Here is a 57,402-nt window from a genome sequence, read left to right as displayed (position 1 = left end):
GACGGGCCGCAACGCCTATCGCATCTCGGCGGCGAACGAGATGCCGCAGCAGTTCGTGGGGGCGTCGATGTCCGTGACGATGTTCTATACGTGGCTACGCACAGCCGGCGCACAGGCGCGCGAGGCGTTTCTCACGGCCGGTGCGCAGCGGCTCGGCGTGCGACCGACGCAATGCGCGACGAAGAGCGGCCGCGTGATTCATCGGCAGACGGGCCGGTCCGTGGCCTACGGCGAGCTGCTGGCCGACGTCGCGAAGCTGCCGCTCGATTCGCAGCCGCGCCTGAAGCCGGAATCGGCGCACACGCTGATCGGCCAGCCGCTGCACAAGCTCGACGTGCCGGCGAAAGTGAGCGGCCGCGCGCAGTTCGGCATCGACGTGAATGTGCCCGGCATGCTGCATGGCGCGTTGAAGATGGCGCCCACGCTGAACGGCAAGCCCGTGGCCGTGCGCAATCGCGATGCGGTGCGTGCGATGCCCGGCGTGGTCGAGGTGGTGCAGGCAAAGGACGCCGTGATCGTGGTGGCCGCTTCGTACTGGCAGGCGAAGAAGGGTTGCGACGCGCTTGACGTCCAATGGGACGCCGCCGGCGTGACCCCGTTCGACAGCGCCACGATCCTCGCGCAGCGCAAGGCGGCGCTGATTGCGGAGCAGGCCGTGGTGGCCACGCGTATAGGCGATGCGCCCGCGCGCCTGGAGGGGGCGCCGGCGATGGTCGAGGCCGACTATCACACGCCGTACATCGTTCACGCGACGCTGGAGCCGGTCAACGCGACCGTACACGTGCGCGAGCACGATATCGAGGTCTGGGGGCCGGTCCAGGGGCAGGACAAGGTGCGCTGGACGCTCTCCGCCCTCTTCAAGGTGCCCTCGGACAAGGTGATCGTGAACACCACCTTCCTCGGCGGCAGCTTCGGCCGCAAGTACGTGCCCGACTTCGTGATCCATGCAGCGGTGGCCTCGAAGGCCGTGGGGCGTCCCGTCAAGGTGATCCGTTCGCGCGAGGACGACATTCGCCACGGCTTCTATCGCCCCGGTGTTTCTGCCCGCATGCGCGCGGCGCTCGGCGCCGACGGTTATCCGGAAGCCATGCACCTACGCGTGGTGGGGCAGTCGCTCTACTGGTCCATCAAGCGCGACTACTTCGAAAAGGCCGGCGGCTGGGACGAGACCATGCTCGACGGCCTCTACGACCTCGGCTACCGCGTGCCGAACCTGCTCGTCGATTCGGTCAATGTCACGCAGCCGATTCCCGTCAGCTTCATGCGCAGCGTGGGCAGCACCTCCAGCGTGTTTTTCCTCGAGAGCTTCGTCAACGAACTGGCGCGCGCGGCGAACATCGATCCGTTGCAGTACCGGCGCACGATGCTGCGCGACGATCCGCTCGCCCTGCGCGTGCTCGACCAGACCGCGGCGAAGGCGAACTGGTCCGGCAAGCCCGTCGCGGGCGTGCATCGCGGCATCGCGTACTGCCTCTACACGGGGCGCGGTGGCGGGTTCACCACCTACGTCGCGACCATCGCCGAGCTGCGCATGGTGGCGGGCGAGGCGAAGCTCGAGCGCGTGGTCTGCGGCATCGACTGCGGGCGCGCGATCAACCCGATGCTGATTGAAGAGATGGTGGAGGGCGGCATCGGCTTTGCGCTCACCAACACGTTCCGGAGCGAGATCACGTTCAAGGACGGCGCGGTGGAGCAGCAGAATTTCACCGACTATCCGCTGCTCGGGCTTTCGCAGATGCCGAAGATCGAGGTCGTGATCGTCGGGAGCGACCGCGATCCGCAGGGCTGCGGCGAGGTGGCGTTGCCGCCTGTCGCCCCCGCCGTGGCCGAGGCGCTTTATCAGGCGACCGGCGCGCGCCTGCGCACGATGCCGCTCGATCAGACGCTCGTTTGAGGCCCGGCGCGGTCTTTCACCCACCACGGCAATCGGATATCGTGACACTCGCGATAGCGGGTATCCAGCAGCGCTGCTGGCATTGGGAAGGGAGTCAGAGATGTCGATAGACCTGTTGAGCGATGCCCTCGCGGACTTGCGTGCCGATGCTGTGGTGACAGGCCATTTCTCGCTCACGGCGCCATGGGCGTTCTTGAAGCCGGCCATGAACGGTGTGGTGTTTCGCACGGGCTTTGGCAGCCCGTTCTACATCGTGCTGGAGGGTATGGCGCCGGTGCGCGTGGAGGCGGGCGATTTCGTGCTGCTGCCGCACGGGCATGAGCATGTGCTTGCGTCGGCGCCCGATGTCGAACCGGTGCCCTTCGATGACCTCATGGCGAACCAGGGCATCCACCCGAGCTACGACACGCCGCTGCACTTCACCGCTGGCGGCGGAGGCGCGGCGAGCGACCTGTACACGGGTATCGTGGTCTATCGCGAAGCCGTGCGCAGTCCGCTCTTCAGGGTGCTGCCGCCGCTCATCCACGTGCGGGCGAACGATCCGGCGGTGGGCCCCTGGCTCGCGAGCACGCTGATGGCGTTCATTCGCGAATCGATGGCGTGCCAGCCCGGCTGGGCCGTCGCGGCGGCGCGGCTTGCCGACGTGCTGCTCGTGCAGCTGCTGCGGGCGCATCTCGCCTCGGCGGCCAGCCACACGGGCTGGCTGCGCGGCCTCATGGATCCGCAGATCGGCAAGGCGATCGCGCTCTTGCACCGGCATCCCGAACGCGACTGGACCGTCGAAACGCTCGCGGCGGCAGCCGGCATGTCGCGCTCGCGCTTTTCCGCGCGTTTTGTCGAGCTCGTCGACGATACCCCGATCGGCCATCTAACCTCGTACCGCATGTATCTGGCGAGCGGTGCGCTGCGCGATACGCGGCGGCGCCTGATCGAAATTGCGGAAAGCGTGGGCTACGCCTCCGAAAAGGCCTTTATTCGCGCATTCCGGCGCTGGTCGGGCATGGCGCCCAAGCAGTACGCGCGCAACCTGCGCGATCCCTACGACATGGCGAAGAGCGAGTCCGGCCGCGTGGCGTGAGCGGCTCTGGCGACGGAGCAGGCGCCGGGCGGGCGGGGCGAGCGCAATCGTCACGGAAAAACGCGATAAACGGTATATACTGTTTGCTTTACAAGTTCAGTGAACAGCATGAACGAACCGACTCTGCGTAAGCCCACCAAGAAAGCTTTCTATTTCCCGACGTCTGCCGAAGCTCGCGACGAAAAGTCGGCGGTCAAGGCCACTAAAACAACCAAGGCGACCAAGGCCGCCAGGACCACGAAGGGCGCGAACGCCAAGGAGAAGCCCGTGCAAACCGTTAAGAAGACTGCTGCGGTGGCAACTGAAGCCGTAACTGACGCGGCGACCGCAGCCACAACCGACGCCGCACCCGAGGTGGCGGCGAAGGGCAAGGCCCGGCGCGCGAAGAAAGAAGACGTGAAGAAAGACGTCAAGAAGGAAAGCGCGAAGAAAGAGGGCGTCAAGAAAGAGAGCGTGAAGAAGGAAAAGGTCGTGCGCGACAGCTTCACGATGCCGAAGGCCGACTACGAAAAGATCGCGACGCTCAAGAAAAAATGCCTCGACGCCGGCATTACGGTGAAGAAGAGCGAACTGCTGCGCGCAGGTCTGATGCTGCTCGATTCGACCTCCGAAAAGCGCTTGCTTGCCGCCGTCGCTGCCGTCGAAACCGTGAAGACCGGGCGGCCTGCCAAGTCGGCCTGATTTGGGCCATGCTGCGTGGCTTTCAGGTCACGCTCGCCTGCAGTACCGCGCCAACCCAGGCGCCGAACGCAATCCCGGCTACGCGGGCGCCCATGAGGGCGCCGTGCGGCTCGCGGTGTGCCCAGACGTAGTGCCGGCCACGCTCGCGCCAGAGCTGGCAGAGCGGCCCGATCAGAAGCGCTGTCCCGGCAATCGCCACCGGTATCCCGACTGCCAGCAGATCGCCGGCCGGATGACCGGAAGGGATGTCAAGATACCGGAAGCAGACCACCACGGTGGCCGTGGTAAATGTCGCCACGAGAATCTCTGCGAGCAGCCGCTCGATCCGGTTCATTCCCATGGTCAATGTCCGCCTCTCGACAATCCGTCCTTGGTTTCCCGCTGCCGGTAGTGCGCATCTCGATCCGTTTCGAGAATCATGGCTGACCGACTCCATAACGAATTACCTGCCCCGGCGGCCGTGGCGGGCGTGCTGCCATGGAAAGCGTTGCGAGGCGCTGCAATTGCTCGTCGTAACCGTGCAGCGCCGCAAATCGCCTTGCGATAACGGGGCAATCAGGCGGGGCCGGCCTCCACCAGACGTGATGCCGTCCTTCGGCTGTACGCCGCAGCAGGCCCTGCGCGACACATACGTTTAGCAAATGCTGAACGGTTGCCGTTCCCGCATTGAGCCGGCACATGATTTCTGCCCGCGTGCACCGTTCCCCCTCGGTTATGCAGGCGAGCAGGCGCGCTACGGAGAGGATGTTTGCGGTGTCCATGATGTTCCATCATAGTCGTCGCGAATCATCCGTGATCGTTTGCAGTAGCGTAGCCGAGAGCGCACGCGCGCCATTCACGCAGATCTGTCAGAAATACCTGACAGATCTGGCCGCTAGCGGAAATGATTTGGTATCTGAAATAATTTAATTCGCATAACAAAGATTAATCCTTGACATTGCTCACCCTCAAAACGAAAACTCGTGTCATCGTTGGCAGGGTGATCGGAAGATCGCCGCGCTTCCCCTACTACAAGAACATTCCCGGCGAAAATTCATGGCCCGACTGCCCCGCCTCTACATTCCCGGTGAGCCCCAACATGTCCTCCTGCAGACGATCGCTGGACAGACCGCCTTCTGCGACGACGACGACCGGCAACTCTATCTCGATCTGCTGGCGCGCGCGGCAGATCGACGTCGGTTGGCGATTCATGCGTGGGTGTTACTCCCCCGGGCTGTCCGGCTGGTCGTTACACCGTCGGACACCGGCAGTCTGCCACTCACATTACAGGACGTTAACCGCGGCTATGTCGCCGGTTTCAACCGGCGTTGCCAGCGCCACGGCACCCTCTGGGAAGGGCGCTATCGCGCCACGGTGATCGAACCGGAACGGTACCTGATCGACGCCTGCCGCGATGTGGAATTCGCTCCGGTTCTGGAGGGGCTTGTAGGCCAACCCGGAGACTACCGGTGGTCCAGTTACGCTCATCACGTCGGTCTGTGTACCGACCGGCTGATGGTTGACCACGTGCTTTACCGGGTGCTGGGCAATACCTCCTTCGAGCGTCAACACGCCTGGCGGCGGCGATCTGAAGCGCCGCTCAGCGCGCAGACAACGGAGGAACTGATGGAGGCTACCCGTAAGGGTTGGGTGCTGGGCAGCCGCGACTACCTGGATCGCGTGGGCCATAGGGCCAACCGGAGAGTCGAGCGCCTGCCTCGCGGCCGGCCGCCGAAATCGCGCCGCATCATTGTTCACGTATCGGCATCGGCCCCGCGATCCACTGAATGACAACTTGCGCTTTAAATTGAAGCGTTCCCTTCTTTAACCCATGAGAGGCGAGTGAGACGCTTGCCAGGAAAAGTCCTCATCGTAACGGGCGCCAATGAAGGCACAGGCAGCGCGCGAACCGATAAGGATCGTTAAATAAACTTCACGGTAGCGATGTTGCTGCTGAATCCCCGCGGCCTACCATGGTTGACATGCACGTCGCGCTCTCGGGCGATGCGTGCGACCAACTTGAACAAACGGGAGATTGCGATGAAGCTTGCTATCGTACCTGGTGTGATTGCGGCCCTTGTGGGCCTGAGTTCAGCGTGGTCCGTCGCGGCGAATGCGGCGCCTTTGACTCGGCACGAGTGCACGTCGTATCCGTTCGTCCAGTCGGGCGACGTGAACCATCGCCGGCTGGAACGCGAATTGCGCGAACTGGAATCCGTCGGCTATGTGCCGGAGCCGAATGACGTGACGTATCCTCAGGACATCCAGGGAGCGGAGGCCCGCTTGCACGCCAAATACGAGCGTGACTGCGTGCGCACCGGCATCGTCTCGCCCCATGCGGGAGCGGCGCCGAAAGCGGGTTCGATCTGAGGCCTGCAAATGCCGTTTGTGTCTTTCGCGCGTGCTGACACGCGTGTGTTCATCGCACCCCCGAGCAAGGCACGGGGGTGCGATGCCCGCCCGATCCGGAACGCCTTGCAAGCCGCTCAGCACCAGACGACGCGGTCATAGGCGACGGTGCGCCGGTAGACATTTTTGCCGCGCCAGCTCGAATACTCCATGTAGGCGCAGTCCAGTACAACGATCCAGTTGGTCACTCGCATTGCAATCCCCCATTATTTCTATCCGGGTCATGGCGCCCGGCTGTGGTCCGGTCTCGAAACCAGTCTATGGTGCGTGACCCTGACGCGATGTCCCGATGAGACGCGGATATCGCGGCCAGTTCCTGCGTTCGACGCGCACGCCTGGTCAAGCGTCGGGTCCGCACGCCGCCACGCTCCGGGGAAACCCGCGACCCCCTGCCTGTTGCGTAGCATCGGGCGTTCCAGCATGCGTTTTTCGCATGCTCGTCTCGACAAATAATCGTTTGTGGCCCTTTTCTCGTCGTCCGATACTGCCGTAACTCTTGCGGCGGCAGCGCTGGAGGCCCTTTGGACGGCCTTGCGGCGCGGACGCGACGAACCGGCACCCCACGATGAGATCAGACCACAACTTCATAGACGGACAGTTCGTTCCCGCACACGACGAACGCATTGCCGTGCACAATCCGGCGACGGGCGAACTCGTCGGCCACGTGAGCGCGGCGAGTGCTGCCGATGCCGCCCGCGCCGTGGAGGCCGCCGTGGCGGCGCAGCGCGCATGGCGCCGTTTGCCGGCCGCGGAGCGCGGCGCATTGCTGGCCCGTTTCGCGGACGCGATCGAAACGCGCGCGCCCGCGATCGGGGCGGTGCTGGCGCTGGAGTCCGGCAAGAGCGTGGCCGACGCCACGGCCGAGGCGCGCTACGCCGCCGAAATCCTGCGCTATCACGCGCAATGGGCCCGCCGTATCGAAGGCGAGGTGATCCCGAGCGACAGCGCCAATGAAAACCTGATCCTGATGCGCGAGCCGATTGGCGTCGCGGCCTGCTTGATCCCTTTCAATTTCCCGATTTACACGCTGCTGCGCAAGATCGCGCCTGCGCTCATCGCGGGCAACGCGGTCGTCGTGCGGCCGAGCAACAACACGCCGTGCTCGGCGTTCGAAGTCGCACGCGCCGCGCAGGACGCGGCGCTGCCGGCGGGCCTCGTCAACGTGCTCGCGATGGACCACGAGACGGCGGCAGCGCTCTGCACGCACCGCGGCGTGGGCATGATCACGCTCACCGGCAGCGTGGCGGCGGGCCGCAAGGTGCTCGACTACTGCAAGGAAAACATCGCGAAGCCTTCGCTGGAGCTGGGCGGCAAGACGCCGGCGATCATCGAGGCCGACGCCGACCTCGAAGCGGCCGCCACGGCGATCGTGCGCTCCAAGACCACGCACTGCGGTCAGCTCTGTACGGCGATCGAGCGCGTTTATGTGCAGCGCGGCGTGCACGACCGCTTCGTCGCGCTGCTGCGCGAGAAGATGGCAGCGGTGCACTTCGGCGACCGCGCGGTGGACGAAACGCGTATGGGCCCGCTCGTGAACGCGAACGCGCGTGCAACGGTGCACGCGATGGTGCAGCGCGCGCTGGCGGACGGCGCGGTCCTGGAGACGGGCGGCCACCTGCCCGAAGGCGCCGGCCACTTCTATCCGCCGACGCTCCTTACCCAGTGCCGCCAGGACATGGAGATCGTGCAGGAAGAGATTTTCGGCCCGGTGCTGCCGGTGCTGGCCTACGACACGTTGGAGGACGCACTGCGCATGGCGAACGATCACCAGTTCGGCCTTTCGTCGGTGCTCTATACGGAGCGTTATCGCACGGCGATGCGCGTGGCCAACGAGATCGAAGCAGGCGAGCTCTACGTGAACCGCACGCCGGCCGATCCGTACCAGGGCTTCCATGCTGGCTGGAAGCGCTCGGGTCTGGGCGGCGACGACGGCAAACACGGCATGCTCGAATTCACGCAGACGCGCCTTGTCGTGATGCCGTTCTAATCATTCGGGTTCCTGATGGTTCCCTGATCGATGGTTGCAGGGTGCCCGCTAGAAGCGGCGCCTGTTTTGAAGAAGAAAGCAAAATGCCGGCACGCAGGTGCCGGACAAGCAGTATGGAGACAATCTTGCAGAAGTCCATGGCAAAGCCCCAGGCCCTGGGCGCCGTTGCGCGCGCCGAAGCCTCCCCCGCCACCCCTGCCGCCGCGAGCGCGGCGCAACGCTACGGCCAGTTGCTCCTGCTGGTGCTGGCCGCCGGCGCGATCTACCCGATCGTATATCTGCGTCAGGTCTATCAGACCACGATGCTCGACGTCCTCCACATCGACAACGAGCAACTCGGCTACCTGTATTCGGTGCTCGGCATCGTATTCTTTCTCTGCTACCTGCCGAGCGGCTGGCTGGCCGACCGCGTCGCGCCGCGCCTTCTGATCTGCTTTTCGCTGATCGGCACCGGCGCGCTCGGCCTGTGGTATTCCACGGCGCCGGCCTTTCCTGTGCTGATGGTGATTTTCTGCTGTTGGGGCCTCACGACCGGCCTCACGTTCTGGGCTTCGGTGCTCAAGCGCGTGCGCATGATCGCGGGGGCGAACGAGCAGGGCCGCTTCTTCGGCCTGCTCGACGGCGGTCGCGGGCTCATCGAGGCGCTGCTCGCGACCATCGCGCTTGCGCTCTTCGCCGCGGCTACGAGCGGCGGACGCGGCGAGGCCGCCGGGCTGCGCCACGTCATCTATCTTTACTCGTTCACCTGCATTGCGCTTGGCGCGGTGATGAGCCTCTTCAAGGATCCGGTGGCGCAGGCCGCGGACGATGAAGCCGCGCAGAGCCAGATCGGTGCGCAGCGCAATTCGCTGTGGCGCGATCTCTCCACGCTCGCCTCGATTCCGCAACTGTGGCTCGTCGCAGCGGTAGTGTTCTGCGGCTACCAGATCTTCTGGGCGACCTACAGCTTTTCGGCCTACCTCCAGCAGGGCGAACTACACATGAGCGTCGTCGCGGCCGGCATGGTGACCACGCTGAAACTCTGGATGCGTCCGATCGGCGGCATCGGCGGCGGTTTGCTCGGCGACCGGCTCTCGAACCTGCGCGTGCTGATCGTCGCCCTGTTCCTCGCCGTGCTCGGGCTGATCGGCCTGATCCTGTTGCCGGCGCTGCGCAACGTCGCGCTGCTCGGCATCGTCGTGCTGTTCATCGGCATCATGACCTACGCGATCCGCGGTCTCTACTGGACGCTGCTCGACTACTGCGCGGTTCCCATGCGCATCACCGGCCTTGCCATCGGCATGGTTTCGCTGATCGGCTATTCGTCGGACATCTTTCTGCCGCTCGTGAACGGCTATATCACGCAGCACTACGCCGGCATGCTGGGCTATCAGATCTATTTCGCCTACGTGGCCGTGATCGGCGCGACAGGCGGCGTAGCAGCCCTCGTGCTCAAGCACATGACTCACTCGAAAACGGTTTGAACCATGAAAGTCGTCTCAATGCAAACGCATGTCGTCGCGGTGCCTCCCCCGCACATCGGCGGCATGTACTGGATCTTCGTCACGCTGCAGACCGATTGCGGCATGGAAGGCGTGGGCGAGGTCTATGCCGCGACGTTTCACCCCGACGTGATGGTTCCCGCGATCAACGACGTGTTCGAGCGCTATCTGCTGAACCAGGATCCACATCATGTCGAGCGTTTCTGGCGCGAATCCTATTCGAGCGGCTTCACGCAGCGTCCCGATCTCACGATGATGGGCATCGTGAGCGGGCTGGAGATGGCATGCTGGGACATCATCGGCAAGGCCGCCAACAAGCCCGTTTATGAACTGCTGGGCGGCATGGTGAACGAGCGTCTTCGTTCGTACACCTATCTGTACCCGAAGAACCGTCAGGGCGAGTACGATTACGACGACGCCGACCTCGCCGCCGAGTGCGCCGCGCAGAATGTGAAACTTGGCTTCACGGCCGTCAAGTTCGATCCGGCCGGCCCGTACACCGCGTATTCGGGACATCAGCTCTCGCTGGAAGTGCTGGACCGCTGCGAGCGGTTCTGCCGCAAGGTGCGCGAGGCCGTGGGTAGCCGGGCCGACCTGCTGTTCGGCACGCACGGCCAGATGGTGCCGTCTTCGGCCATCCGGCTCGCGCAGCGGCTGGAAAAATACGATCCGCTGTGGTTCGAAGAGCCGGTTCCGCCTGGTCAGGAAGCTGCCATGGCGCAGGTCGCCGCGCGCACGAGCATTCCGATTGCCGCAGGCGAGCGCCTCACGACCAAGTACGAGTTCTTCAAGCTGCTGGACAGCGGTGCGGCCTCGATCCTGCAGATGAACATCGGCCGCGTGGGCGGCCTGCTCGAAGCGAAGAAGGTGGCGAGCCTCGCCGAGGTCTATTACGCGCAGATCGCCCCGCATCTCTATAACGGTCCCGTGGGCGCTGCGGCGAGCATCCAGTTGGCGGCCTGCACGCCCAATTTCCTGATTCAGGAAAGCATCGGCACGTGGGATGGCTTCCACGCCGAAGTCCTCAAGCAGCCGATCCACTGGGAAGACGGCTACATCATTCCGTCGAAGGCGCCGGGGCTCGGCGTCGAACTCGACATGGAAGTCGTGCGCGCGCACACGCCCTACACGGGCAAGCGCCTGCATCTGCAGATGCAGCGCGAGCCGGCGGACGTCCGCGACACGTCGCCTGCACGCGGCTGATCAGGAGAGCAAAGCAATGAACTACGACTACATCATCGTTGGCGCCGGCTCCGCGGGCTGTATCCTCGCCGAGCGGCTGTCGGCCTCGGGCCGGCATTCGGTGCTGCTGCTCGAAGCGGGCGGACCCGACAAATCGTTCTGGTTCAAGATCCCGATCGGTTTCGCGAAGCTGTACTACCACACGGTCTACAACTGGATGTATTACAGCCAGCCGGAGCCGGAGCTCGCGGGCCGTTCGATCTACTGTCCGCGCGGCAAGGTGCAGGGCGGCTCGGGCTCGATCAACGCCATGATCTATGTGCGCGGCGCACAGCGCGACTACGACGACTGGGCCGCCGCCGGCAATCCGGGCTGGTCGTATCGCGACGTGCTGCCGTACTTTCGCAAGCTCGAATCGCATCCGCTTGGCGATACGCCCTGGCACGGCGCGAACGGGCCCGTGCACATCACGCCGATGAAGGATGGCGCGCATCCGATCTGCGAAACGTTCATCGAGGGCGCGCAGCAACTCGGCTACGAACGCAACGAAGACTTCAACGGTGCCCGGCTCGAAGGCGTGGGCATCTATGACGTCAACACGCGCAACGGTCGCCGCGATTCGAGCAGCGTCGCTTATCTGCATCGCGCGGGGCATCGGCCCAATCTCACGATCGAACATCATGCGCACGCCACGCGCGTACTGTTCGACGAGGCCGACGGCGCGCGCCGCGCAACGGGTGTCGAGATCGAGCAGCAGGGCAAGAAGCGCACGTTCCGTGCGAACCGCGAGGTGATCGTCGCGGCAGGCGCCGTGGATTCGCCCAAGCTGCTGCAACTCTCGGGCGTGGGCCCGCGTGCGCTGCTCGAGCAGCATGGCATTGGCGTTGTGCACGAGCTGCCCGCAGTCGGCCAGAACCTGCAGGATCACCTGTGCGTGAGCTTCTACTATCGCGCGCGCGTAAAGACGCTCAACGACGCGTTCCGTAGCTGGACCGGCAAGCTCAAGTTCGGCCTGCAATACCTGCTCGCGCGCAAAGGCCCGCTTTCGATGAGCGTGAACCAGTCGGGCGGCTTCTTCTGTACCGATCCGGACGAGGCGCAGCCGAACATGCAGATCTACTTCAATCCGCTTTCCTACCGGATTCCGAAGTCGAACCGCGCGGCGCTCACGCCGGAGCCGTATTCAGGTTTCCTGATTGCCTACAATCCCTGCCGTCCCACGAGCCGCGGATCGGTGGAGATCGCCTCGGGGCGTATGGAAGATGCGCCGCTCATTCGCGGCAACTATCTCTCCACGCAGAAGGACCGCGACGAAGTCATGCAGGGCGGCCGGCTCGTGCGCCAACTGATGCAGGCGAAGGCGCTCAAGGACATCACCGTGGAAGAAGTGTCGCCGGCAGCGGCTGTCACCGACGACGCGAGCATGCTGCAGTATTTCCGCGAGCAGAGCGGTTCGATCTATCACCTGTGCGGCAGTTGCGCGATGGGTCCCGATCCGCAAACGGCTGTCGTGGATGCGCGCCTGCGCGTGCATGGCATTGCCGGCCTGCGGGTGGTGGATGCGTCGATTTTCCCGAACATCACGTCCGGCAACACGAATGCGGCGGCGATGATGGTCGCGGAGAAGGGCGCGGCGATGATCCTCGAAGACGCGGAGCCGGGCGCAAACGGCGAGACGCGCCGGGCGGTGCGCGCGGGCACTCAACGCGCGGCGGCGATCTCGTCCTGAAGCCACTGCCGGAATAGCTGGAGCGGCTTCGACGCCTTCTGCCCGGGCCGCACCACGAACCAGTACGACTGGCGTCCGTCCACGTGCACCTCGTTTACGGGTGCCAGTTTCCCCTCGGCCAGCTCGCGGGCGATCATGTTGCGGTCGGCGATCGTCACACCCAAGCCTTCGATAGCGGCGCGGATCGCATGATCCAGCAGGTCGAATTCGTAGCCGCCCGAAGTATCCACGCCTTCGATTCGGGCGGCATCCAGCCAGTGGCGCCACGTCAGAAAACGCTGGTTCTCGCCCGCGAGCACGTGCAGCAGCGTCTGCTCCGCGAGGTCGAACGGTTCCTGCGCGAGCAGCGATGGCGCGCAGACCGCGATGTGCTCCTCGTGCATCAGCAATGAACTCTCAAGTCCTTCCCATTCGCCGTCGCCAAAGCGGATCGCGCAGTCGAGCGCCGTCGAATCGGCGAGGCTGTCCTGCAGGCGCGTTGTCACGCTCAGTTCGAGCGACGGATGCCGCGCGTGCAGCTTCGCGAGGCGTGGCACGAGCCAGCGGCTCGCGAAGGTGGGCGGCACGTTCACGCGCAGGCGGTTGAGGTCGCTTTTCTGCTGGATCGTGCGCACCGTCAGTTCGATGCGGTCGAACGACTGCTGCAGCGTGCGCAGCAGCGCGCGGCCAGCGTCGGTCAGTTCGAGCCGGTGATGGTGGCGTTCGAGCAGCGTCTCGCCCAGTTGCTCCTCGAGCTGGCGCACCTGGCGGCTCACGGCGCTTTGCGTCACGTTCAACTGTTCGGCGGCGCGCGTAAAGCTGCCGCTCGTGCCTGCGGCCTCGAACGCCTTCAGGGCGTTCAGCGCGGGCATCTTGCGCTTCAATTTTCTCTCCTTGCGATCCGCGCCGGTTCGGAGCGGCGCGTCTTGCGAAGCGCGCAGTATACCGTTACCCGGGCCGCCGGGCCGCGGCTTCACCTGGCCGCCCTCGCACGGGAGAGCGCCACTAGCCCGAGCGTCACCGCGAGCGCGAACACGTAGAGGCCGCTCGCGCCCAGAACGCGCATGAAGAGCGAGCCGACCGTGGGCCCTGCCGCGCCGCCGATCGAGAAGACGAGCAGGAGCGTCGCGCTGGTTTTCACACGCGCGGACTGGTCGACGCGGTCGTTCACGTCCGAGACGATCACGCCGTAGAGCGTGAACGTCAAGGCAACGTAGAGAAATAGCAGGGTGTCGACGGCGAGCGGCGCGCGTACCACGATCAGCGCGGCGGCGAGCACGGCCGCCGAAGTCGCGACGGCGCCTAGCGTCGTGCGCCGGCCGAGGCGATCGGAGAGTTTGCCCACCGGCCACTGCGAAAGCAGCGCGCCGATCAGCACGATGCCCATGGCGCGCGAGATATCGGCCGGTGGAAAGCCAATGCGTTCGAGGTAGACGGGCGTGAGCGCATAGAACGCACTGGAGAGCAGCCCCGCCCCGATACAGGCCGGCACGCTGCGCGGCGCCGCGCGCCGCAGTTCGTGCAGACCGTCCAGCAACAGGGCTGGCCGCTTGGGTGTGGCGAGCGGCGAGGCGCGTGTTGCGGAAACGGCGGCGGCCGATGCGCTCGACGGCAGTGGTACCTGCCAGTCGCCGATCAGTGCAACGGGAATGAGCGCGCCAACGAAAAGCGCATTGACGAAAACGCGTTCGAAGTCGCCGTTTCCGGCGCTGCCCATGCCGGAGAGGCCGAGCAGGAACTGCCCGGCGCTGACACCCAGATAGGTCAGCACGAGATAAAGGGCGAACGCCCGCCCGCGTTGTCCATTCGGGACCGCGCCGTTCACGCCGCTTTCGATCGAGGTGAACACGCCCACCATGCTGAAACCGGTCAACAGGCGCAGCGCGGCCCATGCGCCGGGGGTGTCGAACGAGAGATAGCCGAGCGCGGCGAGCGCCGTGAATGCGGCAAAGCCGATGAACGCGCGCTGCGGCCCGATTCGCGCGACGAGCGGCCCGAGGCCGAGTGCGCCGCCTATGAAGCCGACGTAGTAGCAGGACTGCACGAGACCCACGTCGAGCGCGGAGCGCTCGACGTGCAGCATCCTCAGCGACACCAGCGTGGTGAGCAGGCTATTGCCGCAGATGAGTAGCGTATAGCCGCTGAGCAGCCCGATCAGCGACCGCATGCGTGCCGTTCAGTGCGGCACGCCGGCGCGGCGTTCGACGAAGCGGCGCACGTAGTCGTCGGCGGGGCGGTGCAGGATGTCGTCGGCCGTGCCGCACTGGATCAGGCGGCCGTCGCGCAGGATCGCGATCTGGTTGCCGATGCGCAGGGCCTCGTCGAGATCGTGCGTGATGAACACGATGGTTTTCTTGAGCGTGGCCTGCAGTTCGAGCAACTGGTCCTGCATCTCCGTGCGGATCAGCGGGTCGAGCGCCGAAAACGCTTCGTCCATCAGCAGCACGTCGGTGTCGGCTGCGAGCGCGCGGGCAAGGCCCACACGCTGACGCATGCCGCCCGAGAGTTCGTCGGGATAATGATTCGCGTAGCCGCCCAAGCCCACCTTGTCGAGCCATTCGCGTGCTTTCTCGTGCGCGTCGGCCTTCTTCTCGCCGCGCGTCACGAGCGCGTAGGCGGCGTTGCTCAACACGGTCTGATGCGGCAGGAGTCCGAAGCTCTGGAACACCATGCTCACGCCGTAGCGGCGCAGCTCGCGCAGGCCGCCTTCGGAGAGTTTGAGCACGTCCTTGCCGTCGATGAGGATCTCGCCCACGGTCGGCTCGATCAGCCGGTTGAAGTGGCGCACGAGCGTGGACTTGCCCGAACCGGAAAGACCCATGATCACGAAGATCTGGCCCGAGCCGATGGAGAGGCTCACGTCGTTCAGGCCGACATTGCAGCGCGTCTTCTCCAGCACGTCCGCCTTGGTGGCGCCGCCGCGCAGCAGGTCGAGTGCGCGCCGGCCCGCTTCCTGGGTGCCGAAGATCTTGTACACGTTTTTGACTTCGATGCCGCTCATTTTCGTTCCCTCATTGCTCTATCGTCCGATGACTCAGGCTCGTTGCGGCGAGCCCACGCGGAAGCATTCATTTCGCGGGCTGGCCGCTCAGGTCGCTGCTCTTCGCGGCATTCGCCTCGTCGGCGGCCTCTGCGCGGGCACGGCGAAACGGAATGCGCGAGGGCTGCTTCTGGCTGCGCGACAGACGCCGCGTGCGGCGGCCCTGGCCGTAGCCCTGGCTGATGCGGTCGATCACGATGGCGAGAATCACGATGGCGATGCCGGCCTGCGTACCCTTGCCGACGTCGAGCGTCTGGATGCCGGCGAGCACGTCTTCGCCGAGTCCGCGCGAACCGATCATCGAGGCGATCACGACCATGGAGAGTGCCATCATCGTGGTCTGGTTGATACCGGCCATGATGCTCGGGCGGGCGAGCGGAAGCTGCACCTGAAACAGCATCTGCCAGCGGGTGGTGCCGAAGGCGCGCGCCGCTTCGACGATCTCGCCGTCCACGTGGCGAATGCCGAGGTCGGTCAGGCGGATGAGCGGCGGCAGCGCATAGACGACGGTGGCGAGGATCGCGGGCACCTTGCCGAGGCCGAACAGCATCAGCACCGGTATGAGGTACACGAAGCTCGGCAGCGTCTGCATCACGTCGAGCACCGGCAGCAGCAGGCGGCGCAGCATGCCGCTCGACGCCGCGAGAATGCCGATGGGGATCCCCAGCGCGACAGAGATGAGCGTCGAAACGAACATCAGCGCGAAGGTTTGCATGAGCTTGTCCCACAGCCCGAAGCAGCCGATCAGGTACAAGAGGCCCATGAACAGCAGCGCCACGCCGACCCGCCGCGAGGCATGCCAGGCGAGCAGGCCGACCGCGGCCAGCACGACCCAGACAGGCATGGCGCGCAGCAGGCCTTCGAGCGGCACGAGAACGTAGCGCAGCATCAGCACGCTGAAGTTGTGGAACGCGTCGCCGTACTGCTGCACGAATGCGGTGACCTGATCGTTGACCCAGTCGGCGATGGAGAGATGAAGGAAGGGGGATCCCATGGTGAGCCTCATTCTGCTTAAGTCGTGTGCCGCTTCGCGGGCTGATGTGCGCTTACGTGCCCAGGCTGGCCTGTACGCGCGCCGCAACGTCCGGCGTCACCCATTGCTTCCAGATTTCCGGGTGCTGTTTGAAGAACGTATGCGCGACCGTCGACGCGTCGAGCTTCTTTTCGTGCATCTGTTCGACGAGCTGCTCGTCGAGCGGAAGCGGCAGACTGATCTTGCCGAAGAACGCCACGGCGTCGGGCTGCGCTTCATAGAACGGCGTGGAAACCGCGACCATGAGATGCGAAACCTTGAAGGCGGACGCACAGGGCGTGCCCTTCGGATCGGCGATCGTGTTCCAGCAGGCGTCGCTGTAGGGTGCGCCTTCGAGCTGCACGAAATGGTACTTCGCCATCAACCCGGCCGGCTGCCAGTAATAGAACAGGATGGGTTTGCCGCGTTCGTAGGCCGACGCGACGGCCGCGTCGAGGCCGGCGCCGGTGCCGGGGCGGAAGTTCGTGTAATCGTCGCCGAGTTTGTAGGCGTCGAGCAGCCGGTTGTTGAAGCGCTCGCAGTCCCAGCCGGAGGGGCAGTTGTAGAAGCGGCCCTTGCCTGGCTCTTCGTCGTCGGCGAAGAGATCCTTGTATTGCGGCAACTGCGAGATTGAGTGCAGTTGCGGCGCGAGCGGCTTGATCCCGCGTGCCGGGTCGCCGTGGATCACGTAGTCGGGGACATACCAGCCTTCGCGGTCGCCGCCGGGAATCAGCTCGCCGACCAGCTTCACGCTGCCGTCCTTCAGGCCGCGCGCGATGATCTTGCTGCGGCCGGTCCAGTGCTCGGCCCAGATCTGCAGGTCGCCGCTGGCGAGCGCGGTTTCGGTGGCGGCGGTGGCGCCCGGCACGACCTCGGTCTTGCAGCCGTAGCCTTTTTCGAGCACCGTGCGGACCATTTCGGTCATTAGCGCACCGCTTTCCCAGGTGATCTGGGCGAGCTTCACTGTCTTGCCGGAGCCGCACCAGTTGGGCTCGGCCGCAAACGTGCTGGTCGCGGCGCAAGTGAGCGCGAGCGCGGCGGCAAGGCGTACGCCTGCCAGCGTGATACCTCTCATGTCTCCTCCGTTACGGAATGTCTGCTGGCCCTTTCGGTTTTGTTCGGGCCAAGTCGTTTGATTCACGCGAACAGAGTCTAGCGGCAGCGTTTAGGGTTGCGAAGCCACGAATAGTCATCGAAGCATTACCTGATCTCATGCCATGCGACACCGCGCTCGCGGCGATGAATACGCCTCATGCCCCCATGAGATTTCGTAGCTTTTGTGAGCGTGTTGCTTGTGCTGCAATTCGTCTCGACGCGCAGGCCGTATCGGCAAACCGAGATTTTCCCGGACGGTTCCCGGATGCTTCCGATAGGCCGCTGCGCTGCACAACAACCCCGGTAATTCAGGAGACGGAGTCGGACATGAAAGCCTTGGAAGTCTATATCGGTGAAGGTTTCGCGGGACCAGGCGTAAACGCTGCCCACATCAACATCATGATCGGTCCGCGCAGCGGCCCCGTTGGCCAGGCGTTCACGAACAGCCTTTCGTCGCCGTCGCAGGGTCATGTGCCCTTCATGGTGGTCGCACAGCCGAACGTGCCGGTCAAGCCCGTCACGCTCTACGTGAACAAGGCCGACATTCGCGGCGACCTGCACGGCAACGCTACCTGGGGCGCCTCCCAGGCCGCCATCGCGAAGGCGGTGACCGAGGCGATGCTGGACGGCACGCTGCCGCCGGAAGCGGAGAACGAATGGTGCATCGTCACGGCGAACTGGGTGAACTGGTCCTGCGACGATCTCGACGCCGTCTACGAGAACAACTACACGGCCTGCAAGACGGCTATCCACGCCGCGATGAACGGACTGCCCAAGCTCGACAAGCTCGCCGAAGTGCGCGACCAGATCAGCAATCCTTTCTATACGCCCAAGGCCCGCGCGGCCTGAATCGGCCCGATCCCATCGACTGCAAGGTGACTGCAATGCAATACATCCAACTGGGACGCTCGGGCCTGAAGGTTTCGCGCCTGTGCCTCGGCACCATGAACATGGGCACGCCGGACTGGAAGCCGTGGATCTACAACGAGGAGCAGAGCGAGCCGATCGTGCGCCGTGCCCTCGAAGCGGGCGTCAATTTCATCGACCTCGCCGACTTCTACTCGACCGGCGTGGGCGAGGAGGTGGTCGGGCGCATCGTGCGCCGGCTCGCGAAGCGCGACGAACTGGTGCTCACGACCAAGGTGGGCTATCCCATCGGCAATGGCGTGAACAACCAGGGTCATTCGCGCAAGCACATCATGGACGGTATCGACGGGTCGCTGCGCCGCTTGCAGACCGATTACGTCGATGTCTACATGCTGCATTACTTCGACGTGAACACGCCCGTCGAGGAAACGATGGACGCGCTGAACGACATCGTGCGCTCGGGCAAGGCGCGCTATATCGGCGTCTCGACGATGTTCACGTGGCAGTTCGCGAAGATCCTGCAGGCCTGCGAGCGTCATGGCTTCGCGCGGCCGATCAACATGCAGCTGCAGCTGAACTGTGCCTACCGCGAGGAAGAGCGCGAGATGATTCCGTTCTGCGTCGATCAGGGCGTGGGCGTTTCGGTGTTCAGCCCGCTCGCGCGCGGCCTGTTGTCCGGCGACGCGAAGTCGGTGCGCAACCAGACCGACTTCTTCACCGGGCAGATGTACGACGACGAAGCATCGCGCAATATCGCGCATTCGGTTGCCGAAGTGGCGCTCGCGCGCGGTGTTTCGTGCGCGCAGATCGCGCAGGCGTGGGTGCTCGGGCGCAACGGCGTTTCGTCGATGCTGGTGGGCGCGGATACCGTTGCGCAGTTCGAAAGCGCGCTCGCGGCGCTGGAAATGAAGCTCGACGCCGACGAGTTGTACGAACTCGATCGCAACTACACGCCTTGCGACGTGATCAACGACTACGTCACGGCGCGCATTCCGCGCGTGGCGCGTCCGTCGCGCCGACTGGAGATTGCAGCATGATCGAAGGCCTCGAGGATCGGGCGCTCTGGCGCATGACGAACTATATCGACGGCGAATGGGTCGAGAGCGAGTCGACCTATGCGGTCGTCGACCCGGCAAGCGGGCAGCCGCTCGCGCAGGTGGCGCGGGCCGGCGGGCGCGAGACGCTGCAGGCCGTCGCGGCGGCGTCGCAGGCTTTCCCGGCATGGCGCGACGCCACGGCCGCCGAGCGCGGCGAGAAGGTGCGCCGCTGGGGCGAACTGATGCTCGAACACCGCGACGACCTCGCACGGATCATGACCGCGGAGCAGGGCAAGCCGTACGCGGAAGCGCAGGGCGAAGTGGCCTATGCGGCGAGCTTCCTGACGTGGTTCGCCGAAGAAGCGCGGCGCGCCTACGGCGACGTGATTCCGGCGCCGAAGAAGGGCTCGCGCATCGTCGTGATGAAGGAGCCGGTGGGGGTGGTCGGCGCCATCACGCCATGGAATTTCCCGCTGGCGATGGTCACGCGCAAGGCGGGCCCCGCGCTGGCGGCGGGCTGCACGATGGTGCTCAAGCCTTCGGAGGAAACTCCGCTTTCCGCGTTCGCGCTTGCGGTGCTGGCCGAGCGCGCCGGCATCCCGCGCGGCGTGTTCAACGTGGTGTCGGGCGACGCGCCCGCCATCGGCGATACGCTGATGGCGTCCAAGGCCGTGCGCAAGATCTCGTTTACGGGCTCGACGCGCGTGGGCAAGCTGCTCATGCGCGCGGCGGCGGACAGCGTCAAGAAGGTCTCGCTGGAGTTGGGCGGCAACGCGCCGTTCATCGTGTTCGACGATGCCGATCTCGACGCGGCGGTGGTTGGGGCGATGGCCTCGAAGTTCCGCAACACAGGGCAGACTTGTGTGTGCGTGAACCGCTTCTTCGTTCAGGCCGGCGTGCACGACGCGTTCGTTGCGAAGCTTGTGAAGGCAGTCGAGGCCTTGCACGTGGCGAACGGCATGGAGCCGGGCGCGACGCAGGGGCCGCTCATCAATCGCGCCGCGCTGCACAAGGTGGAAGCGCACGTGAGCGATGCGAAGGACAAGGGCGGCACGGTGGTGTGCGGCGGTCGTCCGCACACGCTCGGCGGCACGTTCTACGAGCCTACCGTGATTACCGGCGCGCACGGCGGGATGATGCTCGCGCACGAGGAAACTTTCGGGCCGGTGGCAGCCGTGTTCCGCTTCGAGACCGAGGAGGAGGCGGTTCAAGCGGCGAACGATACCGACTTCGGCCTCTCGGCGTACTTCTACGCGCGCGACATCGGCCGGGTCTGGCGCGTGGCGGCTGCGCTCGAAAGCGGCATGGTGGGCATCAACGAAGGCATTATTTCAACCGAGGTCGCGCCGTTCGGCGGTGTGAAGGAATCGGGGCTCGGCCGCGAGGGCTCGAAGTACGGGCTCGATGAGTACCTCGAAACGAAGTACATGATGATGGGGGGATTGGGCTGAACACCCACGGCCGGCTATAACGCGGCGCGCCGCCGCCGCGCAGCCGGCCGAGGGCGGCGGTAACGCGGCTCGCGATGGCCCTTACGGCTGGCCGAAGAAAAATTCGCGTCGATTTGTTGATTCTCGTCAAATTGTAAAAATTGTTAAAGCCGCTCCTGCGGGCATACTTGCGTTCGTTCTCGATAGTCCGTGTCTGGACGTATCGGCCGGACCGGGAACCCCAGGGGTAGGCGAGCTTCCGCTCAAGGGGGAGCCCATGAAACGACGAGACCAATCACGACGATGCGCATCAACGTCCCGATTACAGATCACGAATATGTGTTGTCACAGGACGAGGTCATCATCACCCGTACGGATAGCACCGGCGTAATCGAGTACGCCAATGAGGCTTTCCTTTGCGCGAGCGGATTCTCGCGCGACGAGGTGATCGGCGCGCCACAGAATATCGTTCGGCATCCTGACATGCCGGCGGAAGCCTTCGAAGATCTGTGGCGCACGATCCGGAGCGGCCGTCCGTGGTCGGGCGTCGTCAAGAACCGGCGCAAGGACGGCGGATTCTACTGGGTGCTCGCCAACGTCACGCCGGCCATGCGCGACGGCGAGGCAACGGGTTACGTTTCCGTGCGCACGCGCCCGGCCGAGGCCGAAATCGCGGCGGCCGAACGCCTGTATGCAGACCTGCGGCGCGAGCAGGGCGGGAAGTGGCGCCTCGCAGGCGGGCGGGCCGTCCGCAAAGGCCTGGCCGGTCTTCCCCAGCGGCTGCTCGGCCTTTCGGCCGTTGGCCGCCTGGACTTCATCATGGCGGCGCAGGCACTGATGATCCTGCTCGTTCCGGCGTGCATGACGAGCGGGCTTTTTACCCGCATGGCGGGGCTGCGGCTCGGATGGTCGATCGCGGTCGCGGCGGCACTGTCTTGCGCCCTGATGGCCGTGTGGCTGACCCGCAACGTGTTCGCACCGCTTGCCCGGATGAGCGCCAGCGCGTTCGTGGTGCTCTCGGGCGAACTGCAGCATCGCTTTCACGAGTCGGGCGATTCTCATACGCGCCTGCTCGGGCGCTTGCTCAACCAGATGAACGGAAAGACGATTGGCGTATTGATGGACGCACGCGGCTCGATCGACAAGGTGCGAGGCGCTTCCGCGGGGTTGGCCGAAGGTAATGCCAATCTCTCCATGCGCACGGAGCAGCAGGCGAGCGCGATCGAGCAGACCACCGCGACATTGGGGCAGATTACCGAAACGGCACGGCACAATGCCGAATCGGCCAGGCTGGCGCGCACCGAAGGAAGCCGGACGGCGGAAGCCGCTTCGGCCGCCGCCGAGGCGGCGCGCCGGTCGGCACAGCTAACGGATGCGTTGGCCGGTCACTCGCGACGCATTTCGGAAATTACGACCACGATCGACAGCATTGCGTTTCAAACGAACCTGCTCGCCCTGAATGCGTCGGTGGAAGCCGCGAGAGCGGGGCAGAACGGCCGCGGATTCGCCGTCGTGGCCGGCGAGGTGCGCACGCTGGCCAAGCGTTCCGAGGCTGCGGCCAGGGAGATCAAGGCGCTGATCGACACTTCGCTCGACATGATGAGGGCGAGTGCCCAGGCTGCGGCGGGCGCCGGCGCCGACATGAGCAAGGTCGAACAGTCCGTCGCCGAACTCACGCGGGCCATTTCGGACATTGCCGAAGCGAGCAGCGGACAAAGCGTCGAGATCGCCGAGTCGCAGATTGCCGTGGAGCAGCTTGCGCAGATCACCCAGATGAATGCAACGCTCGTTGAGGAGTCCGCAGCAGCGTCCACGGCGCTGAACCAGCAGGCTCAGACACTGGAAGACGCCGTCACCGTGTTGATGGGTTGAGGGCAGGGTTGACGGCTTCGGGCGACGGCCGGCCGTCCCTCAAGCCGATGGCGCGAGCGCTTGCGCGCACTGCCGCAGCATCAGCCCGGTCAATGACTCCACGGGCTGCGGCTTTGCCAGCAGATAGCCCTGCGCGCCGTGACATCCGGCCTCGCGCAGGAAGGCCACCTGCTCGGGTGTTTCGACACCCTCCATAATCACGTCGAGACCGAGTGCCCGTCCCATCGCAACGGCCGCACGGATGATCGCCCGGTCCGAGTTGTGCGTCTCGTCGCCGGCCAGAAACGAGCGGTCGATCTTCAGCGTATCGACGGGCAGATCCTTCAGGTAGGCGAGCGACGAGTAGCCTGTGCCGAAGTCGTCGATGGCGAGGCTCACTCGCCGCGCCACCAGTTCGCGCAGCAGCGAGACGATGTCTTCGCGCGTATTCATCGCCATGCTTTCGAGCAATTCGAGCTGAAGCCGTTCGGCCGGCAGCGCGGTCTCGCTGAGAATCTCGCTCAGGTCGGCCAGGAACCCGTCGGTGAAACATTGCCGCGCGGAGAGATTGACCGCGACGCGGCCGAACTCGATGCCGGCGTCGAGCCATGCGCGCGCCTGACGGCAGGCTTCGCGCAATACCCAGCGCCCCAGCGGAACGATCAACGCGGATTGCTCGGCAATGGCGATGAACTCGCCCGGCGGCACGAGTCCGCGGCGCGGATGCTGCCAGCGCAGCAAGGCCTCCACGCCGACGACGCGGCCGGTGGAGAGATCGTACTGCGGCTGGTAGAACAGACGGAATTCGTGTTGTTCGAGTGCGCGATGCAATTCGCCCAGCGTTTCGAGCTGGGCCATCGCCGACGATGTCATCCGGCTCTCGAAGAACTGGAAGACGTTGCGTCCGCGGTTTTTTGCGCTGTACATCGCCTGGTCGGCGCGCATCATCAAGGGCTCGGCCTGCGTGCCGTCGTCGGGGAAGATACTGATGCCGATGCTGGGCGTCGTGAAGATCTCGCGCCCGCCGACCGGGATGGCCTCGCCCACCGAATCGAGCAGCGTGCGCGCGAGGCGGCCTACGTCGCGGATATCGCTGATGTCTTCGAGCACGAAGGCAAATTCGTCCCCGCCGAGCCTCGCGACGGTATCGCTCTCGCGCAGGCGCCGGCGCAGCCGTTCCGCGACAATCTTGAGCACCTCGTCGCCGGCGCTGTGGCCAAGCGTGTCGTTGACGAGCTTGAAGCGGTCCAGGTCGAGATACATCACGGCGAACTGGCGGCCGCCGCGCTGGGCATGGAGGATCGCGCGTTCGAGCCGCTCCTCGAACAGCACGCGATTCGCGAGCCCCGTCAGCACGTCGTGCGTGGCGAGGTAGCGCAGGCGCTCTTCGGTCTGACGCCGCTGCGTGATGTCGGAGAAAATGCCTGCGTAGTGCGATATGTTGCCGTCGTTGTCGCGTATGCCCGTGATGGTGAGGTATTCGAGGTAAAGCTCGCCGTTCTTGCGGCGATTCCAGATCTCGCCCTGCCAATGCCCGTTGGTCTTCAGGGAGTCCCACAACTCCCCATAGAACGCGGCGTCCTGGTGCCCCGAGTTCAGGAGGCTCGGATTGCGCCCGACAACTTCCTCCTCCGTGTAGCCCGTGAGACGCGTGAACGCCTGGTTCACGCGCTCTATTTTCGCGTTCCGGTCGGTCACCATGATGCCTTCGAGCGCCGACTCGAACACGCGGTCAGCCATGCGCAGACTGAACCTCGCGCGGCCGAGCGCTTCGTCGCGCTCGCGCAGTGCACTGTGCAGTTCGTTCACGTACTCGTCCTCGATGTTCTGGAGGATGTCCGCGAAGCTCAGGAGTCCGGCGAGGCGGCCGGCGTTGTCGCATACGCCCACGTGACGGATGTGCTGCTGCAGCATGAAGTGCTGCGCGGCATACAGGCTCTGGGTGGCCGAAAGCGTTTGCAGGGGATGGCTGGCGTGATCGCCGACCTCGCCGTTCAGGGCGTCGCTCGCGATGAGGCGCACCACGTCGCGCTCGGTCAGGATGCCGTGCTCGCCGCCGGCATACGCGACGACGATGGCGTCGAGCTTCCTCGCCCGCATCTGCGCGATCGCCTCGTGCAGGGGCCGGCCGGCGGGCACGCTGACGAGCGGCTGCACGTGGATGGCCTCGATGGGCTTGAGGTGCAGAAAGAATTCGGCACCCTGGTTCACGACGACGTCGGTCTGCGTGAGCACGCCGATGCAAACACCGTCGCGCACGACCCCGAAGTGGCGGATTCCCGAATGCTTGAAGCGGACTGCCGCTTCGCCCAGCGATGTATGGGCGTCGAGCGTGAGCAGCGGGGCGCTCATCACGGTGCTGATCGGCCGGTCGAGTTCGTCCGCATGCTCGCTGACGGCGAGCGCGTCCTGCTCGGTCCAGATTCCAACGGGCTCGCCGTCTTCCATCACGACGATCGAACTGCAACGCTCGGCGAAGATGCGCCTTGCGACTTCGCGGACCGGCGTGGAGGGAGCGCACGTCAGCATGGGGCGCGTGATCAGGCGGGAAATCGGAATGGCGTAACTGCTCGTATGAAGCATGCTCGAACCCAAGGCGGTGGACTTTCGAGGTCGGGCGTGCGGCCGGTGCGCGAGCGGCACGGGGCAGTACGCCTTAACTCACACCGGGTTGACGGCCGGGGAGGGTTCGAGCTTGAGAGGCAAAACGTCGCAGGATGCGACGAGCAGGGTATTTATCCCCGCACGGCATGCTGTTCGACGAGCCATCCGCTGAAATTGCGCACGCGCAGCGTGTCCTGCACTTCGGGCCGCACATCGAGCCAGTACCCCGAGGGCCCCGTCACTTCAACGGGGCTCAACTGCACGAGCGTGCCGTTCGCGAGTTCCGGCTCGATCATGTGCCGGTCCGCCACCGCAATGCCCAGACCCGCCACCACCGCGTGGATCACCTGGTCCAGCGTGCTGAATTCGAGTTCGCCGGCGCTTGCCATGGGCACGTCGAGCCCCGCCGCTTCGAGCCACGCTTCCCACACCAGCAGGCGCCGGTCGATGTCGAGGATATAGAGCCACGGATGCGCGGTGAGCAGCGCGCGTAGCGCGGCTTCGTCGGCGGGCGGCCCGTCGAACTCGCGTGCCGAGCCCACCAGCACGTGGCGCTCGCGCATCAGCAGTGTGCTCTGGCCCCCCGGCAGCGGCTCCATGCCGAAGCGAATCTGGCAATCCTCGTTGCGCTCGGTGCCGTGCAGCGGGCCGTATTCGTTCGTCACGGAAATGCGCAGGTCGGGATGACGTCCCTGAAAGTCGCGCAGGCGCGGCGTGAGCCAGCGCGTGGCGAGCGTGGGTGCGGCGTTGACGCTCAGGAGGCTGTTGGACGGGTCGGAGCGGATCGTGTCGAGGGTGTGGGCGATGCTGTCGAACGCGGCCTGCAGCGTGGGCAGCAGGCGCTTGCCCGCCGCGGTGATCTCGAGGCGGTGATGATGGCGCATGAAGAGCGGCGTGCCCAGATAGTCTTCCAGCAGCCGGATCTGCCGGCTGATCGCGCCTTGCGTGACGTGCAGGTTCTGGGCGGCCTTCGTGAAGCTGAGAGTCCGGCTCGCCTCCTCGAATGAACGCAGTGCGGAGAGCGAGGGAAGGCGGCGCATGATGACGACCTCGTGATGCGAAGAAAAAAGCGCCGGCGCAGAAGGGGCCAATTGCGCGCCGGCGCGTCAGACTTTAGAACGAGTGCGTGATACCCACGCGCGTGACGATCTGATTCTGCGTGCTCGACGGATTGAAGGCCGTGATCTGCGCGTTCTCGGCCGAACCCGCCGCGTGCTGGTACGAGCCCATCAGGTAGACCGACGTGCGCTTCGAGAACGAGTACTGCGTGATCAGGTTGACCTGGTGGTACTTCGGCGAACCGTCGGTGGCGTGATCGAGGCCGTCCGTGAAGGTATAGCCCCCGGCGATGAGCCACGACGGCGTAATGAAGTAGGATCCCGAAACTTCGTAGTTCTGGAAATGCAGGTCGTGGCTGCCGTCGGCCGAGGCGAAATCCACGTTCGTGTAGTCGAACATCACCTTCAGGCTGCCGAGCACGTATGACGCGCCGGCCGAGAGAATGCCTTGGTAGCGTGCGTTCGCGAGTGCATTGCCGTAGATGGCGTTGACATAGCTGCCGCCGCTGCCGTAGCCGGTCACCGACACGATCGGGTCGTTTACGCGCAGGTAGCCCACGCCCGCGCTGAACTGGCCGAGCGTGTACGCGGCGGCCGCGCTGTACGAGGCGTTGTTCGAGAACTGGCCTGCCTGCCCGCCGAGCGAGTAGTGGCCTTCGAACTGCAGACCGGCGATCTTCGGGCTCACGTACTTGATTGCGTTGTTGACCGGGAAACCGTTGTCGAGGTTGTCCATGTCGTTCGGGTGTGCGAAGTACCAGCCGCCATAGTTGCCGTTCAGCGTGAACGGCTCGATCAGGTCGACGGTCGCGTCCCACTGCTTGCCCAGCGTGATCTGGCCGTACTGATCGGACTTCAGGCCGACGTAGGCGTTACGCGAGAAGAGCAGGCCGCTGCCCATGGCCCCGGTGGCGACGTCGATGCCGCTTTCGAGGTCGAAGACCGCCGAGAGGCCGCCGCCCAGCTCTTCCGAACCGCGCAGGCCCCAGCGGCTGCCCGCGGGCACGCCGCTTTGCATCTGCACGAGGTGGCCGCCGCTGCCCGGCACGAGCTGGCCGTTCGAGCCGCCGACAACGTTGTTCGAGTAGTCGACGCCGAGGTCGAGGACGCCGTACAGCGTCACGCTGCTCTGCGCATGGGCGCCGGCCATGGCGAGGGCGAACGGCATGGCCGCGAGAATCTTCTTTTTCACAGTAGTCTCCAAATGGAACCGCCTTCGGGCGGCTCCGTTTTATTGCTTGTCGATAAGGTGTTGAGGAGGGAATCCGGTTGCGCGGGCGATCAGGCGCCGAGCGATTTCTGGACCTTCGCGGCGACGTCGGCCGGAACCCACGACTTCCACATTTCGGGGTGTTCCTTGAGGAACTTCGTCGCTTCGGTCTGCGCATCGACCTTATGCTCGGTCATGTCGAGAATGGTCGTGTTCAGGAAATCGATCGGAAAGCTGACCTTCGAGAAGAAGGCCATCACGTCCGGTTCGGCCTGGTAGAACGGCGTCGAAACGCCGATCTTCAGATGCGAGACCAGATACGAGGACGCGCACTGCTGCGGACTGTTTTCCGCGCGCAGCGTCTTCCAGCAGGCTTCGTTGAACGGCGGCATCTTGAGTTGTACGAACTTGTACCTGGCCATCAGCGCAGCCGGCTCCCAGTAGTAGGTGAGAATCGGCTTGCCGCGTTCGTAGGCCGACGAGATCGCCGCGTCGAGCGCCGCGCCCGTGCCGGGGCGGAAGTTCGTGTAGCTGTCGTCGAGCTTGAGCAGCTTCAGAAGACGTGTGTTCACGCGTTCGCAGTCCCAGCCCGAGGGGCAGTTCAGGAAGCGGCCGTGATCCGGTTCCTCGTCGTCGACGAAGAGCGTCTTGTACTTCGGCAGATCGCTCACCGACTGCAGGTCCGGCGCGCTGGCCTTGATGCCGCGCTTCGGATCGCCGTGGATCACGTAGTCGGGCACGTACCAGCCTTCCTTCGTGCCGCCCGGCAGCGTGTCTCCAACGAGCTTGACGGTGCCGGCCTTCTCCGCGCCCGCGATGATTTCCGAGCGGCCGGTCCACTGTTCGGCCCACACCTGCAGATCATTGCGCGAGAGCGCCGTTTCCGTGGCCGCGGTGCTGCCCGGCACGTCGTCGGTCTGGCAGCCATAGCCGTTCTTCAGCACGTAGCGCAGCACTTCGCTCGTGAAGCTGCCGCTTTCCCAGGTAATGCCCGCGAAATGGACGGGCTTGCCGCTGCTGCACCAGGTGCCGGCCGCGTGCGCGGGCAAGGCGGCTACCGCGAGCGGCGCGGCGAGGCACGCCGCGCGAATCAGATGGGTCAGGGTTTTCATTGCATGTCTCCGTTTTATTGAATTCATCGGTCACGCGCTATCGCTACTGCGAGGAAAAGGCAGGTCCGCCGCGCCCGGCGGCGGCCCGGAAAAGGTTTCAGTCGTAGCGGCTATCGGTTGCCAGCGTCGAGGCGAGCACGGCCTCGTTCAGCTCGATGCCGAGGCCCGGCGCGTCGCCAAGGTCGATCCACCCGCCGCCGTCGATTTCGATGGGACGCGTGAGCGGAAAGTCGCGGCGTTCGGGTGTCCACTCGGGCGGGTCGTACGGGAATTCGACGAAGGGGGCGCCCTGCGTGCCCATCGCGCCGGCAACCACGTGCAGATTCGCCGCGAGCCCGATGCCGTTGCCCCACGTGTGCGGCGTGAAGAGGCGGCCGCGCGCTTCGATCTGGGCGGCGAGGCGGCGTGCGCCTTCCATGCCGAGCGAGCAGACCACGTCGGGCTGATAGACGTCGAGGCAGTCGCGCTCCAGCAGCGCCTGGAACTCGTGCGCGTCGCGCGTCATCTCGCCGCCCGCGATACGAATGCCGAGCCCGCCGCTTTCCTTGCGCAGGCGTTCGTGGCCCGCGTAGTCGCCGCGGTGGAGCGGCTCTTCCACCCAGTACACGCGATAGCGTTCGAGCTGGCGGATCACCGCGAGCGCGTCGTCGGCGCTCCAGGGTGCCTGGGTGTCCCAGGGCATGCGCCAGCCCTGGTTGCAGTCCACCATCAGTTCGATGTGCTCGCCCGCGGCTTCGCGCACGGTGGCCAGCGCGGCGAGATCGTCGGCAAGGCTCGGACGGCCGAAGCGCACCTTCAGCGCGGGAAAGCCACGCGACACGCAGTGCCTGGCCCAGTGCGCCATGCCGTCGAGCGAGCGGTGCACGCCCGACGATGCGTACGCGCGCACGCGCCGCGAGCGGCCGCCCGCCATCTTCCAGCAGGGCTCGCCGCGGATCTTGCCGGCGAGGTCCCAGAGCGCGACGTCGAGCGGCCAGAGGCGCCCGGCATGGAAGCTGACGTTCTCGATCACGGCCGAGTGCCGCGCGAGATCGAGGGGATCGGCGCCGATGAAGAGGTGGCGGTAGTCGTCGAAGCCGTACATGGCGTCGCCGGAACCGCAGCCGACGCGGCCTTCGCTGTCTTCGACGCGTACGACGGTGGCGGGAAATGCGTGACGGGGGCGGCTGTCCCACGAGGCCGGGAACGGCGGCACGAGCGGCAGGCGATGATGGCTGACGGTGATGCGAGCGATGCGGTTTGTCATGGTGGTTATGCCGCTGGCCGGTGGCGCGGGCGCGCCGGGCTGCGTGTTGTCTCCAGTGCCCGTGTAAGCGTTACGGCATGCTAGGGGGTCGATTGGCGGGGTTCAATGAAGTCAATTGAAGTAAATGACAGCCTTCATTTCTGCGGATTGGGCGCGATAATTGATGGCATTGGCGCGCGCACGGCGCAGCCTCAGGAGACTCCGGGAAAACACCATGAACGGCTGGTTACCCACTACGTTGCCTCGTAGCAACGAGCCGAAATACCGGGCAATTGCGCAGGCCTACGAGCAGGCCATCCGCGGCGGCCAGATGCTGCCGGGCGAAAAATTGCCCGCGCACCGTCTGCTCGCGAAGAAATTGAGGGTCACGACAGGGACCGTGAGCCGCGCCTACGCGGAACTCGAACGCTGCGGCATGGTGGTGGCGCGCGTGGGCGACGGCACCTATGTGGCCGAGCCGGATGCCGACGGGCAGGGCTTGGGGCGCCTTACGGCCGCTCCGGCGCAAACCGCGATGGCTCTGACCGCGAACGGTGGCGGCACCGGTGCGGCGGCTGCGGTGGGTGTGGCAGCCGCGAGCCGTCCCATCGATCTCGGACAAAACGTGCCGATTCCCACCGACGAGGCCTCTCTCCTCTCCGCCACGCTGCGCGAACTCGCCGCGGACGAACGGCTCTCCGGCGAACTGCTGCTCTATCAACCCGAGGGCGGCCGGCGCTCGCATCGCGAGGCGGGCGCGCGCTGGCTCGCGCGCATGGGCGCGCCGGGGCCTGCCGAGCGCGTGCTCGTGACGCAGGGGGCGCAGCACGGTCTCGCCTGCGTGTTGCGCGCCGTGCTGCGCCCGGGCGACACGATCTTTGCGGAGGCGCTTAGCTACCCCGGCATCGTCGCGCTTGCGCGCCAGTTGCGCCTGAATCTGGTGGGCATCGAGATCGACGACGAAGGGATCGTGCCCGCGGCACTCGAACGCGCGTGCCAACTGCTCGCCCCGCGCGCGCTCTTCTGCGTGCCAACGTTGCACAACCCCACCACGGCGACGCTTTCCGAGGCGCGCCGCCTCGCCATTGCCGACGTCGCGTTGCGCCATAACCTCGTGGTGATCGAGGATCTCGTGCCGGCCGCGCTGCTCGATGCGCCGCCGACGCCCATCGCGGCGCGCTTGCCGGAGCAGGGCATCGTGATCGGCAGCCTCTCGAAGGCCGTAGCGCCCGGGTTGCGGATCGGCTATGTCCAGGCGCCGCAGGACTGGGTGGGCAAGATACTCGCCGTGATCCGCAGCGACTGCTGGATGACGGCGCCGCTTTGCGCGGAGATCGCGGCGCGCTGGATCGAGGGCGGCGAGATCGACCGGCTGATCGCGCAGCAGCGCACGTTCATCGACGCTCGCCAGGCCGTCGCCGCCGAGGTGCTGGACGGCACGCCTTACCGCCGCGATCCGGCCAGCCCGCATCTGTGGCTGCCGCTCGCCGAACCGTGGCGAGCGGCGGAATTCGCCACGGCCTTGCGGCACGTGGGCGTGCTCGTGAAGACGGCGGACAGCTTCGTGATCGGGCGCGGGTCGGCGCCGCATGCCGTGCGGCTCAGCCTGAGCGGCGCGCGCAGCGACGACGCCTTGCGCGAAGGGCTCACGCATCTGGCGCGGACGCTGCGCAACGGGCCGGAGGGGCTTTATTCGGCGTGAGGGTGGGCTGTGCAGGCTAGTGAGCCGGCCTTCTTTTTGCCGGAGCCGCTAGCTTGCGGGAACGGCGAACGAATCAATGAGCGGCCGCGGCGACCTCAGGAAAGAACACGGCTGGGCTGACCCGGAATCGTTGCGCCAGCAATCCAATCTGACGAGCGTTCAGGTCCCGCTTGCCGTTCAGAATTTCCGAAATGACGCCTTGGCTCCCGATCTCGGGCAGATCGTTTTGCTTCAGCGCATGCTGATTCATGAGCTCTTTGAGAACCGCCTGGGGTGTCGACCCCGGTACGTCGTGATGGATAGCTTCGTAGTCGCCAATCAGGGCGCCGAGGATATCCACCAGCGGTGCAAGCTCGCTGCGTTCGTCGCTGCCGCCGGCATCGAGCAGCCCGTTGAGTACGCGCACCGCTTCTGCATGGTCGGCTTCATTCGCGAGCGGATGCAGTGGAACGCGGTTCATCAGCGCAGTCAGGTGTCCGATCATTTCGCGAATTTCGCCTGGCTCAAACGTCAGGGTTTCCATTTGTCGTACTCCTTATGTGTCAGGACATGCCTCACGAACAGCATCTGCCGATTGAAATGGATGGCTGCAATCAGCCGGTACTTATTTCCGCCGATGTTGAACACGTAATAGTCGCTTACCTTGTCGACGGAATTGAACGCCTGTTTGAGAGCGGCGAAATCGCTAAATGAAGTCTCGACAATGATATGGCTCCACGCCCAGAGCGGATCGTGCGCCTCAGGGTGCTCGGCACAGAAATCACGGAGAGGGGTGTCGGGAATCACTCGCATCGGGGCAGTATATCTCAGATTGAGATAGCGTCAACCTGGCCGGATGGGTGCGGCTTTGCCGGCGAACGTGTGCCACACAAAAACGGTGATTTGCCTTCCTTTAAGCGCCGCTTAAGAGTCGTTGGCCAAAGTAGACCCCGACTCTGCAGGAGTCACGTCCTTTCGAAGCGAGATGGATCAAAGGAGGTAAGCACATGCGATTCCGCACGGTTTTCACCGCTGGCGCCATTGCGCTGGCCCCCGCACTGGCGCTGGCCGACCAGCCCGTCATGGTGCGCGTGAACGGTCAGGTCATTCCCGTTCAGCAGAGTACGCATATCGTCCAGACGTCGGCGGGTCCTGCGCGCGTGAGCACGTGGAGCTGGCATAGTCCGGACGGCCATGCCAACGTCCAGATGATGAGCAGCACGGGCGGCGCGCCGCCCGAGTGGGCGCTGAACCAGATGCAGGCGATGCAGTCGCAGATGCAACTGATGCAGACGCAGATGCGCATGGCCCAGGCGCAGATCATGCAGCTTCAGCAAGCGGCGCTCACGGGCGGGACCGTCATTCCGGCGCCGCTCTCGGTGATGTTCACGACACCCGCGTGGACAGTAAGCGGCGGACCGATCTCCGTGGCCGAGCCCGCGGGCGGCGCCGTTCGCACGCCGGTCCCGTCCGCGCCTTCTGCTGCGCCTGCGCAAGGCGCGCCGTCCGCCGGCGTGAAGCTCTGACGCGGCGATGGCTGCCGGGCGCAATGGGCGCCCCGGCAGCGCCGCTCCATTTGCTGCCGCCATCGCGCGGCACGGATTCGTTGGTTTCTCCTGGTGTTCCTGGTTTTCCCGCGGGCCGGTCTTTTCGTTAGACTGCCAGCCTGAGCGCAAGCATAACCAGCAACCAGGAGACATATGGCATTCCCCAACAAATACCGGGTGTTGTTGATGATCTGGCTTCTCCAGTTCGTCAACTACCTCGACCGCATCAATCTCGCGGTCGCCGCGCCGACGATGATGAAGGAATTGTCGATCGGCCCCGATCTTTTCGGTTTCGTCCTCGCGGCCTTCACCTTCGGCTATGCGATTGCCCAGATTCCGGGCGGCGCGTTGGCCGACCGTTTCGGCGCGAAGCGGATGCTGATCGTGAGCCCGATTCTCTGGAGCCTTTTCACGGGCGCGACCGGCTTCGTTTCGACCGTGCTCGCGCTGATCGTCGTGCGCGTCCTGTTCGGCTTCGCCGAAGGCCTGTCCAATGGCGCGAGCTTTAAGTCGGTTGGCGACTACTTCCCGCCGCAGGAGCGATCGACGGCTAACGGCCTTTATCTTTCCGCGCTGGCATTGGGGCCGGCCTTCGTTGCGCCGATCGCGGTGTGGTTTCTGATTCATACGGGCTGGCAGGGCATGTTCCGCTGGCTTACGCTGCCCGGCCTTGCCATGGCCGTGCTGGCGGTGTTCCTCATGCCCGCAACCCGGGTGTCGCGCGAGGCGGCTGCGGCCGGCCCGAGCGAGCCGGCTTCGCACACGGGCGGGTCGTTCGGCGCGGTCATGCGGATGCCGCGGTCGTGGCTCATCTTTACCGCCTACCTCGCGTTCAACGTCGCGTTCTGGGGCTATCTGGGCTGGATGCCGAGCTATCTTTCGATGGCGCGCCACATCGATCTCAAGACGCTCGGTTTCGCGGCTTCCGTGCCGTATTTCGCGGGCACCGTCGGCATGTTCGTGTTCGGTTGGCTCGGCAGCACCGTCCTGTATCGCGCACGCTGCCTGCTGATCGCATTCATCTACCTCTGCACGGCGGCGTGCCTGTACGTGACGTACAACGTGGATAGCGCCGCGCACAGCATCATCGGCCTTTCGGCCGCCGGGTTCTTCCTCTATGGCGGATTCGGGCCGCTCTGGTCGGTGGTGCTGGACCTCACGCCGGACACGAGTCGCGGCGCCTTCTCGGGTTTCGTGAATTGCGGCGGCCAGATCGGCGGCTTTTTTGCGCCTATCGTGGTCGGCTGGATTGTCGGCAGGACGGCTTCGTTTACCGGGGGCTTCATCTTCATGAACGTCGCGCTTGCCATTGCCGCCGTTTGCTTCCTGCTGCTGCACACTGTCGTGCGTTCGCGGCAGTCGGCGGCGCTCGCGTCGGGCAAGGCCGCATGAGCGCGAGCGGCGGTGCATTCGCGGAAAGCGAAGTGCTCGCCGGCGGCGTGCTCACACGCTACGCGACGGCGGGTGCCGCGGGGCCTGCGGTGCTCCTCGTTCACGGGCGCGGCATCGGCGCGTCGGGGGCGACGGAGTGGCATCGTCTGTTGCCGCGGCTGGGCCGGGCCGGCTTTCGCGCGTACGCGCCCGATCACCTTTCGATGGGTTGGACCGATCTGCGCCCGCACGCGTGGCCGGTCAATGGCTACGAGAGCCTGATCGGCCACATGCTGGCCTTTCTCGACGCCATGCAGATCGAACGGGCCTTCGTGATCGGCAACTCGATGGGGGCCTATGTGGCGGCGCGCCTCGCGCTCGATGAGCCGCGCAGGGTGGCGGCGCTCACGATGATCGGCAGCAACACGCTGGCTGCCGCCCTCGACCTGATTCCCGCACCGGCGCCGGCCATGCCTCGGGAAGAAGACTGGCAGCGCGAAGGGATTCGGCGACAACTCCTGACGCAGTTCGCCGAACCGTCCGCATTGCCGGAGGCCATGCTCGATCGGCGTGTTGCGGCGGCTCAGCGGCCCGGGGCGCGCGAGGCCACCGAAGCGTTGATCGACGCACTGCGGGCGCGGGCAGGCGACGAGACGGTGCGGGCGGATTTTCTGATCGGTGACGGGCTGCTAAAACTCAGGATGCCTATGCAGATCCTTTGGGGCGAGCAAGATCACATCGCGCCGGTTGCGCTCGCGCACCAGATTGCCGCGTTGCTGCCCGCCATCCCTTGTGGCGTGATCCCGGCTGCGGGTCACCTGTGCCATATCGAAGCTGCCGATGCAGTGGCGAATTCGATCGTGCGATTTCTACGGCAGGTAGTATCCCAGTAGATCAGGATGACTGATCTTTTCTTCTGGCTATGAAATGGTCATGCTCGCCGCCATCCCCTGGTGCGTCCCTCAGGCGCCTGGGGCAATCTGAAATCTGCCTGCTTCGCGACGATCCGCAGTCCGCTCCGTGCACGCGAAAGGACGTCGCCATCGTATTCCGAGGTGTACACCGCATAAGCGGAGTGTGCGAACGCCGGTGCGTCGCGGACCAGGAACACCTCGCCTTTTTCCAGGAACGGCGCCACGGTGCCGGCACGAAAATATCCGGCTCCGCCCACCTCCAATAGATAGATCAGCGCCAACGGCCCGAGCGAGATCGTGACCGGCGGATTCGGAAAATCCGGAAAGGCCGCGCTATGGTTCGCCGCGAAATTGGGCCCCCAGTCGACGTACACATAATCTTCAGGGTCGAAGCGGCCGTTCGCCATGCTGGTCACCATGACGAGCTTTTCTTCGAGCAGCAGTTCGCACACGAGCCCGGGGCGCCGCGGCGGGTTGTAGAGCAACGCGAGATCGAGCGACCCGTCTTCGATGCGATCGAGCAGGCGATTGGGGGCGTCGACATCGGCGCGCAACGCCACTTCGGGGCAGACGTGATGCATCCACACGAGCCAGTCGGCCAGCAGCGGATGCCAGATGCTGAGTTCCCCGCCCACGCTGACCCCATCTTCCCGTCCCGGCGGCAGTCCTACGTGCTGTCTTGCGCGCTCCCAGCCCTGGACGAGGCTCGTCGCGTGGCGCACGAAGCGCTCACCGGCTGGCGTGAGCCGTGCCCCGGCCTTGTTGCGAACGAAGAGCGGACGTCCCAACTGCTGTTCGAGCGAGCGAATGCGGGCGCCCACCGCGGTCTGGGTCAGATGAAGGCGCTCGGCGGCGGCGACGAAACTGCCGCTGCCGGCAATTTCGAGGAAGGTACGGGCAAGGTCGATGTCCATCGATTCAGTGCAATATTTTTGCGGTCATTGGAAATAATAATTCATTTGTCAATTTTTAAATCGATATCCAGCATAGAGGCTGTCGCGATCTCCTGACACGCCGCCGGGTGGCCGCTTGTGCGCCACCGCGGTCTTTACAGATCGCTTTCCCTCTCCGCTGCTGGAGCCGTGCCATGTTCAGTCCATTGCGCAACGTTCAGACGCTCGCGCAGACGCCGTTGTGCGAAATGCTCGGCTGCCGATATCCGATCCTGCTGGCGGGAATGGGGGGCGTGTCGCGCCATGAACTCGTGGCGGCAGTGGCCGATGCCGGCGGATTCGGTTTTCTGGGCATGGTGCGGGAACCGCTCGACCTGATTCGCGACGAGGTGACCCGGGTGCGGCAAAGCACGGACGGGCCGTTCGGCGTCAATCTGATTCCCGCGGCGACCGACGCCGAACTGCTGCGCCAGCAGATCGACTTGTGCATCGAGTTGCGCGTGCCGGTGGTCGGCCTGTTCTGGGACGTCGCGCCCGACGCGATCGCCACGTTGCGCGCAGCCGGCATCCTGGTGGTCTATCAGGTCGGTTCGGCGAGCGACGCGCAACGGGCGCAGCAAGCCGGCGCCGACGCGCTGATCGTGCAGGGCGTGGAAGGCGGCGGCCACGTGCGCGGCCGGCAGCCGCGCGCGGAACTGCTGACTGAGGTGCTGGCCGTGACGGACGTGCCGGTGGCCGCCGCCGGCGGCATTGGCGACGGCCGGGATGTGGCGCGGGTGCTCGAGCAGGGCGCTCAGGCCGCGGTGCTGGGCACGGTGATGATCGCCACGCACGAATCCTTTGCCCACGAATATCACAAGCGGCGTCTGGTCGAAGCGCAGGCGTCCGAGACCGTGCTGACCGAAGCGTTTCATATCAACTGGCCTCCCCACGCCGCGGTCCGCGTGCTCGGCAACAGCGTGACGCGCGGCGAGCACGGCGATCCGTTCGTCTATGGTCGAACCGTGATCGGCGACGAAGAGGGACGCCCGATCTATCTGTTCAGCACCGATTCGCCGCTGCGCTCGATGACGGGCGACTACGAGGCGATGGCGCTCTATGCGGGCCTCGGTGTCGGGCGCATCACGACGGTGGAGCCTGCGGCGGAGCGCGTGGCACGCATCGTGGCTGAGGCGGCGGAGTCCCTGCACCGGCTGGACGCGCCGTCGAAGGCGTTGAGTTCGCCGGTCTGCTATGCCGCCGAGTTCGAACGCGAAAGCAACGAAGCCGTCGTCGTGCGGCTCGACGAACTGCTCGAGGCCGAGCGCGCGGGCGCGCGCGTGACGCTGGAAACGGCGGCCCATACGCGCGACGCCGGGCAGCGCGATGTCATCGAAGCTATCCATCGTGACGAGGTGAAGTGGTGCGCGATGCTGGCGCACGCGATTCGTACGCTCGACGGAATGCCCAGTTCGCACACCGGCGCTTTCTATGCCGAGGCGATGGCCATCGACGATCCGCTGGAACGTCTGGCCTTCGTCAATCGCGGTCAGGCATGGGTCGTGAGCAAGCTGCGCGAGGTGCTGCCGCTGGTGAACGACGCGGCCATCCAGCGGAGCCTGACCGAGATGCTGGTGGCCCACGAGTTGAATCGCGACAAGGTCGATGCGCTGCTCGACAGTGCGGGTTGAAGCATGAATGGCAAGGATGAGGACGGAATTTTCGATGAACAGGGTAACCCGGGATTTTCGGTGGTGAGGCAAGGAGAATGACGAGCGAGCACAAAGGCGATTTCACAACGGATGTCCGGCTTCTGCGCATCAGCGCCATCGCGGCGGTCGGCGGCGCACTGAGCACGGTCGCCGCCGATTTTCTGCTGCACCTGATCCGCTTCTTCACGAACCTGTTTTTCTTCCAGACGATCTCCACGGCGAACCATTCGCCTTCGCAGAACACACTGGGACTGCTCGTTGTCGTGGCGCCCGTGATCGGCGGTCTGCTGGTGGGATTGATCGCCCGGTACGGTTCGGAGCAGGTGCGCGGTCATGGCATACCGGAGGCCATCGAGGCGATCCTGTTCGGGAAGAGCAAGATGTCGCCGAAGGTCGCGGTTCTGAAACCGCTGGCCTCGGCAATCGCGATCGGCAGCGGCGGGCCGTTCGGCGCGGAAGGCCCAATCATCATGACGGGCGGCGCGATCGGTTCGCTCATCGCGCAATTTTTCCGTCTGACGAGTGCCGAACGGAAGTCGCTGCTGGTGGCGGGGGCGGTGGCAGGCATGACCGCGGTGTTCGGTACGCCGATTGCGGCCGTGCTGCTCGCAATCGAACTGCTGCTGTTCGAGTTGCGGCCCCGCAGCCTTTTGCCTGTCGCGATTGCGTGTGCGGTAGCGGGCTTCACGCGGCCGCTGCTGCTGGGCAGCGGGCCGTTGTTTCCGCTGCAAACCTTGCCGCTCGGCCCGATCGGTTTCGCGGCATCGGCCGTGGCCGGGTTGATTGCCGGCGCCTTGTCCTGGGGGCTGTCCACCTCGCTGTACAAGATGGAAGACCTCTTCGGCAAGCTCCCTGTCCATTGGATGTGGTGGCCCGCGTTGGGCGGCATCGCAGTCGGCATCGGCGGGTACTATCAGCCTCGCGCGCTTGGCGTCGGATACGACGTCATCGGCGACCTGCTGCAAAATCATCTCGCCGTTAGCGTGGTGATCTCGATCGTTCTCGTCAAAGCCGTTATCTGGGTCATCGCGCTGGCGTCGGGCACGTCGGGCGGCGTCCTCGCGCCATTGCTGATGATGGGCGCGGGCGTGGGCGCCGTGGTCGCTCCGTATATGCCCGGGGGCCAACCCGCGATCTGGCCGCTCGTCTTCATGGCCGCTGCGCTTGGGGGCATGATGCGCGCGCCCATCATGGCATCGGTATTCGCGTTCGAGCTGACGGGCGACATGAATGCCTTGCTGCCCCTGCTGGCGGCGGCTGCGGTCGCCTATGGCTTCACGGTCCTCATGATGCGCCGCTCGATTCTGACCGAGAAGATTGCCCGCCGCGGCTATCACATTTATCGCGAGTACAGCGTCGATCCGCTTGAGCGCCATTATGTGGATGAGGTGATGACGCGTGCCGTCGAGGCGATCGATGCGGGCGCAACGGTTGCCGATGTGCTTCGCGACCACTTTGGCCCGCAGCAGAAGTATCGCGCCTTTCCCGTGGTGGCGAATGGCGTCCTGGTGGGCATGGCAGACCGGACCTTGCTCGAGCGGATTCCTTCCGGCGAGTGCGGCAAGCCTGTGACCGCGTTTCTCTCGCCGGCACGCCCCGAGGTCGCTTTCCCGGGCGAAACCTGCAGAAACGTCGCTGCGCGCCTGGCCGTCACGGGGCTCGACCGTGTGCCCGTTGTCGAGGACGCGGAGACATATCGTCTGCTCGGCCTCGTATCGCGGCACGATCTGGTCAAGCCGCTGTTGTCGGTGTTCACGGAGGAGCGCGAGCGGGAGCAGTTCCGCCGTGTCTGGTTTGCGGGGGGGACGCGCTTCGCACCGGTTGGCAAGCCGCAGGACGCCCGTAGCGAGCGCACGGGGGAGACGACCGGGTCAAGCCAGTAAAGCCAATAAAGCGGAGGAACGGGATGCCGCATGACGAGACGGGAAGCGTCGGATTGCACGATGGCCTCCCGCGCCGCTAGGCATGACTTGCCGCAACCCGTTCCGCCAGTTTCGCATCGTAGCTCGAATGCACATGTATGCGCTTCTTGCCCGGAAAGGCATAGTTATAGGCCTTGCGCAAGGCAAGCGAGGCTTCGTGGAAGCCCGAAAGAATCAGCTTTTGTTTGTTGGGATAGGTTGCGATATCCCCTGCCGCGAAAATACCTGCCCGAGAGCTTTCGTAATACGCCGTATCGACGGCGATGCGTCCGCCTTGTATCTCGATGCCCCAGTTGACAATCGGGCCGAGGTCCGCAACGAGACCGTAGAGCACGAGCAACTCATCCGCCTCCAGGCGGGTGGCCCCGTCGATCTGATGAACGTCCACCGATTCGAGCCGGCCGGCAGGCGCATTCAGGCCAGCGATCGTACCGATTACGAAGCCGATTTCGCCGGCCTCGATCGACTGCCGCAAACGCGCGACGCTTGAGTCCACTGCGCTGAAGGCATTGCGGCGATGCACGAGCGTGACCTGCCGCGCGACGGGGAGCAGTGCCAACGCCCAGTCGAGCGCGGAGTCACCCCCACCCGCCACGACTACGTGCTTTCCGGAAAAGTCGCCGATATTTCGCACACCGTAGTGAAGATGACGTCCCTCGAGCGGTCCGGCTTCCGCGAGAGCCAGGCGCTGTGGAGCAAAGGCGCCGTTACCGGCGGCGATCAGGACCGCTGCGGTATCGAACCGGAGCCCCTCGCCGGTGAGGACGGTCCAGCGCCCGTCCTCACCCGATTCGAGGGTTTCGATGCGCTGACCCAGATGGATCGGCGGATCGAACGGGCGACATTGCTCGAGCAGCCGATCGACGAGATCGCGCGCCGTGCACGACGGGATGGCGGGAATATCGTAGATCGGTTTGTCCGGATAAAGCTCGATGCACTGGCCGCCGATGCGCTCGAGCGTTTCCACGATTTGACACGAGAGTCCGATTACCCCGGCCTCGAATGCCGCAAAAAGGCCCACGGGACCTGCGCCGACAATCAATACGTCCGTGCGTATCGGATCGTCGCCGGGTACGTTGCGCTGAGATGTCATATTCGTTCCCATGCCTGACGTGACGGCCTTACGATACCGCTACGGCCGCATGCAAACAACGATGCCATCACGGTTGGTATGGGCAATGCAGGTTCGGGGCCGAGGCACGCGTATGCATTAACCACTGAGGCAAGTGGGAAGGATACCGAAACAAATCGGGATTCGTGCCGCAGCGCGATCTACTGCGGCGCGAGGCCTTTGCTGCGCAGCCAGTCTGGATTGAAGAGACGTGCCTGATACAGGTTGCCGCGGTCGCACAGCAACGTCACGATCGTATGCCCCGGACCCATCTGCCGTGCGAGCTGCACCGCCGCCGCCACGTTGATGCCGGTCGATCCTCCGACGAACAATCCTTCTTCGCGCAGCAGGCGGTAGACCATGTTCACGCAGGTGGGATCGTCGACGCGAATGGCGTCGTCGATCGGCGTACCTTCCAGGTTGGCCGTCACGCGCGACGAGCCTATGCCTTCCGTGATCGAGTTGCCTTCCGAACGCAATTCGCCCGATTTCACGAAGTTGTACAAGGCGCTGCCGTCGGGGTCCGCCAGCACGATCCGTACGTCGGGATTCTTTTCCTTGAGGAAACGGGCGACACCTGCCAGCGTACCGCCCGTGCCGGTGGCGCACACGAACGCATCCACGGTGCCGGCCGTATCGCGCCAGATCTCGGGGCCGGTGGTTTCGTAATGCGCCTGGCGATTCGCGAGGTTCTCGAACTGATTGGCGCAGATCGCGTTCTCCAGTTCGCCAGCCAGATGGGCCGCAATCTTCTGGTAATTGTTCGGATCGCGATATGGCGCGGCAGGCACGGACCGCACCTCGGCGCCCAGCGCGCGCAGCAGTTCCATTTTTTCCGGAGACTGCGTTTCGGGAATGACGATCACGCAGCGGTAGCCGCGCGCGGCGCAGATATGCGCGAGGCCGATTCCCGTATTGCCCGCAGTACCTTCGACCACCGTGCCCGCCGCTTTCAGGCGGCCCGTGCGCTCCGCCTCTTCGATGATGTAGCGCGCCGCGCGATCCTTGACGGATCCGCCCGGATTCATGAATTCAGCTTTGCCGAATATTTCGCAGCCGGTTTCTTCGCAAAGTTTCGCAAGCCGGATGAGCGGCGTATTGCCGATCGCACCGGTAAATCCCTCTGACACGCGCATGACGCCCTCCGCGGCGAAATGTGTCCTTCATGGAGAATAGACCGCCGGACAGCGAACGGGGTAGCGTGGCGCCGGCATCCCGCAGCGCGATGCTCCAAGACCGTCTTCGGCCGGATTGCCGCTTGATTGTGTCATGTTGTGATATAAAATGAAAGCATGCGCGCAGACGGCGCCATACAAGGGAGGATCCGACATGCTGGTCACGTTTCAATCGCGGGCTGCGCCTGACGTAGTCATGCTCAGGGATCTCGCCCAATATCTGCTGGGACTCGTGGGGCGTCGGCTCGGCGCGCGCGGCGTTATTTCGCATGACGAATTGCCGAAGGCGATCGAACGCATGGAAGCGGAAATTGCCGCGGCCGAGCGTCATGAACTGGCCCTGCAATACTCGCGCGATCGCGACCATCGGCCAGCCAACGAACTTTCCCAGCGAGCCTGGCCCTTTATCAACATGATGAGAGAGTCCGAAAAGCAGCACGCCGACATTATCTGGGGGTTATAGCCCCGCGCGTGTTGTCGTGGGCGTGCTTGCGGACGGGTTCGAAACGGCGCCTGGCCGGGCTGAGCGCAATGCGGCGGAAGCGCTCGCGCTTTTGCTCTTCTTCGAAATGGGCGAGCGACGGCTTGACGAGATCGCTGCGGGACACGATGCCCACGAGCTGCAACGATTCTCCGTCCGCAACGACCGGCAGCCGCTCGAGACCATGCACGGCCATGCGTGCGGCAACCTGGCGGCACGTCTCGGTCGGGAGTGCCACGACGGTCGATTTTCCGCCCAGCAGTTCCCCGACCGGCGTATCCATGGGCCGGCTATCGCGCCACGCGTCGAGCGCCGACCGGTCGAGAATGCCCAGTACCGCCCCGTCCCTCACCACAGGGTAGGCGCGCCGCGTCTGTGCCGGGCCAAAGTAGCGATCCAGCGTGTCCTGCACGCTCAGGCTCGCATCGATCGCATCGACGCCGCGCGTCATGACTTCGTCGACGTAGTGCCGTTCGAGCGGATCGACGCCGTATTCGCGGTAGATGTGATAGCCGCGCCGCGCGATCTTTTCGGTCATGATCGAGCGCTTCATCACGACCGTGGCGAAGCCATGAGCGACGAGCGTTGCCGCGAGCAGCGGCAGCAACGCATTGGCATCGTGCGTCAGCTCGAAAGCGAAGATGATGGCCGTCAAGGGGGCGCCGAGCGTCGCGCCGAGCATGGCCGCCATACAGACGAGCGGCCAGAGCGCGGGGTCGGCACCGGGCAGCACGTGGCTGAGCACCACGCCGAGTCCCGCGCCCAGCATCAGCAGCGGGGCGAGTACGCCGCCCGAGGTGCCGGAGCCGAGCGCGATCACCCACATGATCGCCTTCACGGCGAGAATGGCGAGCGCAGCCTGTACGACGATGTGCTGATGCAGCAGGTCGCCGATTACGTCGTAGCCCACACCGAGCGCGCGCGGCTCGAAAAAGCCGCCCACACCCACCGCGAGTCCGCCGATTGCCGGCCACCACATCCAGTGGATCGGCAGGTTGCCGAAGAGATCTTCGGTCTTGTAGAGCGCGGCCGAGAGGCTCGAGGCGAGCGCTCCCGCGAGGAGGCCCGCGACGACGCACGAGATCAGCGAAAGGGCTTGCGGCGGCGGCGTGTCGAGCGGAAAGAGCGGGCCCGTCGGAAAGAAGATCGCGCGTGCGAAGCCGGCCACGGCGCAGGCAAGCGCCACCGGCAGGAAGCTGCGCGGGCGCCATTCGAACAGCAGGAGTTCGACGGCCAGCAGGACCGCCGCCACGGGTGTGCCGAACACGGCCGTCATGCCTGCCGCCGCACCGGCGACGAGCAGCGTCTTGCGCTCGGCGGAGGTGACTTTCACGCATTGCGCGATGAGCGAGCCGATGGCGCCGCCGGTCATGATGATCGGGCCTTCGGCGCCGAACGGGCCGCCGCTGCCGATCACGATGCCGGAAGAGAGCGGCTTGAGCACGGCGACCTTCGGCGACATGCGGCTTTTGCCGAAGAGAATGGCTTCGATGGCTTCGGGAATGCCGTGGCCGCGAATCTTGTCCGAGCCGAAGCGCGCCATCATGCCCACGATGAGTCCGCCCATCACGGGGACGATCACGACCCACCCTCCAAGCCTGTTGAGTGCGGGCGAATGATCGGCGAACGAAAAATGACCGAAGAAGAACAGGTTCGTGAAGAGGTGAATCAGGTTGAGCAGCACGAAGGCGGCTACCGTGCCGAGCATGCCTATGCCGGCGGCGAGCGCGCAAATATAGGGCAGCCTGTCGTTGACCGAAAAATCTCGTTTGTGGGTGTTGTGATTCATGAATTCAAGAATCGATCTGCGGAATGGTGAATCTGCCCTCGAGCGAGCGCAACTCGGCACGATGCATTTCGGCAAGGCGTGCGAGGATTCGCTCGCCTGCCGGCAAGATGTGAACTTCGACCTGGCGACGGTCCCGTTCGCTGACCCGGCGCTCGACCAGGTCGAGCGCTTCGCAGCGGGACACGAGGGCCACCACGCCGTGGTGCTGCGCCTGGAGCCGTTCGGCGAGTTCGCCGATGGTCGCCCATTCGCGGCCGGGATAGCCCTTGATGTGCAGAAGCAGCAGATACTGAAGCGGCGTAACGCCTTCGCCCTGGGCTGCCTGTTCAGAAAAGCGCTCGAAGCGCCGCATCTGATAGCGGAACTCCGAGAGCTGTTCGAAATTCGTCTTGCTCAAGTTTCGCGTGGGTGTTTTCATGAGGTATTCATCGCGGGGGTAAAGCGCAAAATATGCCGCGGGGTGATATAAATCGGCGAGCATGCCACGTGGTGGGCGTACGCTCTTCAGGCCGCGAGACTCTCCTGTGCCAGCGTCTGTCTATACAGCCCCGCGATGAGGTCTGCCTGCGTGATGATGCCTGCGAGCTGACGGTGTCTGTCGACGATCGGAATGTGGTGGTGTCCCATGTCCGCGAACATCGTGACCAACTGCACGATGGGCGTATCGGTGTGGACAGTCCGTACGTGGAGGGTCATCAGCCTCGACACGGGAATGTCGGTCTGATCGCCGGGCGCGAACCATTTGTTCACGAGGCGCTCCACCCGGTTGCCGACCCTGGCCGGACGATAGTTGTCCGCGAGGTCGGTGCGCGTAACGATGCCGATTACCTGTCTGCCTGCGTCGATTACCGGCAACGCCTTGATGCCATGCCGCGTGAGCAGTTCCCACGCGGCGTTGGCCGTCGTGTCCGGGGTGATGCTGATCACGTCGCGCGACATGACATCCGCCGCACTCAATTCGCTGAACGTGCGCGCATAGGCGCGGATCTGCGCCTCGCGCAGCACGGCTTCGAGGTCCTCGGGGGCAATGTCCAGCATTTCGTTGCGTTGCTTCAGGACCGCTTCCAGATCGGCGCGCGAGAAGCCCGCTTGTGCCGCTTGTGTTGCTTGAGCGGGCCGGCCGGCCGCGGCCTTTGCGTTGGGCTCGGTGCGGGCGGCGGCGTGCGGATACCGGTGTCCGGTGATTGCATGGTAGGCGAGGGCCGAGCCAAGCAGTACGAACGATTGTGCCGCGATCGGCTCGAGTACGAAGCCGTAGCCGAGCGAGTGGATCGCCGGGCCCCCAAGCACGGCGGTGAGCGCCACGGCGCCGGAAGGCGGGTGCACGCAGCGCAGCGTGAACATTGCGGCAATCGCGACACCGGCTGCAATGGCCGCAGCAAGGACCGGATCGTCGATCAGGAGTCCACAGGTTACGCCGACCGTCGCGGAAACGAGGTTGCCGCCGATGATCGACCACGGTTGGGCGAGCGGGCTGGCCGGCACTCCGAATAGCAACACGGCGGAGGCGCCCATCGGCGCGACGAGGAGCGGCACGGCAATGCCGTCTTTAAGCGTGAAGTGCATGAGCGCGCCGGTGAGCGCGAGGCCGAGGAGCGCGCCGAATCCGGCGCGGAGCCGCTCCGGCCACTTGACCGTCACGGGAACCGGCGCGAAACGGGACAGCCAGCCCATGAGCCGGGAATGCGTTGGATTCAATTTGTACGATGGAAACAGGTGGCGGAGCAGTGCCCAAAGATAGGCGAAAGCGACGCTCTGGGGAAAGAACATCGAGTGATATTTATATGTCATTGTGACATATTGCCGCCCGGTCGACCAGTTCCCGCGCGGTATGGGCAGCCGAAACAAAAGCGGTGGAATAACGATAGCGTTGGAAATATAACGGTTTACGTTGTATTATTGATCATCGCTATCCTCGCAAGCCCGCCATGCCCGATATCCTCCCGGACGAAGCCCGTCTCGCCGCCGAAATCGACCGGCTGAAAGCGGAATTTCCCAAGACCCGCGAGCTTTACCGCGAGGTTTGCGCGCTCATGTTCTTCCGTTTCGGCATCACGCCCACGGCCAACCGGCTCTATCAACTGGTGCGCCGGGGCAGCATGGGCACGCCTACGGCCGTGCTGGGCGAGTTCTGGAGCGAGTTGCGCGAAAAGAGCCGCGTGCGTATCGAGCATGCGGATATGCCCGAAGAGCTTCAAGATGCGGCGGGCGAATTCGTCGGGGCTCTCTGGAACCGGGCGAGCGCGGCGGCCGAGGCCTCGCTGGCCGCGTTGCGCGACGAAGTGGAGGAGGCGCGCCGCGCGGCGCAGGCGGCGATGACCGCATTGCAGGCCGATCTCGCCCGCACGGAGACGGCACTGGAGCAGCGCACCGCGGCCTTGCTCGCGGCGCAGGTGCGGATCCACGAACTTGAGCAGGCCCAGGCCGCCAACCAGACCTCTGCCGGGGCGCTCGAAGCCGAGGTCGCGCGGCTGCAGGCAGCGGAAAAGCGTGCCGCGCTGGAAAACGATCGCGAGCGCGCGTCCCATACGCGTTTGCAACGCGAGGCGGAGGCAGCGGCCCGCCGTGCGGCGCGTGCAGAGGAGGGGGCTCGCACCGAAATCCAGTCGTTGCAGACGCAACTGGGCGATCTGCGTCATCAGTCGGGCATGCTCGAGGGACACCTCGAAGCGCTGCGAGCGACTCATGCGGCGCAGGGGCGGGAACTCGACACGCTGCGCCAGAAGCTTGGCGGCGCGGAGCCGACGGCTCCGCGCGCAACGCGCCGGGTGGGGCGTCCCGCGGCGGAAGCCGCCAAGCCGCTGCGTCCGCATCGCAAGGGGAGCGCGCAATCATGATGAGCGGCCGATTGTTCTGAAGCGCGCAGGTGTCGTGCGGGCATTGCACATTCGTGGCTCCATGAACTGCTGTTGTCATGGACCTACCGTTGGGACCACGATTTCCTTATCGTAACGGGCTTTCCAGTGCCCCATCGAGGATGCCGACCATGACCGCCGCCGACACCAGCCAGCCGCCTTCGTCCCGTACGCGTGTGCGCCGCGAGGCACACCGCGCGGATTACGACAAGGCGACGCTGCACGCGATTCTCGACGAAGCATGGCTCTGCCATGTCGCCTTCGCCGACGACCACGGCGTGCATTGCATTCCCACGGCGTGCTGGCGCGAGGGCGACTATCTCTACATCCATGGCTCGAACGGCAGCCGCATGCTCAAGGTAGCGGATGCTGGCGCGCAGGTCTGCGTGACGGTGACGCATCTCGATGGGCTCGTGCTCGCGCGCTCGGCGTTCAATCATTCGATGAACTACCGTTCTGCCGCGATCTACGGCGTATTCGAAGCGGTTCCGCTCGATCACAAGGCCGCGGCGCTCGATGCGTTCATGGAGCGTCTGGCGCCGGGCCGTGGAAACGAGGCGCGCCGGGGCAGCGAAAAGGAACTGGCCGCGACGACCGTGCTGCGGATTTCGCTCGCGGAGGCGGCATCGAAGAGACGCACGGGCGGCCCGAACGACGACGAAGCGGATCTCGCGCGTGCCGTCTGGGCGGGCGTGCTGCCGATGGCGCTGCGGCCGCTGCCGCCCGAGGTGGAGCCCGCCGCGCGCGGCGCGGCAACACCCGGTTACGTGGACGATTGGGCGCGCCGCGCAGCCGGTGCCCCGGCGGCGGGCACCGCGGACTGAGCCGCGCGCCCGCTTCGGTCGACCTAGGCCTCTTCCGGCGGCACGTTCTGCACCATCAGCATGCGCGGATTCGACAATGGAATCTGTGCCGCGCGCAGCCGCTTCAGGATATCGAACAGCAGGTCGCTCTTCGTCGAGGCCGCGATGCGCGGGCTCGACACATAACCTGTCACGCTGAGCGTGATGCCGTCCGGCGTGAGCTGGCTGAACGTTACCGACGGCGCGGGCTTTTCCAGAATCGCCGGATGTTCGAGATAGGCTTCGAGCAGCAGGTCCCGCACCTGTTCCGGATCCGTGTTCAGCGGGAACGTCAGTGCGAGCGTCGCGACGCCTTGCGTGCTGTCGCCCATCGTCACGTTGCGCACGTTTTGCGAGATCAGTTGCGAGTTGGGCACGATCATCGTCGACCGGTCGCTGAGCTGGATTTCCGTCGCGCGCACGTTGATGCGGCGGATGTCGCCTTCCACGCCGCCGATGCTGATCATGTCGCCCACCTTCACCGGGCGCTCGGTCAGCAGGATCAGCCCCGAGACGAAGTTCTTCACGACTTCCTGCAGGCCGAAACCGATACCCACGGATAGCGCGCTGACGATCCACGCGAGACTGTCCCATTTCACCCCGAGCAGTGACAGCGTCAGCAGCACGAGCAGCACGTAGCCCACATTCGTGAACAACGTGATGAGCGATACGCGCATGCCGGGATCCATGCCGAGCGTCGGCATGAACTTGTGCTCCAGCCAGCGCCGCACCGAACGCAGCACGTAAAAGCCGACCACGAACCCGATCACCGCGTTCGTGATGTGGTCCGGCATGATGTTGAGGCTCTGCAGCCGCTGGCCGCCCAGCGTGGCCATGAAGCTGTTGATGAGGTCGCCGGGCGTGGTGCCGAAGCCGCCCGTGAGCAGCGCGACGACCGCGAGCAGGATCAGGAGGCTCGTGCCGAGCCCCGACAGCACGGTTTGCGCCTGGTCGAGGTGCCGGTCTTCGAGCCCGAACAGATTCTTGATCTGTTTGCCGGTGGTCAGATTCGCGGCGAACAGGCTTTCAAAGAGGTCGCGAATCAGTTGCGTCAGCACATAAAGGCTGCACAACACGATCTCGAACCAGACGAGTTCGTAGGTGATGAAGCGGGCGACCGTGATGTAGCCGATGGCCAGCGCGATCAGCGACGCGAAGATCGCAAGCGACACGCCGGCGTGGATCAGCCCCGCGAGCGTGGAGTGCGATTCCGGCGCCTTGCCGGCCGCGGCCAGTGCGCTGCGCACGCGGTTCGCGCGCAACAGCGCCGCACCGACCGTCAGCACGATGACGAGCGAGACGACGCCGCGGCCAAAGAGGGTGAGCGACAGGCTCGTGTCGATGATCCGGTTGATCGATTCGATCGTGCCGGACGCGAGCAGCAGTGCGGCCAGTGCGCTCGGGAATGGCCGCAACGCGCGCGCGACGGGATCGGCCAGCGCAGGCAGCCGCCAGGTGGGATGATGCCGGCTGATGAGCGCCCGGCCGAGGCCCGCGATCAGCGCGCAGGTCAAGGTCAGCTTGCCGAGCTGGGTCCACAGGTCGTCGAGCGCCGGCGTGAGTTCGAAGTGGCGGGCCAGCGCGAGGTAGAGGACCTGCATGGCCAGGCCGGTTGCCAGCAGCGAAGCAACCGTGGTCGCAAGAGCCAGCGCGCTGCGGCGCAGATGGGTTGCGGGCAGGCGATGCAGGCAAATCCAGGCGAGCGCGCGTTCGATCAGCCGCCTGCCTCCAATCCAGACCGCGAGCGCGGCGCACAGCAGCAGCACGGTCCCGGCACGCCGTCCGGGCTGCCACACCGACGCCAGCATGTCGCCCAGTTGCGCGTTGAACGCGGTGAGCCGCTGAACATCGTCGGGCGGCTGCCGGAACAGCGGCAGCCAGAATTCCGCACTGAAAATGCCGCCCGTGCGCAGCGCGAGCTGATTCTTCAGCAGGCCGCGGTGCAGCTTCTGGAACTGGTCGGTCAGGTTCGCGAGATTGGTTTTCTGATCGACAGCCTGCTGCAAAGCCGCGTCGATCTGCGCCTTGCGCGCGCTCAAGGCTGCCCGCTGGCGCGCCACGCCCGAAGTGCTGGGCGAGGCGCCCGGCTCGGGCGCGGGGCCGAGCACGTCGAGCTGGGCCTGGAGTTGCGTGCTCTGAAGCGCGAGCTGGCTGCGCAATTTCTCGACGTCGGCGCTCAGGTCCTGGGTCGCATCGGCGAGCGCGTCGAGTTCCTTGCTATTGGTGGCCTCCGACGTTTGCTGCTTGATGCGGTCCTGCTCGGCCTGCATTTGTTTGAGCTGGGCGAGCGCGTCGCCAGGCGCTATGTCGGGAGGCGGGGCGCCGACGCCGCTCGCGCTAACGGCGGATACAGCGGTCGGGAAAGCCGATGCCGGGGCGAGCGCCGCAAGCTGCAGCAGCGCGATGAAGGCGATCCGGAGCGCGAGGCCAGGAAGTCGTGGTCTCGAGGTCGGACGCTCGTGAAATGTCGGCATGGTGGGTGTTGGCGGGTCGTTTTCTGGCTTGGGCCATGGGTCCGGTTGAATGTTACCGGCAAGCGCGGCCCATGATTCTCCTGGATGTCCGAAACAGGCGGGCGGTTCGCGGCTCATTCCCGGCTCCTGATGCGCGGGTGCCGCGGCGCGCAAACCAAAGAGATTTGCCTTCGTGAAATTATCGTGGTATTTTTTCATGAAATTCATCGTGTAAATTTTCACGGACGTTGCCATGTTCGTCGAGTCGAGCCAACACATAGACAGTTATTACGCGCGCGCCTGGCCGGGCGTGCTGCCTGTGCGCGATCCGCTGGAGGGCGATGGCAGCGTGGATGTCGTGATTGTCGGCGGCGGCTTCAGCGGGTTGCATTCGGCGCTGCGTCTTGCGCTGGCGGGCAAGCGGGTGGCACTGCTCGAAGCGAGCCGCGTGGCCTGGGCCGCTTCGGGGCGCAATGGCGGGCAGGCGCTGCTCGGCTGGTCGTGCGACATGGGGCCGCTCGAACGCTCGCTGGGCGTGGAGCGCACGCGGCAGCTCTGGGACAGCATGTGCTGGGCCGCAGCCGAAGTGCGCGAATTGCCCGCGCGGCACGGCTTCGATGTCGATTACCGGCCCGGCAGCCTGTGGGCGGCCGTGCGGCAGAGCCGCGTCGGCATGCTGCAGGAGGCGCGCGACGAGGCCATTCACAAGTGGGGCTATGACAAGCTGCGGTTCATTCCCGAAGCGGAAATGTCCGAATGGATCGGGAGTCCTCGCTATCGCGCGGCGCTCTACGATCCGGAGGCGGGGCATCTGAATCCGCTGAAACTGGCGCTCGGTCTGGCGGACGCCGTCGAGCGCGCGGGCGGCCGGATCTTCGAGCAAAGCCGCGTGCTCGCGTGGCAGGAGACCGGCTCGGGTTTCGTGGTCAGCACGAGCCGCGGAAAAATACGGGGCGATACGCTCGTGCTCGCGTGTAATGCCTACATCGACCAGCTCGACAGCAAGCTGGCAAGGCGCGTGCTGCCCGTCGGCACCTGGCAGGTCGCGACGCGTCCGCTCGATCCTTCGCTCGCGAAGCTGCTGTTGCCGCGCAACAGTTGCGTGATCGACAACCAGTTCGTTCCCGACTACTTCCGGTTGAGCCCCGATCACCGGCTGCTGTTCGGCGGCGCGTGCACGTATCTCGGCGGCATTCCGAAGGACATTGCAGCCGCGATCCGCCCGAGTCTCGAGCGCGCCTTTCCCAAGCTGCGCGGCATTGCGTTCGACTATGCGTGGGGCGGGCATATCGACATCAGCATCCGGCGCACGCCGGACGTGGGTCGCGAACGCCAACGCTACTGGCTGCAGGGCTTTTCCGGCCATGGCGTGCTGCCGACGCTGGCGGCCGCGCGTGCGGTCACCGACTCGATCCTCGGCGACGACCGCTTGCTCGCGCTTTACCAGGGCATTCATAATCCGCCGTTTCCGGGCGGCGAGCGCTTCGCCGCACCGCTGGAGGCGCTCGGCAAGCTGTGGTATCGCCTGCGCGACGTTGTGTGACGGGGCATCGAAATGGACAAGCAGGACGAAATAGAAGGCCTCGCGATCCTGATTCGCGATCTGCGCAAGCACAAGAAGGTGACGCTTGCCGAGCTCGCGAAACGCATCGGGCGATCGGTGGGGTTTCTTTCGCAGGTGGAGCGCGGGCTCTCGCGTCCCACGGTGACGGATCTGACCGCCATCGGCGAGGCGCTGCAGACGCCCACCACCTATTTCTACAGCGTGAGCAAGCCGCGCGCGTTGCCGTGGGTGACGCGCCCGGGCGAGCGGCGCGTCCTGTACTACGCGGGCGGCATCACCGACGTGCTGGTTTCGCCGGGCATGTCGTCGCGCTTTTCGATGCTGGAGAGCCTGCTGGAGCCGGGCGCGACGAGCGGCGACCGCCCGGTGGACGACAGCGACGAACAGGGTGGCTTCGTGCTGGAGGGCGAACTGACGATCCGGCTGGACGGCGAGGAAGAGCCGGTGACGCTGGGCGCCAACGACAGCTTCCAGTTGCCCGCGCGCTGCCGCTTCAGCTACGCCAATCTCGGCGACACGCCCACGAGGGTCCTCTGGGTATTCACGTGACGTGAGGACGGGGGCGCCGCAGCCGCAGCCGCGGCGCATGCATGCCGATTTCATTCATGCGATCAGTAGTCCATACATAAGAACCCACCGCTTTCTCTGGCGCAACCAAGGACTTTACCGTGACATCTCCCGCAGTCGATCTGGTCGGCGAAGTGCGTGCATTTCGCGAGGCTCATCCCGACGTGCGCTACGTCGATCTCCTGTGCCTGGATATTCCGGGTCACTTCTACGGCAAGCGCTACCCCATCGGGATGCTCGAAAAAGTCGCGGCCGGCTCGCTGCTGAAGCTGCCCCAGAACTGCGTGCTGCTGGGCACGCAGGGCGGTGTCTATCCGATCGGACAGTACTGCTTCCATGACGGCGATCCGGACGCGCCGCGCCGGCTCGTGCCCGGCACGCTCAAACCGGTGCGCTGGGAGAAGGCGCCGCTCGGCCAGATGCTGATTACGTCGGACGGCACGCCGGCGCCCATCGGCTTCGAACCGCGCGAGGTGCTCGCGCGCGTGCTGGAACGCTTCGCAAGGCGCGGCATGCATCCCGTGGTGGCCTTCGAGCTGGAGTTTTATTTGTTCGACGCGAAGCTGAAGAACGGTCTGCCGCAGCATGCGCGCGATCCGTTTAGCGGCGATGAGGATAACCAGGCGAACATGCATATCGAGCGCCTCTCGCGTTTCTCGGAGGTGCTGCACGATATGGTGGAGACCGCGCGCGAGCAGGGTGTGGACGCAACGGTCATTACTGCAGAGCTGGGGCCGGGCCAGTTCGAAATCAACTTCGGCCATTGCGACGATGGCCTGCGCGCGGCGGACTGGTCGGCGCTCTTCTGCCGCAGTACGCGCGGCGTGGCGATGAGCCAGGGTTACCGCGCGAGCTTCATGTCAAAGCCGTGGCTCGATGCGCCCGGCAGCGGCATGCACGTCCACGTGAGCCTCTACGACCGTGCCGGCAACAACGTGCTCGCGGCGAACGACAAGCGCGCATTGCGTCACGCGGTGGCCGGCTGTCTCGCGCTGCTGCCGCATTGCATGCCGGTTTTCGCGCCCAATCACAACGCTTTTCGCCGCTACGGGGCGATGGTGAACGCCGCCAGCCGCGCGAGCTGGGGCTTCGAAGACCGCGACGCGTGCATCCGCATTCCCGACTCGGACGACGTGAACCTGCGCATCGAACATCGCCTCGCGGGGGCTGACGCCAATCCGTATCTCGTGCTCGCGGCGATTCTCACCGGCATCGAGCACGGGCTCGACGCGGGCCGCGAACCGATCGCGCCGCTCAACGAGGACCGTTCGAGCGGCATCGATTTTCCGGGCGACATGCTGGCGGCCGTCACCGCGATGCGCGGCCATCCGGCCGTGCGCGAGGGCCTGGGCGAAGATTTCGTCATGGTGTACTGCGAAAACAAGCGCCAGGACCACCTGGACTTCATGAACGAGATCGGCAGCCGCGAATATCGCTGGTTCCTGTGAGCGCAACGATTCCGTGCATCTGCATAAATCGTTCCTGGCCAGTGACTTAGCGCTTCCGGGGCGCTTTGCCGACACAGTGACATCTTCTTGTGATATTCATCTGTCTTGCCCCGGGGACGGGGTGTAAGACACGTGCCGGACGGGCGAAAGACGCGTATCCATATGCAACGCGATTTGCCTGTTTCGCGCGCGTGAGGTAGGGTATGCAGGTTTTCTCAACTCAACACAGGTAGCAGATGAACAAACAGGAACTCATTGACGCGGTCGCCGCAAGCACGGGCGAGACCAAGGCAGCGACCGGCGCGACGATCGACGCGATCCTCGAGGTCGTTCAGCGCACGGTTACCTCGGGCGATTCCGTACAGCTCGTCGGCTTCGGCTCGTTCTCGACCGGCCAGCGTGCTGCCCGCGTGGGCCGCAACCCGGCCACGGGCGCGGAAATCCAGATCGCTGCGGCCAAGACGGTGAAGTTCACGGCTGGCAAGGCGTTCAAGGACGCAGTGAACGGCTGATTGCTGTCCGTCATGATGAGGCAGGCAAGGTTCGCGCCCGTTGGCGCGAGGCTTGAGCGTCTGCGGCCTCGCTAACGTCGCGACGGCTGAAGCTGGCGGTCGCCCCGTAGCGGGCCGCCGCTGGCGCGGCAAGCCGCGAGCGGCCCCGCGTTGCGCGCCGGCCCTCGCTGCTTTCGCCGGTTATCTCGGCATCCGAATCAATCGGGTGCTCGCGGGCTGCCCGCAGCATTTCCCGCAGGACTGCTATTTTCCCCATCGTCGTCACGAACCGGCTCGTTGCGCCGCCGCTTGGCGTCGTACATCGCCGCATCCGCCACGCGCAGCATGGCCTCGATGCTTTCGCCTTCATCACAGGTCGAGCAACCTAGCGAAAAGCTGAGCGCGGGGCCGCCGTAGAACTGGTTGTTCAGTTCGACAAGCTTTCCTATGCTTTCCGCCACGATTTCCGCGTCGCGCTCGTCGGCGCCCGGCATTAGCACGGCGAATTCGTCTCCGCCAATGCGTGCCGCCTGATACGGCTTCTGGATCGCCTTCGCCAGCACTTCGCCCGCGCGGCGCAGCAGGGCATCGCCGGCGGCGTGCCCGAGCTGGTCGTTGACGAGCTTCAGGTTGTCCATGTCGAGCACGATCGCGCTCACCGGGAACGGCCCCTTGCGCTGGAGGCGGTTCAGTTCGTCCACGTAGAACGAGCGGTTTTTCAGCTTCGTCAGAACGTCGTGCTTGCCGAGGAATTCGAGGTAGGCTTCCGCTTTCTTGCGCGCCGTGATGTCGGTGAGCGCGAGCAGCACCAGGTCCCACTGTTCCTCGTGCCCCGGAAAGACCGAGAATTGCAGATGCACGTGCAGTTCGCTGCCGTCCAGCGCGTAGTTGAGCACTTCGCGCTGGTGGAAAAGGCGCCCCTCCCAGAGGTCGAACAGTTGCTCGCGAAAGTGCGGACGCATCTCGTCGCGGAATACGTCGGGCAGCCGGGTGAGCAGCGTCGCTTTGTCGGGAGCCCGAAACATGCCGAGCGTGTAGTGGTTGATGTCCACCACCTGGATTTCGCTCATGCAGCGCTCGACGAATTCGGGGTGAACGTCGGTGAAGGTGCGGAAGTCGACAATGCCCTGCATTCGCACGTCTTCCAGCAACTGGCGGATCGCCGAGAAATTCTCGACCCAGAGCGAAACGGGCGCGTGTTCGAAGATGCCCTGCGCGTACAACTGGTTCGCCATCGCACGATGACGGGCTTCTTCGACCGCGGAGACGTCTTCGATGGCCACCAGCACGCGACTCCAGTCTTCCTCGTGACCCGGCAAGATCACGCCGCGCAGCAGGATGTCCATGCGGCGGCCGTCGAGCGCGTAGTTCACGCTCTGGCTCTCGAACGTCGGGTTCCCGGCCCACATCTGCTCGAGCTCGCCAACGTGCGCCTGGAACATGTCGTCGCGGAGCACGGAGCCCAGGTGCGCGGCGAGTTCGTCGTAATCGCGCGCGCCATACATGCGCAGCGTGTGCTGGTTGACCTTCAGCACTCGGATGCATGCCGAACATTCGGCCACGCGGCGCGGCTCCTCTTCGAGGTGGCGGCGGATGTCCGTGACGCCGGCCGCGCGCCAGCGATCGAACAGCGCGCGCAGTTGGCTATAGTCTTCGAGCCACAGCGAGGTGGGCGTGACGTCGAACAGCGCGAGCAGATCGACGCCCGTCGTGGCGAAGCTGGCGGCAGTGGCCTGGGTGCCTTGTTGCATGTCGGGTGGATGTAAGGGGAGGACGGCGGCGGTATGCGCCGCGGGCGAATATCCGCATCCTGGCATACCTTGCGCTTTCCGTGAGTATGGAAATAACGCCCGCGCGGCGCCGCCACGGCCGGCAATGCCGTTACGGCAGGAAAACCCGGAACGGATAACGGCTGGCCGCTCTCAGGACTTGAGCGGCTCGTCCGCGTGGTGGTGCGCGCGCAACGGCAACTCGGGCAGAAACAGGACGAGCACGAGCGCAATGGCGATGATGCACGCTCCCATGGCGAAAATGCCGGCAATGGCGTGGCGGTAGATGGCCGTCGCGACCTCGTGGCCGACGCTTGCCGCATGCGCCGAAACGTGCGCGAGTTGCGGCGCCGCCGAGTGCCGCAGCTTCGCCGCGAGGATCGCCCCGGCACCCGTGACGCCGATCAGGCCGCCGAGGGAGCGGAAGAAGGCGAGGGTGGCCGTGCCCACGCCGCGATGGCTGGCAGGCAAGGCATTTTGCACGGCAATCGTCATGTTGGGCATCACGAGTCCGAGCCCGAGCCCCACCGCGACGATGCACGGCTCGACCACGCCCAGCGGCTGGGCGCTGCCTATGCTCCAGGCGAGCACGCCGAAGGAGGCGACCGCGAGCGCGAGACCCGCAATCTGGGCGGGCTTGTAGCGTCCGCGGCGCAGCAGCACGCGTCCGTTGAAGACCGACGATACCACCACGCCCATCATCAGCGGCCCGGTGAGAAAACCCGAATGCGAGGGGCTGACGCCTTCCACGGTCTGGAAGTAGAGCGGGAAGAAGACGCTCGATCCCAGCAGGCCCATGAACGTGAATGCGAGGACAGTGCAGGCGATCACGAAGAGGCGGTCGGCAAAGAGCGCCGGCGGCAGGACGGGTTCGGGCGTGCGCCGCGTGTGCAGCGCG

General features: G+C 65.2%; 48 protein-coding genes (2 of these 48 running past the window's edge). 26 read left to right on the top strand and 22 right to left on the bottom strand.

Annotated elements, in window-relative coordinates; all coding sequences use genetic code 11:
• From WJ542_RS30440 to WJ542_RS30430, 3 genes are all read left to right on the top strand, one after another.
• On the top strand, window positions 1-1,894 hold the 3' portion of the coding sequence (locus tag WJ542_RS30440) for a xanthine dehydrogenase family protein molybdopterin-binding subunit (protein WP_411193248.1). Its footprint begins 335 nt before the window's first position; the window shows 1,894 of its 2,229 coding nt (coding positions 336-2,229); its start codon lies off the left edge, out of view; the stop codon is at window positions 1,892-1,894.
• A 100-nt stretch (window positions 1,895-1,994) separates the two neighbouring features.
• Window positions 1,995-2,972: an AraC family transcriptional regulator gene (locus WJ542_RS30435; protein ID WP_411193247.1), complete on the top strand. Its 978-nt coding sequence runs from the start codon at window positions 1,995-1,997 to the stop codon at window positions 2,970-2,972.
• 108 nt (window positions 2,973-3,080) lie between these two features.
• The gene (locus tag WJ542_RS30430) at window positions 3,081-3,653 is read left to right on the top strand and encodes a hypothetical protein (RefSeq protein WP_411193570.1); all 573 of its coding nucleotides are present in this window, start codon (window positions 3,081-3,083) and stop codon (window positions 3,651-3,653) included.
• 22 nt (window positions 3,654-3,675) lie between these two features.
• Here the strand turns inward: WJ542_RS30430 and WJ542_RS30425 are convergent, their stop codons facing one another.
• On the bottom strand, window positions 3,676-3,993 hold the full coding sequence (locus WJ542_RS30425; RefSeq protein WP_411193246.1) for a hypothetical protein: 318 nt from the start codon (window positions 3,991-3,993) through the stop codon (window positions 3,676-3,678).
• Window positions 3,994-4,688: 695 nt separating this feature from the next.
• Between WJ542_RS30425 and WJ542_RS30420 the strand changes: the two genes are divergently transcribed.
• The 6 genes from WJ542_RS30420 (at window position 4,689) to WJ542_RS30395 (ending at window position 12,420) form a co-directional block, all read left to right on the top strand.
• The gene (locus tag WJ542_RS30420; protein WP_411193245.1) at window positions 4,689-5,423 is read left to right on the top strand and encodes a transposase; all 735 of its coding nucleotides are present in this window, start codon (window positions 4,689-4,691) and stop codon (window positions 5,421-5,423) included.
• 213 nt (window positions 5,424-5,636) lie between these two features.
• Window positions 5,637-6,002 carry a hypothetical protein gene (locus WJ542_RS30415; protein ID WP_411193244.1) on the top strand — a complete coding sequence of 122 codons (366 nt, stop codon included), beginning with the start codon at window positions 5,637-5,639 and terminating at the stop codon, window positions 6,000-6,002.
• Between the two features lie 604 nt (window positions 6,003-6,606).
• A complete protein-coding gene (aldA, locus tag WJ542_RS30410; protein WP_411193243.1) occupies window positions 6,607-8,028 on the top strand; it encodes an aldehyde dehydrogenase in 1,422 nt (473 codons plus the stop codon).
• 137 nt (window positions 8,029-8,165) lie between these two features.
• On the top strand, window positions 8,166-9,491 hold the full coding sequence (locus WJ542_RS30405) for an MFS transporter (RefSeq protein ID WP_411193242.1): 1,326 nt from the start codon (window positions 8,166-8,168) through the stop codon (window positions 9,489-9,491).
• A gap of 3 nt (window positions 9,492-9,494) precedes the next feature.
• Window positions 9,495-10,712, top strand: coding sequence for a mandelate racemase/muconate lactonizing enzyme family protein (locus tag WJ542_RS30400; RefSeq protein ID WP_411193241.1), 1,218 nt, complete (start codon window positions 9,495-9,497; stop codon window positions 10,710-10,712).
• 16 nt (window positions 10,713-10,728) lie between these two features.
• Window positions 10,729-12,420, top strand: a complete 1,692-nt coding sequence (locus WJ542_RS30395; RefSeq protein WP_411193240.1) for a GMC family oxidoreductase — start codon at window positions 10,729-10,731, stop codon at window positions 12,418-12,420.
• Here WJ542_RS30395 and WJ542_RS30390 read toward each other — a convergent pair.
• From WJ542_RS30390 to WJ542_RS30370, 5 genes are all read right to left on the bottom strand, one after another.
• On the bottom strand, window positions 12,393-13,271 hold the full coding sequence (locus tag WJ542_RS30390) for a LysR substrate-binding domain-containing protein (RefSeq protein ID WP_411193568.1): 879 nt from the start codon (window positions 13,269-13,271) through the stop codon (window positions 12,393-12,395). The genes WJ542_RS30395 and WJ542_RS30390 overlap by 28 nt on opposite strands.
• A gap of 101 nt (window positions 13,272-13,372) precedes the next feature.
• Window positions 13,373-14,566: an MFS transporter gene (locus WJ542_RS30385; protein WP_411193239.1), complete on the bottom strand. Its 1,194-nt coding sequence runs from the start codon at window positions 14,564-14,566 to the stop codon at window positions 13,373-13,375.
• Window positions 14,567-14,575: 9 nt separating this feature from the next.
• Complete coding sequence (locus tag WJ542_RS30380; RefSeq protein WP_411193238.1) at window positions 14,576-15,400, bottom strand: quaternary amine ABC transporter ATP-binding protein; 825 nt, start codon at window positions 15,398-15,400, stop codon at window positions 14,576-14,578.
• 67 nt (window positions 15,401-15,467) lie between these two features.
• Window positions 15,468-16,433: an ABC transporter permease gene (locus WJ542_RS30375; protein ID WP_411193237.1), complete on the bottom strand. Its 966-nt coding sequence runs from the start codon at window positions 16,431-16,433 to the stop codon at window positions 15,468-15,470.
• A 52-nt stretch (window positions 16,434-16,485) separates the two neighbouring features.
• On the bottom strand, window positions 16,486-17,526 hold the full coding sequence (locus WJ542_RS30370; RefSeq protein ID WP_411193236.1) for an ABC transporter substrate-binding protein: 1,041 nt from the start codon (window positions 17,524-17,526) through the stop codon (window positions 16,486-16,488).
• 347 nt (window positions 17,527-17,873) lie between these two features.
• Here WJ542_RS30370 and fae point away from each other — a divergent pair, with 347 nt between their 5' ends.
• The 4 genes from fae (at window position 17,874) to WJ542_RS30350 (ending at window position 22,752) form a co-directional block, all read left to right on the top strand.
• The gene (gene fae, locus WJ542_RS30365) at window positions 17,874-18,395 is read left to right on the top strand and encodes a formaldehyde-activating enzyme (RefSeq protein WP_411193235.1); all 522 of its coding nucleotides are present in this window, start codon (window positions 17,874-17,876) and stop codon (window positions 18,393-18,395) included.
• A gap of 35 nt (window positions 18,396-18,430) precedes the next feature.
• Window positions 18,431-19,450, top strand: a complete 1,020-nt coding sequence (locus tag WJ542_RS30360) for an aldo/keto reductase (protein ID WP_411193234.1) — start codon at window positions 18,431-18,433, stop codon at window positions 19,448-19,450.
• A complete protein-coding gene (locus tag WJ542_RS30355) occupies window positions 19,447-20,901 on the top strand; it encodes an NAD-dependent succinate-semialdehyde dehydrogenase (protein ID WP_411193233.1) in 1,455 nt (484 codons plus the stop codon). The genes WJ542_RS30360 and WJ542_RS30355 overlap by 4 nt, the downstream gene beginning before the upstream one ends.
• Before the next feature lie 321 nt (window positions 20,902-21,222).
• The gene (locus tag WJ542_RS30350; protein ID WP_411193232.1) at window positions 21,223-22,752 is read left to right on the top strand and encodes a methyl-accepting chemotaxis protein; all 1,530 of its coding nucleotides are present in this window, start codon (window positions 21,223-21,225) and stop codon (window positions 22,750-22,752) included.
• A 39-nt stretch (window positions 22,753-22,791) separates the two neighbouring features.
• Here the strand turns inward: WJ542_RS30350 and WJ542_RS30345 are convergent, their stop codons facing one another.
• From WJ542_RS30345 to WJ542_RS30325, 5 genes are all read right to left on the bottom strand, one after another.
• Window positions 22,792-25,314, bottom strand: a complete 2,523-nt coding sequence (locus WJ542_RS30345; protein WP_411193231.1) for an EAL domain-containing protein — start codon at window positions 25,312-25,314, stop codon at window positions 22,792-22,794.
• A gap of 152 nt (window positions 25,315-25,466) precedes the next feature.
• A complete protein-coding gene (locus WJ542_RS30340) occupies window positions 25,467-26,375 on the bottom strand; it encodes a LysR substrate-binding domain-containing protein (protein WP_411193230.1) in 909 nt (302 codons plus the stop codon).
• A 73-nt stretch (window positions 26,376-26,448) separates the two neighbouring features.
• Window positions 26,449-27,561, bottom strand: coding sequence for a porin (locus WJ542_RS30335; protein WP_411193566.1), 1,113 nt, complete (start codon window positions 27,559-27,561; stop codon window positions 26,449-26,451).
• A gap of 113 nt (window positions 27,562-27,674) precedes the next feature.
• Window positions 27,675-28,715, bottom strand: a complete 1,041-nt coding sequence (locus WJ542_RS30330) for an ABC transporter substrate-binding protein (RefSeq protein WP_411193229.1) — start codon at window positions 28,713-28,715, stop codon at window positions 27,675-27,677.
• Between the two features lie 97 nt (window positions 28,716-28,812).
• The gene (locus WJ542_RS30325) at window positions 28,813-29,961 is read right to left on the bottom strand and encodes a mandelate racemase/muconate lactonizing enzyme family protein (protein ID WP_411193228.1); all 1,149 of its coding nucleotides are present in this window, start codon (window positions 29,959-29,961) and stop codon (window positions 28,813-28,815) included.
• Window positions 29,962-30,175: 214 nt separating this feature from the next.
• Between WJ542_RS30325 and WJ542_RS30320 the strand changes: the two genes are divergently transcribed.
• Window positions 30,176-31,642 (top strand): aminotransferase-like domain-containing protein, encoded by a 1,467-nt coding sequence (locus WJ542_RS30320; protein ID WP_411193227.1) that lies wholly within the window; start codon window positions 30,176-30,178, stop codon window positions 31,640-31,642.
• Between the two features lie 73 nt (window positions 31,643-31,715).
• Here WJ542_RS30320 and WJ542_RS30315 read toward each other — a convergent pair whose 3' ends face one another.
• A complete protein-coding gene (locus WJ542_RS30315) occupies window positions 31,716-32,165 on the bottom strand; it encodes a helix-turn-helix domain-containing protein (RefSeq protein ID WP_411193226.1) in 450 nt (149 codons plus the stop codon).
• Window positions 32,153-32,434: a type II toxin-antitoxin system HigB family toxin gene (locus WJ542_RS30310; RefSeq protein WP_411193225.1), complete on the bottom strand. Its 282-nt coding sequence runs from the start codon at window positions 32,432-32,434 to the stop codon at window positions 32,153-32,155. Before WJ542_RS30310 ends, WJ542_RS30315 begins: the two co-directional genes overlap by 13 nt.
• 194 nt (window positions 32,435-32,628) lie before the next feature.
• On the opposite strand from WJ542_RS30310, the gene WJ542_RS30305 reads away from it, so the two are divergent.
• From WJ542_RS30305 to WJ542_RS30295, 3 genes are all read left to right on the top strand, one after another.
• Window positions 32,629-33,147 (top strand): hypothetical protein, encoded by a 519-nt coding sequence (locus tag WJ542_RS30305; RefSeq protein WP_411193224.1) that lies wholly within the window; start codon window positions 32,629-32,631, stop codon window positions 33,145-33,147.
• A gap of 174 nt (window positions 33,148-33,321) precedes the next feature.
• Window positions 33,322-34,560: an MFS transporter gene (locus tag WJ542_RS30300; RefSeq protein WP_411193223.1), complete on the top strand. Its 1,239-nt coding sequence runs from the start codon at window positions 33,322-33,324 to the stop codon at window positions 34,558-34,560.
• Between the two features lie 32 nt (window positions 34,561-34,592).
• A complete protein-coding gene (locus WJ542_RS30295; protein ID WP_411193222.1) occupies window positions 34,593-35,432 on the top strand; it encodes an alpha/beta fold hydrolase in 840 nt (279 codons plus the stop codon).
• Between the two features lie 38 nt (window positions 35,433-35,470).
• On the opposite strand, the gene WJ542_RS30290 is transcribed toward WJ542_RS30295, so the two are convergent.
• Window positions 35,471-36,367, bottom strand: a complete 897-nt coding sequence (locus WJ542_RS30290; protein ID WP_411193221.1) for a LysR family transcriptional regulator — start codon at window positions 36,365-36,367, stop codon at window positions 35,471-35,473.
• A 173-nt stretch (window positions 36,368-36,540) separates the two neighbouring features.
• Here WJ542_RS30290 and WJ542_RS30285 point away from each other — a divergent pair, with 173 nt between their 5' ends.
• A complete protein-coding gene (locus tag WJ542_RS30285; RefSeq protein WP_411193220.1) occupies window positions 36,541-38,016 on the top strand; it encodes a nitronate monooxygenase in 1,476 nt (491 codons plus the stop codon).
• Between the two features lie 77 nt (window positions 38,017-38,093).
• Entirely contained in the window at window positions 38,094-39,920 is a 1,827-nt protein-coding gene (locus WJ542_RS30280; RefSeq protein WP_411193219.1) for a chloride channel protein, read from the top strand.
• A gap of 76 nt (window positions 39,921-39,996) precedes the next feature.
• On the opposite strand, the gene WJ542_RS30275 is transcribed toward WJ542_RS30280, so the two are convergent.
• Both WJ542_RS30275 and WJ542_RS30270 read right to left on the bottom strand, forming a co-directional pair.
• On the bottom strand, window positions 39,997-41,052 hold the full coding sequence (locus WJ542_RS30275; protein WP_411193218.1) for an NAD(P)/FAD-dependent oxidoreductase: 1,056 nt from the start codon (window positions 41,050-41,052) through the stop codon (window positions 39,997-39,999).
• Window positions 41,053-41,231: 179 nt separating this feature from the next.
• On the bottom strand, window positions 41,232-42,206 hold the full coding sequence (locus tag WJ542_RS30270; RefSeq protein ID WP_411193217.1) for a cysteine synthase A: 975 nt from the start codon (window positions 42,204-42,206) through the stop codon (window positions 41,232-41,234).
• A 193-nt stretch (window positions 42,207-42,399) separates the two neighbouring features.
• Here WJ542_RS30270 and WJ542_RS30265 point away from each other — a divergent pair, with 193 nt between their 5' ends.
• Complete coding sequence (locus WJ542_RS30265) at window positions 42,400-42,708, top strand: DUF1840 domain-containing protein (RefSeq protein WP_411193216.1); 309 nt, start codon at window positions 42,400-42,402, stop codon at window positions 42,706-42,708.
• Here the strand turns inward: WJ542_RS30265 and WJ542_RS30260 are convergent.
• From WJ542_RS30260 to WJ542_RS30250, 3 genes are all read right to left on the bottom strand, one after another.
• Entirely contained in the window at window positions 42,692-44,515 is a 1,824-nt protein-coding gene (locus WJ542_RS30260) for a chloride channel protein (RefSeq protein ID WP_411193215.1), read from the bottom strand. The two genes, WJ542_RS30265 and WJ542_RS30260, sit on opposite strands and share 17 nt — an antisense overlap.
• A 4-nt stretch (window positions 44,516-44,519) precedes the next feature.
• Complete coding sequence (locus WJ542_RS30255; protein ID WP_411193565.1) at window positions 44,520-44,933, bottom strand: MarR family winged helix-turn-helix transcriptional regulator; 414 nt, start codon at window positions 44,931-44,933, stop codon at window positions 44,520-44,522.
• Window positions 44,934-45,019: 86 nt separating this feature from the next.
• Window positions 45,020-46,189: an HPP family protein gene (locus WJ542_RS30250; RefSeq protein WP_411193214.1), complete on the bottom strand. Its 1,170-nt coding sequence runs from the start codon at window positions 46,187-46,189 to the stop codon at window positions 45,020-45,022.
• A gap of 254 nt (window positions 46,190-46,443) precedes the next feature.
• Here WJ542_RS30250 and WJ542_RS30245 point away from each other — a divergent pair, with 254 nt between their 5' ends.
• On the top strand, window positions 46,444-47,352 hold the full coding sequence (locus tag WJ542_RS30245) for a DNA-binding protein (protein ID WP_411193213.1): 909 nt from the start codon (window positions 46,444-46,446) through the stop codon (window positions 47,350-47,352).
• A gap of 149 nt (window positions 47,353-47,501) precedes the next feature.
• Entirely contained in the window at window positions 47,502-48,194 is a 693-nt protein-coding gene (locus WJ542_RS30240; protein ID WP_411193212.1) for a pyridoxamine 5'-phosphate oxidase family protein, read from the top strand.
• A 23-nt stretch (window positions 48,195-48,217) separates the two neighbouring features.
• On the opposite strand, the gene WJ542_RS30235 is transcribed toward WJ542_RS30240, so the two are convergent.
• Window positions 48,218-50,686, bottom strand: a complete 2,469-nt coding sequence (locus WJ542_RS30235) for a DUF3772 domain-containing protein (protein ID WP_411193211.1) — start codon at window positions 50,684-50,686, stop codon at window positions 48,218-48,220.
• A 232-nt stretch (window positions 50,687-50,918) separates the two neighbouring features.
• Here WJ542_RS30235 and WJ542_RS30230 point away from each other — a divergent pair, with 232 nt between their 5' ends.
• From WJ542_RS30230 to WJ542_RS30215, 4 genes are all read left to right on the top strand, one after another.
• Window positions 50,919-52,208 (top strand): NAD(P)/FAD-dependent oxidoreductase, encoded by a 1,290-nt coding sequence (locus tag WJ542_RS30230; protein ID WP_411193210.1) that lies wholly within the window; start codon window positions 50,919-50,921, stop codon window positions 52,206-52,208.
• A 12-nt stretch (window positions 52,209-52,220) separates the two neighbouring features.
• Entirely contained in the window at window positions 52,221-52,778 is a 558-nt protein-coding gene (locus WJ542_RS30225) for a helix-turn-helix domain-containing protein (RefSeq protein ID WP_411193209.1), read from the top strand.
• Between the two features lie 119 nt (window positions 52,779-52,897).
• A complete protein-coding gene (locus WJ542_RS30220) occupies window positions 52,898-54,244 on the top strand; it encodes a glutamine synthetase family protein (RefSeq protein WP_411193208.1) in 1,347 nt (448 codons plus the stop codon).
• A gap of 236 nt (window positions 54,245-54,480) precedes the next feature.
• Entirely contained in the window at window positions 54,481-54,756 is a 276-nt protein-coding gene (locus tag WJ542_RS30215) for an HU family DNA-binding protein (protein ID WP_027794724.1), read from the top strand.
• 197 nt (window positions 54,757-54,953) lie between these two features.
• Here WJ542_RS30215 and WJ542_RS30210 read toward each other — a convergent pair whose 3' ends face one another.
• Together WJ542_RS30210 and WJ542_RS30205 are read right to left on the bottom strand one after the other, a co-directional pair.
• Window positions 54,954-56,486 carry a sensor domain-containing diguanylate cyclase gene (locus tag WJ542_RS30210; RefSeq protein WP_411193207.1) on the bottom strand — a complete coding sequence of 511 codons (1,533 nt, stop codon included), beginning with the start codon at window positions 56,484-56,486 and terminating at the stop codon, window positions 54,954-54,956.
• A gap of 171 nt (window positions 56,487-56,657) precedes the next feature.
• On the bottom strand, window positions 56,658-57,402 hold the end of the coding sequence (locus WJ542_RS30205) for an MDR family MFS transporter (protein ID WP_411193206.1). The gene runs 779 nt beyond the window's last position; 745 of the gene's 1,524 nt are visible here — the last part of the coding sequence; the start codon falls outside the window, past its right edge — the gene reads right to left on this strand; the stop codon is at window positions 56,658-56,660.

The organism is Paraburkholderia yinzeri, from assembly GCF_046581065.1.
Classification (GTDB): Bacteria; Pseudomonadota; Gammaproteobacteria; order Burkholderiales; family Burkholderiaceae; genus Paraburkholderia.
Note: the sequence above shows the minus strand (reverse complement) of the source record. Positions and strands in the feature narration are given on the sequence as shown.

Excerpts from the sequence above, each read along its gene's own strand:
- WJ542_RS30375 (WP_411193237.1), bottom strand. The coding sequence starts at position 16,433 with ATGGGATCCCCCTTCCTTCATCTCTCCATCGCCGACTGGGTCAACGAT.
- WJ542_RS30415 (WP_411193244.1), top strand. The coding sequence starts at position 5,637 with ATGCGTGCGACCAACTTGAACAAACGGGAGATTGCGATGAAGCTTGCT.
- WJ542_RS30260 (WP_411193215.1), bottom strand. The coding sequence starts at position 44,515 with ATGAATCACAACACCCACAAACGAGATTTTTCGGTCAACGACAGGCTG.
- WJ542_RS30395 (WP_411193240.1), top strand. The coding sequence starts at position 10,729 with ATGAACTACGACTACATCATCGTTGGCGCCGGCTCCGCGGGCTGTATC.
- WJ542_RS30405 (WP_411193242.1), top strand. The coding sequence starts at position 8,166 with ATGGCAAAGCCCCAGGCCCTGGGCGCCGTTGCGCGCGCCGAAGCCTCC.
- WJ542_RS30400 (WP_411193241.1), top strand. The coding sequence starts at position 9,495 with ATGAAAGTCGTCTCAATGCAAACGCATGTCGTCGCGGTGCCTCCCCCG.
- WJ542_RS30215 (WP_027794724.1), top strand. The coding sequence starts at position 54,481 with ATGAACAAACAGGAACTCATTGACGCGGTCGCCGCAAGCACGGGCGAG.
- WJ542_RS30305 (WP_411193224.1), top strand. The coding sequence starts at position 32,629 with ATGCGATTCCGCACGGTTTTCACCGCTGGCGCCATTGCGCTGGCCCCC.
- WJ542_RS30420 (WP_411193245.1), top strand. The coding sequence starts at position 4,689 with ATGGCCCGACTGCCCCGCCTCTACATTCCCGGTGAGCCCCAACATGTC.
- WJ542_RS30270 (WP_411193217.1), bottom strand. The coding sequence starts at position 42,206 with ATGCGCGTGTCAGAGGGATTTACCGGTGCGATCGGCAATACGCCGCTC.
- WJ542_RS30330 (WP_411193229.1), bottom strand. The coding sequence starts at position 28,715 with ATGAAAACCCTGACCCATCTGATTCGCGCGGCGTGCCTCGCCGCGCCG.
- WJ542_RS30355 (WP_411193233.1), top strand. The coding sequence starts at position 19,447 with ATGATCGAAGGCCTCGAGGATCGGGCGCTCTGGCGCATGACGAACTAT.
- WJ542_RS30300 (WP_411193223.1), top strand. The coding sequence starts at position 33,322 with ATGGCATTCCCCAACAAATACCGGGTGTTGTTGATGATCTGGCTTCTC.
- WJ542_RS30430 (WP_411193570.1), top strand. The coding sequence starts at position 3,081 with ATGAACGAACCGACTCTGCGTAAGCCCACCAAGAAAGCTTTCTATTTC.
- WJ542_RS30315 (WP_411193226.1), bottom strand. The coding sequence starts at position 32,165 with ATGGAAACCCTGACGTTTGAGCCAGGCGAAATTCGCGAAATGATCGGA.
- WJ542_RS30310 (WP_411193225.1), bottom strand. The coding sequence starts at position 32,434 with ATGCGAGTGATTCCCGACACCCCTCTCCGTGATTTCTGTGCCGAGCAC.
- WJ542_RS30280 (WP_411193219.1), top strand. The coding sequence starts at position 38,094 with ATGACGAGCGAGCACAAAGGCGATTTCACAACGGATGTCCGGCTTCTG.
- WJ542_RS30360 (WP_411193234.1), top strand. The coding sequence starts at position 18,431 with ATGCAATACATCCAACTGGGACGCTCGGGCCTGAAGGTTTCGCGCCTG.
- aldA (WP_411193243.1), top strand. The coding sequence starts at position 6,607 with ATGAGATCAGACCACAACTTCATAGACGGACAGTTCGTTCCCGCACAC.
- WJ542_RS30380 (WP_411193238.1), bottom strand. The coding sequence starts at position 15,400 with ATGAGCGGCATCGAAGTCAAAAACGTGTACAAGATCTTCGGCACCCAG.
- WJ542_RS30320 (WP_411193227.1), top strand. The coding sequence starts at position 30,176 with ATGAACGGCTGGTTACCCACTACGTTGCCTCGTAGCAACGAGCCGAAA.
- WJ542_RS30265 (WP_411193216.1), top strand. The coding sequence starts at position 42,400 with ATGCTGGTCACGTTTCAATCGCGGGCTGCGCCTGACGTAGTCATGCTC.
- WJ542_RS30210 (WP_411193207.1), bottom strand. The coding sequence starts at position 56,486 with ATGCAACAAGGCACCCAGGCCACTGCCGCCAGCTTCGCCACGACGGGC.
- WJ542_RS30225 (WP_411193209.1), top strand. The coding sequence starts at position 52,221 with ATGGACAAGCAGGACGAAATAGAAGGCCTCGCGATCCTGATTCGCGAT.
- WJ542_RS30240 (WP_411193212.1), top strand. The coding sequence starts at position 47,502 with ATGACCGCCGCCGACACCAGCCAGCCGCCTTCGTCCCGTACGCGTGTG.
- WJ542_RS30340 (WP_411193230.1), bottom strand. The coding sequence starts at position 26,375 with ATGCGCCGCCTTCCCTCGCTCTCCGCACTGCGTTCATTCGAGGAGGCG.
- WJ542_RS30230 (WP_411193210.1), top strand. The coding sequence starts at position 50,919 with ATGTTCGTCGAGTCGAGCCAACACATAGACAGTTATTACGCGCGCGCC.
- WJ542_RS30285 (WP_411193220.1), top strand. The coding sequence starts at position 36,541 with ATGTTCAGTCCATTGCGCAACGTTCAGACGCTCGCGCAGACGCCGTTG.
- WJ542_RS30250 (WP_411193214.1), bottom strand. The coding sequence starts at position 46,189 with ATGGGCTGGCTGTCCCGTTTCGCGCCGGTTCCCGTGACGGTCAAGTGG.
- WJ542_RS30370 (WP_411193236.1), bottom strand. The coding sequence starts at position 17,526 with ATGAGAGGTATCACGCTGGCAGGCGTACGCCTTGCCGCCGCGCTCGCG.
- WJ542_RS30290 (WP_411193221.1), bottom strand. The coding sequence starts at position 36,367 with ATGGACATCGACCTTGCCCGTACCTTCCTCGAAATTGCCGGCAGCGGC.
- WJ542_RS30390 (WP_411193568.1), bottom strand. The coding sequence starts at position 13,271 with ATGCCCGCGCTGAACGCCCTGAAGGCGTTCGAGGCCGCAGGCACGAGC.
- WJ542_RS30325 (WP_411193228.1), bottom strand. The coding sequence starts at position 29,961 with ATGACAAACCGCATCGCTCGCATCACCGTCAGCCATCATCGCCTGCCG.
- WJ542_RS30235 (WP_411193211.1), bottom strand. The coding sequence starts at position 50,686 with ATGCCGACATTTCACGAGCGTCCGACCTCGAGACCACGACTTCCTGGC.
- WJ542_RS30255 (WP_411193565.1), bottom strand. The coding sequence starts at position 44,933 with ATGAAAACACCCACGCGAAACTTGAGCAAGACGAATTTCGAACAGCTC.
- fae (WP_411193235.1), top strand. The coding sequence starts at position 17,874 with ATGAAAGCCTTGGAAGTCTATATCGGTGAAGGTTTCGCGGGACCAGGC.
- WJ542_RS30425 (WP_411193246.1), bottom strand. The coding sequence starts at position 3,993 with ATGGGAATGAACCGGATCGAGCGGCTGCTCGCAGAGATTCTCGTGGCG.
- WJ542_RS30275 (WP_411193218.1), bottom strand. The coding sequence starts at position 41,052 with ATGACATCTCAGCGCAACGTACCCGGCGACGATCCGATACGCACGGAC.
- WJ542_RS30435 (WP_411193247.1), top strand. The coding sequence starts at position 1,995 with ATGTCGATAGACCTGTTGAGCGATGCCCTCGCGGACTTGCGTGCCGAT.
- WJ542_RS30385 (WP_411193239.1), bottom strand. The coding sequence starts at position 14,566 with ATGCGGTCGCTGATCGGGCTGCTCAGCGGCTATACGCTACTCATCTGC.
- WJ542_RS30335 (WP_411193566.1), bottom strand. The coding sequence starts at position 27,561 with ATGCCGTTCGCCCTCGCCATGGCCGGCGCCCATGCGCAGAGCAGCGTG.
- WJ542_RS30345 (WP_411193231.1), bottom strand. The coding sequence starts at position 25,314 with ATGCTTCATACGAGCAGTTACGCCATTCCGATTTCCCGCCTGATCACG.
- WJ542_RS30245 (WP_411193213.1), top strand. The coding sequence starts at position 46,444 with ATGCCCGATATCCTCCCGGACGAAGCCCGTCTCGCCGCCGAAATCGAC.